Raw genomic sequence first — 57,671 nt, 5'->3', positions numbered from 1 at the left:
TTACTGTTGGTATTTTTAAATGCATAGCTAAAGTTAAAAAATGTATTACAGTTTCTTCTACTATCTTTTTAGCTTTTTCCAGTGATTTAGCTCCTAGCGTTTCTAAATTATGAATTCGATCCAAGAATTCTAGCAAGCGAGGAGCAACGTTGTTGCTAATTCAACTGAATTCACTATAACACAAGAACTCTATTCCAATTTGATATATTTTGCTCTATAATGCACATCTAAAAATATATTAAAGGTTTTTGATGTTTGCTATTCGCAATATTGCCATTATCGCCCACGTTGATCATGGTAAAACTACTCTAGTTGATAATATGCTTAAACAAAGTGGGACTTTCCGAGAAAACCAAGCGATAGCAGAACGTGCTATGGATTCAAATGACCTTGAACGCGAACGTGGTATAACTATTTTAGCTAAATGTACCTCCCTTATGTGGAAAAATATCCGTATCAATATAGTTGATACTCCTGGTCACGCTGATTTTGGTGGTGAGGTAGAACGCATTCTTACTATGGTAGATGGAGTTGTATTACTAGTTGATTCTTCTGAAGGTACAATGCCTCAGACAAAATTTGTGTTGTCAAAAGCTCTAAAACTTGGTTTGAAACCAATTGTTGTTATCAATAAAATCGACCGTCCTGATAGAAGAGTAAGTGAAGTAGTTGATGAAGTATTTGAATTATTTATGGCATTAGAAGCAACTAATGAACAACTAGACTTCCCAATTATCTACGCTTCGGGACGTAGCGGTTGGGCATCGCGTCATCTAGAAGATGAGCAAAAAGACCTTTCTCCTCTTTTTGATTTGATAGTATCTCATGTACCTGCTCCTGTTTCTGATAGCAGTCTTCCCTTTTCTATGCTTGTTACTACTAGAGAATATAACTCATATTTTGGTCGTGTATTTACCGGTCTAGTGCAGAGCGGTACGGTTAAGATCAACCAAAATGTTAAAGTATTTAATCGCGATAATATGGTAATTGAAAATGCTAGAATAAGTAAAATACTATCATTCCGAGGATTGGAACGTGTAGCTGTCGATGTAGCATATGCAGGGGATATCATTGCTATTGCTGGAATCCAAAACGCTACGGTAGCTGATACTATCTGTGACCCTGAAATAATGCTAGCACTCCCTTCCTTACCTATAGATCCACCAACATTATCTATGACCTTTGGAGTAAATGATTCTCCTCTTGCTGGACGGGAAGGATCAAAGCTTACATCACGAGTTTTAGATGATAGATTGATGAGAGAGATCGAAAGTAATGTGGCAATACATGTCAGTCAAACTGAAGAAAAAGATGCTTTTCAAGTTGCAGGTCGTGGTGAATTACAATTAGGAATATTAATTGAAACTATGCGACGTGAAGGTTTTGAACTATCAATCAGCAGACCACGTGTATTATTCAAAGAGGATGAACAGGGAAAAAGATTAGAACCAATTGAAGAAATCCAAGTTGATGTTGATGATGATTTTGTTGGAGTTGTTGTTAAATCCTTGGCAATACGTAAAGCAGAAATGACTGATATGCGTCCATCTGGTGGCGGTAAAACTAGAGTCACATTCTTAGGACCATCACGCGGTCTTATTGGTTACCACGGTCAGTTTCTAACCGAAACTCGAGGTACAGGTGTTATGAACCGTGTTTTTCATAGTTATGGTCCATATAAAGGGGTTATTGAAGGAAGACGTAATGGAGTATTAATTTCTAATGGGGATGGTGAATCTGTTGCTTATGCTCTATGGAATCTTGAAGAGCGTGGAAAAATGTTTATAAACCCTAATGAACTAGTATACCAAGGAATGATTATAGGCGAACATAATCGGGATAATGACCTAGAGGTAAATCCTCTGAAAGCCAAACAATTATCAAATGTCAGAGCTTCTGGCAAAGATGAAGCTATGCGTCTTATCCCACCAGTCATTATGACATTAGAACAATCTATCAGCTATATCCAAAATGATGAAAGAGTAGAAGTTACTCCTAAATCAATCCGGCTTCGTAAGGCAGTATTAAACCCTAATGACCGAAAGAGATCAGAACGACGTAATGAGGACTAATTGCTATAGTCAAATCTTTGCTAAAATAGCATGCTCTTTCGTCACTACTGGGAAAAATTGCTTGTTAAAAGGAAATAGTTCTACTTTTTTATTGCTGACAAACTCGATTTCAATGATATCACCTGCTTTAAAATTAAAAACATTTGTAATCTTTCCTATAGCCACCAAATTGGTATCTAGTACCAGTAAGCCTCTTAAGTCTTCAATATAAAATTCATCTTCACTTAATGAAGGGAAGTCTGCTCTATGACAGAAAATCTTACATCCTTTTAATCCTTCAGCTAACGTCCTATTATTCACCTGGTTAAATCTGCATATTATATCACCTTTAGAATTTTGACTAATGAGTTTAAGGATAATTTTTTTTCCTAATTCATCCACCAAATTCATTTTAATGATATTAGTATTTGGCATAGTAAAAGATTTGACGTAAACATTACCCTGCATTCCGTGTGCTGATGATACTACACCAACAAAAATTAAATCTTTTTTAATAGACACCACCTAATTCATTAAGAGAAACCATTTTTTCTTTTTTGGATAGTTTCCAGCTGCTTTCTCTAATTTTTCAAAATGAAATATGCCAAAGCTATATCCTATCATGACTGGAATTATAATAATCAGCAATCCATAATTACCTAAATATTTTGTTAAATAAATAAGCCCAAAAGATGTGATAATATACATAATAGTACTAGATATAGCATATAAAAAACTAACATATGTGAAGCGTTTAAAAACAGGGAAATATATAAATAAAATTGAATGGGCTGGTGTTAAACCAGGTATAATCAATATAATAAATGCTTGGAACAGAAAAATATCAAAAGGTGTTCTAGCATGACTCAATAAGTATAGGCAAACTAGAATAAGAACCCAAAAAATTACCATTCTAATTTTTAAAATCATTAGGGGGTACACGTAATAACCTAAATATATCAATGATAAATTCCCTAACATTTCTACTATTGAAACAAAGAAATTTTGATAGATAACTTGTTCAGCCGTATAACCAAAATTATTTCTAAGAATCTCTCCGCAATGAATAAATGTTAAATAAAAACATACTGGCCAAGCACAGAATATTAAAAACAAAGATAAAGCTGTTACTTTATTAACTTTTTCTGTCCAAATAGGATTCTTTTCCAATATACTAGAATTCTCATTAATATCTGCAAAAATCATTTTCATTCGTCGTTTTGCGTCAGCAAATTCTGGTGTTTCTCGTAGAGTTGTTCTAGCTAATGAACCGACTAACGCAACCAATGCACCAAACCAAAAAGCATAACGCCAATTGAAGTTGTAAGAGGTAGAAATAAATGCAACGCCCAAAGCAAAGGTTGCCCCTAATACAGCAAAAAAACTTATTAATGCTACAGACATATATTGTTGTGGACGTTTTATAGTTTCAGTCAAATATAATTCTGCCCCTATTATTTCTCCCATGGAAGTCATGCCTTGTATAATACGACATATTGACACAATCACAGCAGCAGTAATACCTATTTCAGCATAAGTTGGCAAACTAGCAATAATAATACAAGAAAATGCCATCATAAAAGTAGTAATAATAACAGTTACTTTACGTCCTATAGTATCACCAATCCATCCAAAAATTAACGCCCCAATAGGTCTTAATAAATATGTGGTACAAAAAGCAAAGGCTGAAAGTAATTGTGCTGCATAGGGATCATATTTCGGGAAGAAAAGTTCATTAAGAATTACCGCCATATGTATATAGAGCATCAGATCAAAATACTCTAGAAATGTACCGATTGAAAGTAATCCGACAGCCTCTTTTTGTTCTCTAGTTAGACAAGTTTGAGATACCCCATCTGCTTGTATTAATCTATTCATATTGACCTATATCTTCCTTATTTAACCTCAGTTTTGGATTAAAATTAAAAATTTTAATCCAAAACTAGCTAGAATAATTTAAGTTCTTCAGAAAAATGCATTCTTGAAGTGCTTCTACGAATACATTTTAATCTATTATCGTTCAGATATTAGTACACATTTGCAGCACTTTAATTACTAAACCCTTAATACCTTTATGTATTTGTGCTAAAGGAGAATTTAACATAAAAGCAGGAGTAGTAACCAATCTATTATCTTCGTCCACGACTATATCTTGAGCATTACAAGTTTCTCCTGTTGCTCCTAGCTTATGTATCAGATCATTTGATTCTCCAAGGGTAACCTTAATTTTTGTATGATTTCTTAAGACTATAGCAAGTAAAGCAGGAGCAATACATATAGCTCCAATTGGTTTTGATAAATTATAGAAGCCTACTATTATTTCCTGTAAGTCTTTTGGTACTGTAGCATTTTCATTTTTAAGTCCTATATCAGACAAATTTAGTGCAGCACCAAACCCACCCGGTAATATTAAAGCATCAAAGTCTTCAGCACGTATTTGATTTAATGGTTGAATTTTACCACGAGCAATGCGTGCTGATTCAACCAATATATTACGCTCCTCTAACATTTTTTCTTGAGTTAGATGGTTAATCACATGATGTTGATTTTTATTAGGAGCAAAAATTTTTACATTTACATTATGCTTATCAAGTTCCAATAATGTAAAAACTGTTTCAAAGATTTCAGCTCCATCTAAATATCCACAACCTGAAATAATTACAGCAACATTTTTCATAATATTTCTATAGTTTTTTCTGTTTCTTGCTTTAAGATTTGTAGCAACTTTAGTTGATTTTGTTTTCTTACCATATGTTCTTGATGGTACTGTTGTCTTGATTATCAATTTATCAACCATAGTCTTATTATTTCTAGGCTGGTCAAAATGGGTATCTAATAGTTTTACCATTTGCATATTTCTAGACTCAGCAGATTTACCACCAGTAACAATAGCAACCAAAGATTTATTTTGTCTAGTTGCTGCAGTAATCAAGTTATAGCCGGCTGGAGTGGTATAACCAGTTTTCAACCCTTCAACTCCTTCATAAGTTTCATTTACTTTATTATGTCCTCGTACAATATTGCCTCTAAAAACAAAGTTGTTTCTAGAGAAGAAAGCATAATATTTAGGGAAATCTCGCTTAATAGCTATAGATAGTTTAGCAAGATCTCGTGCCGTAGTTTTCTGACAAGGATGATGCCATCCAGAAGCGTTTTTAAAATAAGTATCTTTCATACCAAGCTGTTTAGCACGAATATTCATCAAACGAGCAAATTTTTCTTCAGTACCTTTAATATTTTCAGCTACTACCATAGCTGCATCGTTTGCTGATCTAATAATTAGCCCTAAAATAGCTTCTCTTACAGTAATAGTTTCTTTTGCTTTAAGCCCTAATTTGCAGGGCAACATTTTCTCTGCGTTTTTTGAAACATATAATCTTTGATTCATTGATAACCTGCCAGATTCTACCGCTTCAAATAACAAATACAAGGTCATTAATTTTGTCAATGAAGCTGGGTATATTCTAGTAGTAGAATTTTTATCGTGCAGTATCCTACCAGTATTGTAATCTACGACAAGACTTGTTTGAGTTGGCGAAGACACAAGTTTTTTTGCAGCATAAACAGGATTTAGGTTTGTACTGAATGTTATTACGCAAGTAAAAAATAGCAATAATCGTATTAACATAATTTTACGTTTTAGAAATCTTTTTATTAAGATAGAACAATATTATAAGTCCTGGCAAGGCTAGAATTATTGTTAAGATAAAAAAATTATCCCAACCCAACATTTTTACTAGGCTACCACCATAAATGGTGACTGTGTTATTAAATAAAGTACTACTACTGCTGAGTAAAGCATATTGCGATGCAGAATATTGTTTATTACACAATATGCTAATATATCCAACAAGTGCAGTCATACCCATAGCAGAAGCAAAATTTTCTATAGTAATGGCAATAAACAGAGATTCAGAACTTACTGGTTGATGATTTAACCAAATAAATGCGAAATGCGTGATACTCTGTATAATTCCCGTTATAATCAGTCCTCTAAAATTTCCAAGTCGGTATACAACTATTCCGCCAGCAAAAGACCCAGCAACTGTAGCTAATACACCATAAAATTTAGTAATCAGTGCTATCTGTCCCTTTGTATAACCAAGTTCCATATAAAATGGCATAGATACTACAGCAAGCATAGCATCACCTAATTTAAAGAATATTACTGCTAGTAAAATAGTAACGGCATATTTCCTAACAAAGAAGTCCTTAAAAGGGTTAATTACTATTTTTGTTAGTGATAATAAAGATAAAATATCAACATTTTCTCGTAATAATGTAGGTTCATTGACAATAATTATAAAAATTGTTGCTACAATAAAAATTATACTCATAGCCACAAATGTAGCTGACCAATCACTTGTGGCTTCAGCAAAATATAAAGCCCCAGCTCCAGTAATCAGCATGCCAAGTCTATAGCCTAATACTGCCGTAGCACTTGCTATAGCTTGGGTTTCCTGATCAAATTTATCTATCCTAAGTGCATCAACACTAATATCAAATGTTGCTGACAAGAAACCAAGGCAAATAGTAAGAAAATATAGTAAAGTTAATGATTCATTAGGTAAAATTGTACTCATAGTGAATAGTACTAAAGATATTAGTATAGTACAAAGTATCAGCCAACTTTTTCTATGACCAAATTTCTTTAATAATGGTATATTAAAATAATCTACCAAAGGAGACCAAAAAACTTTTAGTGAATAGGATAGTCTTGCAACGGCAAAAGTGGTAATAATTGCAATATCAATATTAGAATCTTTAAGCCAAGCAACTAAGCTAGTGAATAATATAGCTAGTGGCATGCCACTAATTGCCCCAAGAACCAATATTTCGAATAGTCTATAATCTTTTAAAATTCTTAATAATAACATTTATTCTTCTTTAATTTGTAGATTTCCTTCTGTTCTCTAAAGCCTTTCTTAGTTCAGTCTCATCTGACGTTTTTATGGTATCTAATATAGTGCCTGAGGTTTTTATTGTAAGATTTATAGGTGTATTTTGATTACTAGAATTATTTAGATTAGGATTTAAGTCTGCTATATAGAAAGATAATATTGAAGATAATACCATATCCAAATTATATATATTTACAGCTAATGATGCAGCTCCGCTAGCATATTTTGTATTAAATACTAAGTCTTTCATTGTAACTATTCCATTTTTTAACTGAAGATTACCACGCAAATTATTCAATTCAGTTTGCCCTTGATACATAGATTTTGCTAAATCATCTTTTAAATACTTTAGACTATAGTCTTTATTATTAATTTTTTCTATCAATGAATCAACAGAGAAGTTACTAATCTTGGCATTTTTTACTACAAATTCTGATTGAGTGTTAAGCTCATACAATAATTCTTTTAAACTATTGCCATGAGTAGCAAGTGTTCCATTTATGCTCATTCCACCGTAATTGTCTAGTAATCCTCTTGGCAAAACATTAGATAATTGAGCTAAATCAATAGAATTAAGTGCATAAACAAAGTTCAGAGTATATGGATTTAATAAAATATTACCTTCTGCTTTTAATTTACCAGAAAGTAGATTTGCTTCAAGGTTATCAATCTTAAATAAAGCATTATTATTTGCTAAAGCAAGTTTAACATTTTGTAATACTAGATCATTCTGAATTATTTTTGATAATGCACAATTTAATTTTAACTCTATTTTTTCTACGTCAAATTCATTCAATAAGTTATTTCGCAGATTAAGTAAAGATTTAGGGGTTAAAAAGTTAACATTAAGAGAACCATCATTTATTGTAATTGTTAGTTGCGGTTTAATGTTACTTGCTAACAAACTAGCACTAAGATTGATGTAATCACTATTGCCTCTTATATCAAGATTACTAATTCCAATATTACCTGGTGAGACATTTGCTAAGATATATGCTTTGCCAAATGAATTATTTCCTATAAGCAGATCATTTATAGTAATATCAAAATTACCTAAATAATCAGCTGTCCTAATCGGAATATATTTAGCTAAGTATGATTCATCTTGCATATTCTCTGACAAACTTTTAGCAAATTTGATCATTGGTGAGATTATCGGGTAATCGTCTCTATTTAAATCAATCGAAGAAAAGTCAATGGTCGCTATAAAATGCGGCATAGAACCAATAAATCTAGCAGTAATATTACCTGTAATTTTAGTGTTGTCAGTTTTTAACATAAGGTTTTGTAAATAGACATCTATTAAAGTTAGTTTTAAATCTGAAGATAAAATAAAAGCTGTAGGTTTTTTACTAGCTGCTTGTTTGTAACCTAAAGTATTCAACACAGAATTAAGGTCATTATGTTGCAAGTAAATTGTGCCATCAAATATACTTCGTACTGAGTTTTGGGTTACATTACCTATCAATTGAAAATTTCCTCCGGATTTTATTGTACCAGAAAAATCATTGACCACTAATACCCCTTTATCTAAATTAAATGAAAGTTTAGTATTATTTAATATCTCATCGTTACCTAATATTATTTGGTCAACTAAAACATTCGTTATGATTGATTTATTATCAAAGATAAGTCTTAATCCAAAAACTGAATCACTAAATTGGTTAATATTGTTTGATGAAGTAATAAGTGATTTTACGTCTATTTTAGAGAAATATAATTTTATTATACTAGTAACATTGTCACTTCTGCTCAAATATACCCCTCCATTACCTACAAGCGAATTAGAGTCTATGGTTACATTTTCTAGCTTGAGCAGTTGCCCAGTAGGTAAGATATCAAATTTTATATTTACCTTTTCATTCTGATTAAATCTTCTAAATAAAGAATCTAAATCTGGCACTAGAATATGTAATATATCAGCTAAATTTTGTATTAAATATTCTGCTTTACCATTTATTAGTTTAGAGTCTATATAGGTTTCTAGCAAATGAAAATTATAATCATTATTAGAGATAGTAAGATCGAAATTTATTTGGTTGGCCTTTTTCTCAAAAAACCCAGATAATTTTCCTACATATCCTCCATCCCCTTTGAATGAAGTGCTATTAGCAATAGAGTTATTTTTAAATAAAGAGCAATTATTTAAAGTAAGAATAGGTTGGTTATTTTTATTTAGAATACTCAGATTTTTAACATTAAAATTTATATCCATTATATCATTTGTTATAAATGAACTAACTAGCCTATCATGGTTTATAATGTCAAAATCTTGTTCATCTGAATATATTGTGGCACTATATATGGTTACAGCACTAATTCTTGGTCTGAAAATTAATAATGACCATGGGACAAAGCGAATTTCTATATTTTCTAATTCTAATTTCCCTTCCTCTTTTATGTGATCAATAATCAAATAAGGTATGGGAAATTTAATTTTTTTTAGATTCTGAGGAGAAATTTTTAATTCATTAACAAGACTATTACTGGCAGAAGTATAATCAACAAAGTTTACCTCAACTAATATAGTACATACTAACAACGAAATAGCAATAACAGTAAATATAATTACTTTTCTTATCATAAAATTATTATCTTCTAAGAACCAATATTACTAGGTATATATCAAAAACGTTAAAAATAAAAACTATATAATAAATATCTAACATGATGGGGGTAACAAACAAGGGGTAAGCAGACTAGGTGTGCATTTTAACACTTTTGTAATAATTTCTCCCTCAAAAAACTAGTTAAAGAGAGAGTTTTTTGGTGGTCGTATTCCAGCAACTTTAGTGAAAAAACGGCATGCGACGGGAATACAGACTTTTTATTGCAATGATAAAAATCCTGAAATCCGAGAGATATATGGTGGGCGATGAGAGACTTGAACTCCCGACCGTCCCGGTGTAAACGGGATGCTCTACCAACTGAGCTAACCGCCCCTTCTTTCAATTTAACGCAGATAATGCCCTATCTCCCCAAAAAAATCAAGTTATTTCTGTAAATTATTTAGATTCTATAGCTAACCTAAAGTAAGGTCTATCTATTAGAGTATCTTAGATAGACCTTACTTTAGGTTAGCTATAGATGAACTACATTAGGTACAAGTACGTACATTCTCCGCAAGTATTTGTGATAGCTCTCCTTCAAAGCAAAAGAGTATATATTAATCTTCAAAATTACTATCTTTAATCTCTTTCCAAGCTTCGAGAATTTCTTTTAACACTTCTTTATTTGTTTCAATTTCGTGGTCATCAAAATCACTTAATGATTTTATTAAGTCCTCAAGATCTTTTAGTGTTAATTCAGATATATCCTCATCGGAATAATTTTTTTCTAAACTTATAGCAATTTCGTCAACATCATGCCAATGCATTATTTTTACCTAATTATTTCCATAGGCATTACTATTACCATCTAACCATTCCTCTACCAATTAAATAATATCAAAACTTACGCTATGAGAAAAAAAAATGGTACATTATGTTGAGTATAATTTACAAATGCCAAGAGGATAAAATTGCAAGCAATACCAGTTAATAGGACAGATTACTGTCAATTTCTAATAGTGAGTCAAAAGAATTATAGTTTGACCTACTATGCTGAACATGCCAAAAAATGTAGCCATGATGTTATTAATAGATTTTTAAAAAATGAAAAATATACACCTTCTTTGTTATGGGAACATATTAAGGATGATGTTATTTTATCGCCTAACGGATATACAATATTTGATGATACGGTGTTAAATAAAAGAAATACCAAGAAAATAGAAATTGCTAGATCACAGTACAGTGGGGCTACAGGTGGTATTACTACTGGTATAGGAGTAGTAAGTTTGGTATATTATAATCCGGATATTAATAAGTTTTGGGTAATAGATTACCGAATTTTTTCGCCCGAACATGATGGAGCGACAAAAGTAGAACACCTATTAAATATGTTAAATAATGCTGTGTATAGCAAAAAGATTCCTTTTCAAACTGTGCTTTTTGACACATGGTATGCTACGCATAAAATTATGCAACATGTTGATTCCTTGGGTAAATATTATTATGCTCCTATTAAAGCAAATAGAAACGTTACTAAAACTTCCTCTTCTAAGCCTTATAAAGCTGTTAGCAAGTTAACGTTTTCAGATGAGGAAATTAAGAGCGGAGTGGAGATTCATATAAAGGGCTTTGCAAAAGATAAGCATGTTAATTTGTTTAAACTTACTGTTTCTACCAACAGAGTTGATTATATTGTTACCAATAACAAAACTCAAAAATCTTCTAAAGCCGTACAAGATGAGTGTGGCTTTCGTTGGGTAATTGAGAGCATGCATAGAGAAATCAAGCAACTTACCGGTATAGAACGATGCCAATGCAGAAAACAACGCATCCAGCGTAATCACATTAGTTGTGCATTTTTAGTGTGGGCTTTTCTAAAAAGAACTGCACACAAAATAGGTAAGACGGTTTATCAAATAAAGTTAGGGCTTTTAGATCATTATATGCAACAGCAGTTACGTTCACCCTCTTTACGCTATTTAGAACCTTACATAGCGTAAGTTTTGGGTATTAATATTGCAAAACCTGGCTGTACTGGGCAAAAAGCTTGCTATTCTTGCGATATAGTATACGGAGATGCTTTAAGCTTTCAAGCTGACTTTCTGAGTAACACTAGTTTTCAAGGGGAAAGACGTGGTGATAGAGATTTTGCGGTAGCTATAGTAGACGAAGTAGATAGTATGCTGGTAGATAGCAGCAATCATATTGCTAAACAAACGACGCCTATTCCACTGATGGAATATCTACTACCTATCCTAACCATAGCTTGGGACAATTTTCAGAAGGTCATTCTCCCTATGACCACTCTTCCTATGAATTTTGAAGAAAGTTTTGCTACAGAAAAAGCTCAGGAGATAATAGAGAGAATTATCAATGGATCGCTGGTGCCTAAGCATCTAAAGGATTATGCTATGTTTCAAGCAGGCAAATGGGCAGCAAGTTTAGTAAGGGCTATAAATCTTCAATTGGATAAAGATTATGTAATTAATATTCATGAGGATGGCTATAAGGTAATTAACCCCGTAGACAATAGCACTGGAGTAACACAAGAAAATATGGTATGGCAGGATGGCTTGCACCAATTTTTACAAATAAAACATAATTGCCGCATTTCTCCGGAAGGATTAACCACTTTTTTTGTCACTAATATTGCTTATTTCCTAAAATATAACAAGGTTCTAGGGATGACTGGTACTCTTGGTTCTGATAGCTCACAGGAATTTTTAAAAGCTATCTATGGGGTAGAACTTGCCTTTGTTCCAACTTATAAGGATAAACAAGTTATAGAATTACCAGCAATATCTGAACCTACCTTAGAAGCTCTAAGAGAAACAGTATGCGACAGTAGCTACCAAGAAGCCGTATTACATAACAGAGCGGTGCTGATAGTTTGTGAAAATATTAAAGATGCAGACTATTTGTGTCAGGCTTTAAAAGATAAATGTGGTAATAAAGCTAAAACTATCAATTACTCTAGAAGTGAAGAGAAATTATATAACTCGGATATAGAGCAACTAGTACAGCCAGGAACTATTATAGTTGCTACTAATTTGGCTGGTAGAGGAACTGACATTAGAACCAGCGGGGAAGTAGAAGCAAATGGCGGATTACATGTGATATCTACTTTTATTGCCAAAAATGCAAGAGATGAAGCACAAATAAAGGGGCGTACTAGCAGGCAGGGTAATAGCGGTAGTTATCAGATTATAGCGTACATCCCAGACTATGATAATTACCAAGAATTTGGGGTTAGTGATGAGGAAATAATTAACATAAAAAAACAACGTGATAGTCAAGAGAGCCAGCAGATTACCTATAATATAGAACAAAAAATACCTAGTTTGCTTGCGGATGATACATTATACCAAAAGTTTACAGCTAGCTATTTAGAATTTGCTGGGGATAGAGGGGAAAGAACAGCCCACGACCCTAAAATTAAGCAATTTATCGAGGATTTTGGCTTATGGTTTAAAACCCATAAAGAAGACGGTAGTATAGAATCGTTTATAGCGTCTAGCAAGGGCAAGTATCAAGCTGGTACTTATAGCAACCCTAGTTATGCAGTACTGCAACATTTTGGTATTAGTAATCCTTGGACTGTTCTTGTAGCACTCAGTAAAGCTACTTCCATAGATGATATTTATAATTTTCCTGCCCATTACTATGCAGCTAAATGTTGGCTTGATATAGGTCCTAAAGATGAGAAAAACTATAAAAACAAGGCAATAGAGTCATTATTAGAAGCAGGTAATAGATTATCTGATATATTGTCATATCTAACCGCTATGAGTGTATCAGTAGCGAATACGACTGGTTCTGATAATGAACTACTTCAGCAAATTACCACAAAAATAGGTTTCTTTAAAACTTTTCTTGATCATATACAATCAGCCATAAGCTAATTAGTGAATTTGGTAAAGAGGAAGTAAGGGTTAAAGGTCATATTGACAAAAAAACTCTTGCTCCTAAGCTGCATAAAAGCGACATATTGGAGATAGATTTCTTAGGCATTAGTGGTGTGTTTGAGCTAGAAACATATAAGCCACGGCAGAATTGGCAAGACACTATCTTAGTTGCCGTTTGTGCTATTGCTCAAATGGCAGTAGGGGTGCTTATTACTGTTGGGACATTGGGTGGCGGTACAACGCTTGGTGTTGGTATTTTTACTGAAGGATTAATGGATGCTTATAAGGTAGCAATGAGTGTCCATAAAGGTGAGTCGATCAATCTAGAATCTTATTTTCTAGGAAAAGCAATTAGCTATGCGATTATTGGTGCACAGGTTGGCTTTAATAAACTAGCACCTGCTACTACAACCGCTAGAACTGCTGGAACAGTAGGAGCGACAGAAACAGCTACAACCGTAGGAACAAAAGTAGGAACAGCAGGAACAACAGAAATAGTAAAAGATATTTCAACAAGTCAACTTATTGCACAACTAGCTAAAACATCAGCGATACAATTCGCGACCGTCATGGCAATTGAGAAAACAGTTGACTGGGTAAGTGAAGGGATAAGAGAAAACGCCCTAGATGGGTTAGAAGAGAGGATAGCCGGTAATGTTGGTAATGCAGCAAGTCAGGCTTTAAGTAACAACTCCATATTATTGACGGCAAATTGTAATATAGAACGTAATCAGATAATGACTGAAATACAAAAAGCCATTTTCCAAGCGACCAAGACTGGTAAACATGCTATGGTTATTAATCAGTTAGCTTCCGGAATAGCAGGAGCTGCTGCTAATAGTTTCAAGGGTAGTGGTATCGGTTTTGCGGTAAAAGTAACACATGCTGCAGTAACTGTAGTGGATGTGATCGCAAAGATAGATCCGATCATTGATAATATCAAGGATGCAATTACCACAATCATCAACCAAGCTGGAACAAGAGCCAAGGAGCGGCTAGGAAACAAGGTTGAGGTTGATGGCAATCAAGTGTTGTCGAATGATCTATCGAGAAATATTGGCGAAATGGCTGCAAATAGCATGCTGAGTCTTCTGCAAAGAAAGGTAACTCCAACTTTGAACCTTGGTGTTAGCTATGTGGCTGATCAGATGGTTGGGAAATATCAAAAAGAGCAGACGAATTTATTAGAAAAATATAGCCAGCAATTCATTGCCGACAAAAAAGAGACATCCCTGCGAGATATGACATCCTCAAATATGATGTCATCTAAGCCGCCACCCCTGTTATCCCCACATAAGATGTCGTCCTCAAGTGCGATGTCATCCAAGGAAAAGATATCATTCTCAAGTATGATGTCATCCCAGCGAAAGCTGGGATATAACCTTGCTCCTCAACCGGAGAGTACAGGACTTGCTGGCCTAACTGGTAGCGATCTAGCATTAGCTTCACTATTACCAAAACCAGGTAGCGGTGATGGGGGTAGTAATTCGATATTACTACTGTCATCTGCCATGCAACAGCCAATCTATGTGTTTGAAAATGGTAAGTTCCTACAATCATACGGCAAAGGTTTAGGAGGCACGCCAATTACTATAGGATATGACAGTAAAAACCAGCAATATTTTGGTTTTACCAATAAGGGCTCGAGTAACAGTGGCAGTATATTTGAAGCAATATCTGCTAGTAGTAATGGTAAATACTCAGCTGATATATTACGAGGCGTAGTTCAGCCGATTCCAGTTGCCGATACCACTCCGCCAAAACCGCCATCCCAGCTAACTCCACAACCAAAGCCCTTAAGCCAGTCGGAGTTATCAGCTGCACAATTTTTGGTTGACACTTTAACGGCGGACAAGCAACAACTACAAGCGAAAGAAAACGAATATCACAGAAATATCCTGCAAATCGCTAAACAAAATATGCATGATTCTGCAGCTAAGAAGTTTGCACGAGATGAAGCTTTGATGCAGCAAGCTTATGCTATGGGTGGGGAGCCATATCTACCACTTAAAAGGGTAGAACCTGGATGGCAAGCAAAAAACCTCAAAGATGTTTTTCAGAATTCTTTAAACTTGGTTATAGACCCTAAATATGGTGGTAATTTGCCACTTGCGGTATTTTCAACAAGCGGAGATCTGATAGATTGTGGTATGCAACAAATTGTTCATGTTATAAGTGGTGTCGAAGGTGGAGCAGATACTTTAAAAGTTCTTGGCTATCTTCCTAATAAATTAATTGGTACAGTAAAAGATTTTAGCAAGGATATAGCTAAAGAGCATTTGCCTGAGAAGTGGTATAAGGGATTATCAGACTGGTGTAAGGGCTTACCGGAAAATACTAAAGTAACAGCAACTCTAGCTACGGACAGTATGATTTTATGGGGAGCTGGTCGGGTTTTACAGATAGCAAGTGGACCAGCTACCAGTAAATTATATTCTTCCCTTGAAAAAGGTGTGGCTGCTGAGGCTTCAGCATTTACAACAGTTGGGAAAGCCTCAGAAATTGGATTAGTTGGGGAAAACACCATTACTAAACCATCATCAATGCTTACTAAGGTTGATGATTTTGGATTGGCTGAGTCAGGAATTCATGGTAAGATAGAAGCAGCGATAGGTAATAAACCGATTGTTACTGGCAGTCTTCGGGAATTAACAGCTCTTGAAATAAAATTAGCCTGTGAAGAATTGGTGACATCAGGTGAGGGGAAAGCTATGGCGGGTGCTGGACATACGAAACCCATAAAAGATATAAAAAGAATTGTCGAAACTTATGGTGGTTCACCAGAAGACTGGGCTAAAATGTTTAGTAAAGATAGAGTTCTTAAAGAGGGAGTGGTATTATTACCTGATACAAATGTACAACTACACTATTATAAAAATATAAAAACTGGTCAAGTAATAGAAATTAAACCAGTAATAGCAACTAAAAAATAGATGTAAAAATGAAAAAGTTATGGTTAAAGCAAGATAAACAGGATATTTTAAAAATCTGTAATAAATGGATTAATGGGTGCTTAACAGCTAAGGAAATCAAAGAAAATATTGGAATATTTGCTTGGGCAGTCAATAGCACATTGCCAAGATTAGAATGGGGATATCTAAGTTCGCAAGTAAGAATACTGGTGGATGACATTTTAGAAATGGATTCAATAACTGACGAAGAAAAGGATCAAGCTATATTAGAACTATTAGATAATGGATATGAAGAAGAGTTGCAATCTTTAGCTAAAAGAGTCATTGCACAAATAGAAATTGATACTAAAGAATATAAAGAGCAATATCTCAAGGAGGCAGAAGAACGTGGCTATTGTCGCAAATTAACAGAAGCGGTGATAGAATCGCTTAAATAGTACTATTGAACAAGATAACAATTGTAGTTCAGGGCTGCTAATTTTTATACAATTATTTTTTATAAACACTTAGTGCAAGTAATAAATATGTTATGATAATCCAATAAACATTAAAGAAGAGGTTATTATGCAAGCAACTAAAGAGTTAACATGTTGGTATATGACCTTGCTCCTCAAGCTGGGCATCCTCCTCTTGGACAGGGAGTAAGGTTCTATTAAACTCAATCATGTAGGACTTGCTGGCTTAACAGGTGCTGATCTAGCATTAGCTTCACTATTACCAAAACCAGGTAGCGGTGATGGGGGTAGCAATTCGATATTACTACTGTCATCTGCCATGCAACAGCCAATCTATGTGTTTGAAAATGGTAAGTTCCTACAATCATACGGCAAAGGTTTAGGAGGCACACCAATTACTATAGGATATGACAGTAAAAACCAGCAATATTTTGGCTTTACCAATAAAGGCTCGAGTAACAGTGGCAGTATATTTGAAGCAATATCTGCTAGTAGTAATGGTAAATACTCAGCTGATATATTACGAGGCGTAGTTCAGCCGATTCCAGTTGCCGATACCACTCCGCCAAAACCGCCATCCCAGCCAACTCCACAACCAAAGCCCTTAAGCCAGTCGGAGTTATCAGCTGCACAATTTTTGGTTGACACTTTAACGGCGGACAAGCAACAACTACAAGCGAAAGAAAACGAATATCATAGAAATATCCTGCAAATCGCTAAACAAAATATGCATGATTCTGCAGCTAAGAAATTTGCACGAGATGAAGCTTTGATGCAGCAAGCTTATGCTATGGGTGGGGAGTCATATCTACCACTTAAAAGGGTAGAACCTGGATGGCAAGCAAAAAAGCCCCAAAGAGGTTTTGGATAATTCTTTAAGCTCGCTTATAGACCCTAAATATGGTGGTAATTTACCACTTACCGTATGGTCAACAATTGGCGATTTGGCAGATATGAGTATGCAGCAAATTGCTCATCGAATCAGTAGTGTCGAGGGTGGTTCACAAACTTTAGCAGCTATTGGCTATATTCCTAGTAAAGCAATTGCTACAATAAAAGATTTTAGCAAGGATGTAGCTAAAAAATATTTACCTGAGCAGTGGTATCAGGGATTATCAGAGTTCTATCAGGGGTTACCGAAGAATAGTAAAGTAACATTAACCCTGACTACAGACAGTATGGTTTTATGGGGAGCTGGTCGAATTTTACAGATAGCAAGTGGCTCAGCTACCAGTAAATTATATTCTGCCCTTGAAAAAGGTGTGGCTGCTGAGGCTTCAGCATTTACAACAGTTGGGAAAGCCTCAGAAATTGGATTAGTTGGGGAAAACACCATTACTAAACCATCATCAATGCTTACTAAGGTTGAGCAAAAATTACCTATCGAAGTATTAGAAGTTGAAAGAGTTGCAGAAAAAATATCATTAGGCTCAGCAACACCTTTAACAGCTACAGAAAAAATTGTTGAGAACCCTTATTTAGCTAGAAGTTATGTTAAAGAAATTGAAGAAATCACTAAATTACAACTACCTGACCAACAGCTAACTTTACTTAAAGAAGCTCTGCAAACTCAGGAGTTTGTTAAACTGGATTCAATAACTTATAAAGCTCATAGAAAGGATTTTAATAATATGAAAAATCAATTAAGAGCGGAATGGGAACAAAATACAGGACAAAAATGGCCGGTGTATGAGGAAACTGTAGGTAACCCGAGTTGCCAATTAATTATACTGGCAAAAGCTATATTTAACGCTGGTTTCATGTGAGGCTCGATACTAAAACATTTTTAATACAAACATATTTCTAAAAAATATAGTTTTTATTAAGTGTTTTAATGTTACAAATTAACTTCAAATGTTCATAAAACCTAGCTCTGCTCTTATAAATTAATTGGCAACTCGGGTTAGGTAGTAAAAAAATAGGGGAATTATATGATGCCCATCATATAATCCAAGTAGATCATGGCGGACCAAATACTTGGTGGAATATTCATCCAGCTCATGGTATAGTAGAACATAAACTGATTCATGCTAAAGATTCTATAGCTAGTGAAATATTTAAACTTAAAAAGAAATAATTATGGGAAAATATGATTATCTTAAAAAATATATAAACTTTGATCAGTTTGATGGAAAAAGGCCTTATAATTGGTTTGAAAAAATAGATGTTGACGAAATAAAAATTGCAGAAAACAGATTAAATTTTAGTTTTCCTATATCTTTAAAAGAATTTTGGTTGGAGATTGGACATGGTTCTTTACCTAATCCAGCTAATTTAAAAGATGATTTTATAGGAGTGCATAATAATCATTTCTTTTCTCCACAACAAATAGCCGATATTATGTTACTTAAAGAAGAAAGTGATTATATCTTACCAGAAGCTGTTGAATATATTGAAGAAGGTTATATAAAAGATGATGATATTATCTTCTTTGAAGTGGCAGACATGTCAAGCTTTTTAGTAATGAAGCCTAGTTCTGATAAACCTGATGCTATCTATGATGAAATTGGAAATCTCATAGAAGAACATTTTGAGAGATTCATTTGGCGATTATACCATGAATCACCAGATTATTATCTACACGTCCATCCAGATTATTTAAAATAAACACTTAGTGCAAGTAATAAATATGTTATGATAATCCAATAAACATTAAAGAAGAGGTGATTATGCAAGCAACTAAAGAGTTAACATGTTGGTATATGACCTTGCTCCTCAAGCTGGGCATCCTCCTCTTGGACAGGGAGTAGGTTCTATTAAACCCGAGCATGTAGGACTTGCTGGCTTAACAGGTGCTGATCTAGCATTAGCTTCACTATTACTACTGTCATCTGCTATGCAACAGCCAATCTATGTGTTTGAAAATGGTAAGTTCCTACAATCATACGGCAAAGGTTTAGGAGGCACACCAATTACTATAGGATATGACAGTAAAAACCAGCAATATTTTGGCTTTACCAATAAAGGCTCGAGTAACAGTGGCAGTATATTTGAAGCAATATCTGCTAGTAGTAATGGTAAATACTCAGCTGATATATTACGAGGCGTAGTTCAGCCGATTCCAGTTGCCGATACCACTCCGCCAAAACCGCCATCCCAGCTAACTCCACAACCAAAGCCCTTAAGCCAGTCGGAGTTATCAGCTGCACAATTTTTGGTTGACACTTTAACGGCGGACAAGCAACAACTACAAGCGAAAGAAAACGAATATCACAGAAATATCCTGCAAATCGCTAAACAAAATATGCATGATTCTGCAGCTAAGCAGCTTGCACGAGATGAAGCTTTGATGCAGCAAGCTTATGCAATTGGCGGGGATATAGGACATGATTATGCTCCTAAAATTGTAGACCCTAGATGGCAAGTGAAAACAATGGGAGATACAGCAGCACCACTCTCTATCCCCCTAGATATACCACCACAAAGGTCTGATGAGAGATCAGTTGAAGAAATAGCAGGCATGTTTGACCTTACTGGTACATTTAATTCAAATGCTATCCAAATTGTCTCACCGAACTGGAGACCAGTGAGTCTAAATGATGTCAGGAATCATTTTTATAAGGAAGTCGTGAATCCTGAGGCAACATACCAATATCGTGGTGGTGTTGGTAATTTTCTAGTGGCTTCAACAGCAGTTGCCGGTGAGTTAGTAAAGTATGGTACACAGAATATTATGCATCCTGTCAGCCGTATAGAATGGTTACCATAAGCTCTAGGAGCAATGGCTTCAACTGTTGATTTGCTGGTTGTTTCCCCCGTCAAATGGCTTATAAAATCTGAGTTCGAAGCAAACTGCTCAAAAGAACAGTTTACAAAATTTTCACAAAAATATGATGAACTACCCGACAGTACTAAACTACTAGCAGAAATACTTGGCGACGGTGTTATTTTAGGCAACACCGTCAAGATTTTTGATATAGCAAAAAATAGTAGGGTAAAAATTCCATCAATCGAAGGTTCGCCAAAGTCACTACTTGCTATCGAAGGTGGAGTTAGTGAAATATCAGCAACTAGCGGGGTGGGTAAACTATCTGTTGATGCAGGGGCAGATATTGGGAAAAAAATATCAATGGTTGGAGAAGTAGAAGGGTTGAGTAAAAATATAGAAAATGTTGGTTCTAGCAATCTTTGGTCAAATCGACCAGAAGCTACTGTAGTTGAAAATGCTTTTAGTTATTGGAAACGTCATGGTAAGAATTTTACAGACACTTATAATGCAAAACAATATGTTGAATTTGCAAAAAACTTTATTGACCATCCTCATCCAAACACCTTAGAATATATTAGACATAATGGTGAAAAGATTTTCTATAACCCTGATAGTAATATATTCATAGCTGCAACAATCGATGGAGTGCCAAAGACTATGATGAAACCAAGAAACAAATTAAAATATTGGGAAAATAAAGGAGAATAAGTAATGTTAAATAATAAAGTAAACATAATTAAGATACCTTGTCCTGTATGTAACAACCCTTTTTTTGATTCTGAGGACTTTCCTGGCTCTTATTTTATATGTCCAAAATGTGATTGGGAAGATGATGATGTACAATATTATGATGCTAATTTTGAGGGAGGAGCTAATGATATTAGTTTGAATCAAGCACGGATGAATTACAAATTATATGGTACTTCTGATCCAGTTAGAAATGTTAATAAAATTAACATTTCACTATAGTCTAGATATTACACTGGTGGAAGTAGGATTAATCCACCAAAAACATTCCCGGCTATCGAATATGCAGCTGGCGGAGTTGGTGAAATATCAGCAACTAGCGGGGTGGGTAAAATACCTGTTGACACAGGGAGGGCTCTTGGTGAGAATGTCCCAAACAAACCAGTCCCACTGGAAATCAAACCTACAACATCGATACTATCCGAAGTTGGTGATTTAGGATTGGCTGAGTCAGGTATTTATGATAAGATAAAGGTAGCCTTAGGTAATAAACAGATTGTTGCTGGTAGCCTAAGAGAATTAACAGACTATTATAGAACACTTGAAGAAGAGATGCCCAAAGAGACTTTAGAACAGGAAAGTATTCAAATACGTTTGGGAGGAGAGAAACCATTAACTTTAGAACAAGAAGAACAGCTAGCAATTAAAATATTAAATAACCAGAAACACATACTTAAATTACAAGGAATAAAACTTGATGACCATGATGCTTTTTATACTTTAGGTAGATTTTACAATGCTGATAATAAAACTCCTCTTGAACAAAAAGCGGCAGAGCTTTTTTTCAAAGAAAAGGATATAAGCAAAATGAAAAGTTTGTATTTAGGCTCAATGTAGAAGACGAAATTCTAGCACGTAAAATACTAGCTGAGGAAGAAGCTAAACAAAAAGAAACTGAGTTACAAACCAAGGCTAAAGATGAAGAAGTACAAGTAATAGAGGCAAGTAAATCAGCTTTTATGGCTATTACGAAATGGGATAAAGTAATGGAGCTTAAGAAATCGGTTCTTGATAAAATCAAAACAAAGTTTAAAGAATTGGTAGAATATCTTAAAGCTAAAATTGACAAAGATAATGAAGAAGAGGAAGCAAATATAATCAAAGATTTACAATCAGATCTTGATAATGTAAAGAAACAGTTAAATCAACAAGCAGATGCAAGTAAAGCAGAATGTCAAGAAATGGCTCAAAGAAAACAAACAGAGCATGATAAAGAAGCTCAACAAGAATTCAATTCTTTAGTAGCAGCACTTGCTCCTGGACAATCCTTAAATTACGTTTCTACAGCCATACAAACTAGGAAACATGCTGAATTAGATGCTTTTATGGCAGCAAAAAATGCACAAAAAGGATATGAATTAGATAAAACTAAATCAGAGTTAATCGAGAAATCATCTCAGAAAGCTCACGAAAGCCTTGCTAACCTTCAGGCTAAAACTAATGCCCAAAATGAGAAGCTAAAGACCGTAGTCAAAAAGTATGACGAAAGAATCCCTATATTTATTGAGGTTATGGGTGAAAATATACAGGAAACATTGGACAAGGATGGTAATGCCGAGAATATGATAGAAGAGCGGGTTAATGTATTTTTACAAGGTATTGCAGAAGATTTATACGTTGTTATTTAAATTTTCAGTGATCGGTAAAGCAAAGTCTTCTTGCTCTTTTTTTACAATTGTATCTACCATGGAAGCATAAATTTTTGGTAGTCAAGAATTATGCAAGAAGGTATTTACACTAAGGAAAAAACCATTAAAGCTTTATTACAAAAAGGTTAACTACATTTTACCATAACCATTTAGCCCCGAACTATAACAAAAATTTCAGTTACTGTCTCCGTTTTACCTCTGATCTATCGAATTTCAAAAAAAAATACTCTAGGTGCTAAAACTTCTCTGGACTCTATTGGTGATGAGGATAATATATTAGTAGTGACACCACGTGGTGTGGAGTCAAGCACTGAGGTTAGAAGCAAAGAATCAGAAAATTTTTAAACCTAACCTCAGTGTCTATTTTCTAAAAAACCCAAAAATAGGAGTTAATTATATGGCGAGCAAATTTAAAAATCAACAAAAAAAATTAACAAGTGATATTTCTTTTGAACTAGAACAAGCTGCGTTAAAACTGATTAATAATTTAGACAAAATAAACCTTGCACATATCAATCTACTTAACATAGCTTTTAAATCTATTACTAATCTTGACATTGGACAAAACCATATAGGAACGGCAGGAGCGAAGGCTTTGGCTGAAAAGCTAAGACAGCAACAACAAGCAGAGGCAGATGAAAAAGCTAGACAAGAAGCTGAGAGACTTGAGCAAGAAGCAGCTAAATTAAAAGTCATAGAGGAGGCAAAAGTAAAAGAATATGTTCCAGAGATACAGGTTGTGAAATTATTTAAGGTAGCAGATGGGGATAATCAGTTTGATAATGATGATCAGGCTACTATCAAGCAAGTATCGAATCTAATCCGAGATGGTAACGATCGTCTGCAGGAACATGGCAAGAAGGGGATATTGCTGCTTGGTAATACCGGGGCTGGTAAGAGTACACTCGCTTACGTGCTTACTGGCAGAGAACTACAGGCAATTATTGATGATGAAACTAGCGAGTTGGTTATTGACGCGATGCAGCCACTTGCCGATATTGTCATTGGTCATAAACTATCTTCCGAGACTAAGATTCCTAATAAATGTTTTGCTAAAGATAAAGACCTAATCATTTGGGATTGTCCTGGCTTTAATGACACTGATCCCGTTCAAGAAATTGCTAACAGTTTCTATATTAAAAGGCTTTTTGAAACTACAGAGCAGCTAAAATTTGTGTTGGTGATACCTGAATTGGTTTTAAATAGTGCTGTTGAAAGAGGTAGTGCTTTCCTTGCAACGTTATCTAACTTTATAAAAAGTTTTAAGGATATTGGATATATAGAAGGCAGCATATCTTTAGTAGTTACCCATGTACCACCAAACAAAAATATTCAGCATATCAAAAAGTCTATAGATAAAATATTAGCAGATAATCAAGGAGCAACAGATGAACACAAAGCACTGATTAATAAGCTCAAAGATAATGGCTCAATATATCTATTCTATAAACCAACTGACGAAGGTGAGTTAGTTGTACCTGATTTACTTGTGGCAATAGACATGTCATCCAAATATTCTAACGCTAAAGGTGATATGGTCAACATAGCTATTTCTAAGAAAGCTATGGAGTGTTCATCTCATCTGTTAAATACTGCCAGTAATAATTTTAATCAACTATTAGAGGTGATAGTTAAGGCTATTGGTAATGCAACTAAATGCTCAGATGTCAATCCACTCAATGCATTTTCTGAGAATTATAATCTTGTCAAAGATTGGATACCATCATCAATTCATTACAATAATCTCCTGCCAGGGCATAATAAAGATGAATATTTTCTAGAGCTGGAGTTATTATCAAGATTACAAAAAGTATTTAGCAAGCCAATAGATAGCATATCAAATGCTCTAATCAACTTCCAGATAGCAGTGGAGATTTTTGCTGAATATGCTGAACCTAATAATATTCAACTTCAGCATCAGATCCAAGGCTATGGTTATTGCTTACAGCAGCAATATGAATATGTGAAATTCTTTGCTAGTGTTTGTAAAAAAGCAGCTGAATTACCTGATCATGCCAAGATTGCAGAGTTAATAATAGCTTGCCATACTAAAGTAACAGAAAATCTTGAGTACCAAGTTAGCAGTTTGAATATTGATGAAGATAGGCTTGACCAAGTTTATTATCATAAAGCTATAAAGTATCTAGAGGATTATCAGGACTCTCCTGCCTGCAAGAATCTTAAGGCTATAGCCTATAGTTGCTTAGCTACTATTTCTGAGAAGGATGGTGAAAATGGGGCATTGGCTTACTATGTAAAAGCTATAGAGGCGAATAGTCATCTACCAAAAATATATGAGAAACTTGGTCAGCTATTTTTTAATAAGGGTGAATATGCTAAGGCGATTGACTGCTATAAAGTAGTTAATAATGAATTTAGTATAGAAGAATGTTTTAAAGCATGGTTAAAACAAGATAAAAGAAACCCTGATATAAAACTAAAGCAAGCTGAATATTTTGAGTCTGTAGGTTTATTTGAGAAAGCCAAAAAATGTTATCACCACGCATTCAGCCTAAGTCATGATGAAAATTTTAAGGCTGCGGCTTACAAGAAAATTAGTAAGATTATGGATAATGTTGCTGCTCAAGGGCAAAATTTTGCCACTAGAGCAGATGAGCATGATTTTTACAATTATGACCTAGTAAATGAAGAATTTACCAACAATTTACTTGGCGACTTAAAATGTGATTTGTACTGCTAAAAGATTGCAAAGCAGTTTGCTGTAAGTATACTCAATTAACCTGCAGAGTTGGCAAAATGATTAAAAGTTATAGTCTGAAATTGGTCAGTTATAAGAGTAAGCAAATTACCTTTGTATTTATCAATATTAGCAAAAAATCTATCTATAGCTTCTGAGAATTGAGCGAAATTATGGTAAAATTTATTATTTGTTACAATTCTATGCATAAATTTCCATAATCGTTCAATCGAATTAAGATTAGGGCTATAGGGAGGTAAAAATACTAATTCTATTTTGCTATTTACTAGATACTCCTTTACTTTCTTTGACTTATAATACCCAGCATTATCACAAATCAAATATATCTTCTCTTTATATTTACAACAAGTCATAAAATATTTAGATGCCATTGTTGCTAATAATAAAGTGATACTTGATGCTTTAAGTGGTAAATAAATTATTTACCCTCATTTTTTAAAGATTGTAGCTATTTGAGGTAATGAAATAAAAAATTTGAATGTGTAGCGACTTGATATTTCTGATTAACCCGAGTTGCCAATTAATTATACTGGCAAAAGCTATATTTAACGCTGGTTTCATGTGAGGCTCGATACTAAAACATTTTTAATACAAACATATTTCTAAAAAATATAGTTTTTATTAAGTGTTTTAATGTTACAAATTAACTTCAAATGTTCATAAAACCTAGCTCTGCTCTTATAAATTAATTGGCAACTCGGGTTGATTAATGTCGCCACACATTAAATCTTAATTAGCTAAATTATGTGCTTATTTAATAATAATTCTATTGTTTCCAGTTTAGCATTATTATAACAAATTTTACCAAAAAATCATTAATAGAGGAAAACCTCTATACTTTTGGGAGTTAGCTAGTTTATCATTTTTTAAAGCCATTGCCACCCATCTTACTTGCCCACCACAATAGGGACAAAGCTAGCAGAAATGTTAATAAGAACAGATTACCAAATATCACCTCGAGTCCAAATTTTACAATAACTTCAATTAATCCGCCTTTACCTGCAGCAATTATATATTCATTAATTTCTCGCTGCTTTTTCCTCTATAAAATATCTTCTACTAGTGCTTCGGTAAAATTAGGGTCATATTTTAAACCTGATTCACCATATTTTTGCTCAAACTCTTCCTTGGTTAATTTGTTATTATAACTTTTAAAATATTCAGCAATATCCCGTAATTCAGGATCAATAATATCTTGTGGGTCAAAAGCTTGCCATAAAGTTAATAGGCTTGGACTATCTGCATAAGCTTGCCTAGCAGACGCCCGCCAAACATCTAGTTTACTACTACCTAACAAATCAACGATACTTTTATTAAATCTACGCTCCGGTAATAAGGTAGAATAGTAACGCGGGGGAATTGGTTCGTTATTTGACCGATAATATGAGTATACTTCCTCATTTTGAAGCTTTATTTCTTGAGGATAAGTTTTTCTGAATACTTTCTCTCTTAATAACTCCTTTTTTAATCCAAGACTTTGTTCTTTGGTATTAGGATACTCATTTAATGATTGATTCAATTCTTGAAATGGACGCATTACTATGTGTAATTTTTGATGAACATTTGCTGAATCCTGGATTGGAGAATATAACTCTAGCATTGATCCCATAGTGAGTTTTAATGATGGGCTTTTATTCTCATATGCCCCTAACTCAATTGTAAAGTATGAATCATTGCTAGATTGATTTATATTTAAAATAATAGTTATATTAGTACTTGTGTTAGGACTTATCACTTTTGGTAGTAATATAGATTTAGCAGTTTTGGCACTCGGTAGGTTATTACCCTCAGCTTTACAGGTACTAATTAATATTAATTGTGCTAATAAAATATTTAATAATGATATTATCCTTGAGTTCATATGTAATTTCCTCATTGATGAATTAAGACTTTATAAATAACCTAGGGAAGTTTTAGGCTATCTGTGATAGTATCTCTTATTTCATCAAGATTTTTAATCATTTTTTATAAGTAATTCTTAGTTAGTCCAGCAATGCTAAATTGAATTGAGATCAAAGGAATATGTTGGTAAATACAGAGAGTACATCCCTTTCTTTCAATACTTCCTTGATTTTAATAGCTAAATTAGGCACTGACTTAATAATAATTTTAGCCACTGTATCTAGTTCAACACTGCTATAATAAATTTTACAAAAAAATCACTAATAGTGGAAAAAACCGCTGTACTTCTAGGATTAATGAGGATATGTGTGAAGATGATACTACGTGGTGTGGTGTTAAGCACCGAGGTTAGAACAAAGATCGGAAAATTTTTAAATCTAACCTCAGTGTCTATTTTCCTAACGAACAATAGGGGTTAATTTTATGACTACCAATGTTAAAGATCAACAAAATAATTTAACAAATGAAAAAATAAATAATATCACTAACATTGCTGCACAAATACTTAGAGAAGTTTTGCAGAGCAATAATATAACTTATATAGAATTTATCGAAGTTCGTATAGGTTTAGAAGGAATTGAAATAGTTGGCAAAATTTTAGAACATAATAAGCTTATAACCGCAATACGTCTTTGCGACAACGATATTGATCTTGAGGGACTAAGTCTGCTTATCGAACTGTTAGAGAATAATCATAGTTTGATTAATATAGATATTGAATATAATAATATCGGGGTTCAAGGACTAATCATACTAGATGAATTTCTAGAAAATAATAAAACCATAAAGCAAATAAGTCTTAGAGGCAATGATATTGGTGATGAGGGAGCGGATATACTGGCAGGACTTCTAACAAATAATGAAATTATAAAGCAAGTGGATATTGGTAGCAATAATATTAGTGATAAAGGAGCAATCATACTAGCAAGACTTCTAAAGAATAATAACACTATAAAGACAATATGTCTCAATAATAATATTATTAGTGATGTTGGGATTGTCCAGCTTGTTAAAGCTTTAGAAACTAATAGAACCATCAGTCAAATAGACCTTAGCTATAACAATATAGCTGACAATGGGGCAATAACACTGGTGAAACTTCTAGAGTCTAATAATAAAATTACAAGCAAGATAATAATAGATTTCACAGATTTTGACAATGAAAATATTAGTTACCAAGTAGAAGAGCTGTTAATTGAGACTCTAGAAAGCCACAACAAAAAACTGGGGGTATAATTTTAAAAATATTCATCTTTTTTAAAATAATAAATATATTGATGTGATTAAAAAGGTATCTATTACACCAAAAAAGATCATGTTTTGCTTGCAACAATATCACGGTACTCAAATAAAAACCTAAATGTTATAGGGAAGATTTTTGTACATAGGTGAATTTGCAAAATTCTTTTTGTAATATCTATGCCGATTATAGTAATCTACATATATTAGATAGCTGCATTACAAATATATGAAAACTGTTTTACCTGAACACTCCCTGATAATTCAAGAAAGACTTGATAATATTGTCAGAGAGATTCTGAATAGACCTCTTTCGAAACTCGCTTGTGCTGAGGGATTTGAAGGAGACGCTTCACCTCGAACCGCAGCGTACTCTAATTCCGTTACGGATTCGAGTACCGCATCGACGTACAAATCACCAGCAGAAGTAGAGTTTCGAAGGAGGTCTATTATTTCCAAGTGTCCGTATGACTAATCCATTCCTTAGTATTACCTATCCTTTCATCTGCTAATTTAGCTAATATTTTGTCCTCTTGAAGTTCTAGACTAGTTATAATAAGACCTTTTGCTACTTTAGATAGGGATTCATACATTATTTTTAACGTTCTATAACTTGCCTCAAATACAAAATCTCTTTTACCTAATATGAACATATATGTTAAGTGCTATAATAATCGTTTAGCTGCCATAAGATTTATTTGTTATGACTCAATTGTATCATATCTGATACAGAATATCAATAAGCTGATCGATGTAAATAGTGGTATTCGGTTAAGTTTTTAACTTATCTATTTTAAAGCAAACTCATAATAAATCAAAAAGACCCATATTTAGGCTTAGAGCGTAATAATTCAAAAACTAGGTTTTTTCTGTGACCATAATGATACTAAAAAGCCGTGTAATAGCCTTAAAATAATAAATAGGGGTATCTATGATAAACCACTTGATCAAGTTACTCTTGCTACGAGTTAAAACAATTATTTTTACAATAACCAAAAATTATTAATGCTAAAAAAATGTGACACTTGGCTCTAATACTGAGGTTACTTGGATAATTTAATGCAAACTCAACTTGACTCGTCCAGTATTTAATCTATCTCTGAATGCATAATACTTGTATCAAAGGAAAAAATATGCCAGACAAAGCAACAAAATCAATAATTTTAGTTCGTGTTTCAACAAGGGAGCAAGAAGAAGGGTATTCAATTGAAACTCAAAAATATAGATTAGTAGAATATTGCCAACGTAAAAATCTTGAAGTTATCGAAACTTTTGAAATTATCGAATCTTCAAGCAGAGGTGATCGCAAACAATTTAAAGAGATGATCAAATTTGCTAAAAGCCATAGAGAAACAATTGCTATAGTTGCTGATAAAGTAGATCGAGTACAAAGAAGAATCTCAGAAATTTCATTACTAGAAGAACCAATAAAAGCTGGTAAGATAGAATTACATTTTAGAACAGAAGGTTACATAATAGATAAAGATTCTCAGTCTCATGCAAAGCTAATGTGGGGGATGAACGTATTGATGGCACAATCTTACGTTGATAGTTTAAGTGATAACGTTAAAAGAAGCCTAGATCATAAATTGCGTAAAGGAGAGTGGATAGGGCCAGCTCCTCTTGGTTACCTAAATAGTCGAGATGAAAGAGGAAACAGTATAGTAATTCTCGATCCTTTAAGAGGTTCTATCATAAAAAAACTCTTTGAAGAATATGCAACAGGAATGTATACTCTTAGGTCTATGGTAAACATGGCTAAAGAATTAGGCTTAAGAAGTAAAAAGAATTGTCACCTAAATAAAACTGTTATACATCGTTTAATACAACAACCATTTTATTACGGTGAGATGAGAGTAAAAGGAGAGATGTGGTCACATAGTTACCAAGCAATTATAACAAAAGAGACTTTTATGGCATGTAAAGATGTACGTTTAGGTTGGAAGAAGAAGCCATTCAAATATGGTGGGAAAGATTTCCTCTTTAGAGGATTAATCACCTGTGCAGTAACTGGCAAAATGGTAACATCTGAAATTCATAGTAAAACATATTCAGATGGCAAAGTGGACGAATGGACATATTTAGCTACTTGGGATCCACATAACCTAGACAAGAAAATATATATAAGGGAAGATGAGGTTTTAAAGCAAATAGAAGAGGTTTTTAAAAGAATAGGTATAAGGGGGAGACCCGGAAATGCTAAAAGAGACCCTTGCCTATTTAAAAAATACAAATGAGCTAAAAAAAGATGAGCATGGGCAAGCGACGGCTGCTTTAAAGAAAGAACATACAGAAAATGAAAATAAACTAAATTCATTAATTGATTTAAGATTAAGCGGCGAACTAAGCAAAGAAGAATTCCAAGCAAAGAAACAACAATTAAAAGATCGTCAATATGAAATTGCTCGTTTACTTAAAGTTTATGAGGAAGCAGACGATAAATTTACTGATACGGTTACAATGCTAATAACTCTAGCTTCTGAAGCCTATGAAACCTTCAAAGGTTCTGAAATGCCCCAAAAACGCAAAATGATAAATTTCGTATTTCAGAACCTCAAACTAAGGGGCAAAAAACTTGAGACCTCTCTACGTTTTCCGTTCGATATTTTTGAAAAAACGACAACTTGTACAAAAATGGCGGGGCGTAGTGGACAATTTCAGAACCACGATAGACATAAAATTACTGATTATTCAAACGCTTACAGTCTCTTACTAAAGCTCTGTAACCTGATATTGTAAATCCATATTTTTACCACAAAAAGCCATGCAGATTTTTAGTATTTGTTTAACATGTTGATGCTCTTTTACTTTAGTATCATATTTCCTATCAATAATTTGTTGTAGACCAGACCCTGCTATAGTCGTTAAATCTTCTGAAGGTTTAGCGATTTTATACTCGATAATCATAGCTTTGTCACCTTTACCAGCTTTGGGGATCATAATTACATCAGGGCGTCCATCACCTGATTCTTGCTCACTTGATATTATATAGCTCGGTGCTAGCATATTAACAATCCCTAGCATAAAGCCGCTATAAAATAATTCGGCTTTTTTTTCTCCTACTTGGTGAAAACTAGTGCTACCCAGCAGTAACTCCTGCATTCTTTGTTTAAACTCCTCTATTTTACCAGCTGGTAGTAAGCTCATTAGTGGATAATATAACGAGCTATCCATTTGTAATTGTTTACCAAGCCATTGCAGTAATCGAGTTTCATAAATAAATTTTACTTCTTCATTTGGTGCACTTAATTCAAAAATATTTCTTGTTGGCTCAACAGCGGTAGGATTTAAATAGCCACTAAATAATAATAAGCTAAACAAACCTGAACGTGAACTAATATCAGCAAAACTTATCTGTTTCATAATAGGAGCAATAATAGCTTTACCAGCAGCCAATACTTGAATATCCTGCTGCATCTCATCTGATAATAAAACATTATCAATCCAACCAGTTCCTCCACTGTCAACCCAATAATAATCAAGCTCACCTTCACTTGCTAAACACTGCATAATTGACCAAGGATTATAGATGACTTCTCCCCCAAATTTATAACCATTATACCAATCCTTAATTTTTTCTAGACTAGTAGTAAGCGGCACTTTAGTTAATAACTCATCTACTTCTATCTGGGTAAATCCATAGCTCATCGCAAATTTTTTATCTAACAAACTATATTCCCGAACATTATTTAGCCCAGAAAATAACTCAGCTTTAGCAATCCGCAGAATTCCAGTAATAACTCCCCTTTCAACTGGCAATTCTTGATCGCCAGTTTCCTTTTTAAAGGTAGATTTCATGATTCCACGAAAAATTTCTAATACTTTTTGAAATTCTGCCTCATTAGTACCAAAGCATCTATAAGCACTATTAATGGGCGTATCATATTCATCAATCAATACCCAAGGCTTTTTATTGTAATGTTTGTACAGCAAGTGGCTTAAAATAGCCAAACTATTTTTGATATTGTCTAGAGTTACCTCGCCAAATAAATATTGGTTGAAATCTGCTCGTTCATCTGATGCAAGCTTATCACTATTAGCTAAATATCTATGTGACTGAAATAATTTCCGTAACTGGCTTTTTACTCCTTGTTCAATATCGTGATAGCTTGAACCTTCCACGCTTTTAAATGTGATGAATATTATGGGAAATTGACCTTGATATTCCAAAATAATATGTGGATACTCAGCTACTTTGAGCTTTTGAAGTAATTTTTTTCTACCAGTTGCAAGTCCTAAATCTATTTCTCCACCTGTAAATAATTTGATATTGTTCTGATGCTCTAATGATGAGGGATTGCCATGCTCATCTATTTCTATTTCAAAGAATCTCCTAATCATATCCATGTTCAAGCTCTTACCCCAACGTCTTGGTCGGGTAATTAGAATTACTTCTCCACTGTCTTCTAGTAATTCTTTGATTATTAAGCTTTTATCAACAAATACATCACTATTTAACAATAACGTTTTAAAGTCATCAGTACCTATCCTCATGCTAGGTGGATTACTATTATTCTTAACAGGATCAGTATCTTTAAATTGCGTATTAGTACCCGAAAGTTTAACTATCATACTAGTTGATTATATTTGAAAATTACCATAAAGCCTTATATCTAACAAATTGTAGCACAAATAAGCTAGCATCACTAGTAATTTAAGCAAATACAAAAATAAACGACCCGGTGAAAAACTTCTGCCAAAATGCCGCAAGCCCGGTACTATAACTTTTACTACAGCTATCCCTATATCCTTTGTAAATTGTAATCAGGTTTTCCCCCTTTAGAGCAAAGATTGTAACGAAAAATGACCCCTCTAAAAAAGTAACAATATCTCCAGAAAATTAATATTTTAAATATTTTTTTAAGGAGTTTTTAGGGAGTGTTTATCGTGGAATCAATTGCAAAAATACGCAAAATGTATCATGTTGATGGCAAAGCAATTAAAGCAATTGCCAAAGAGCTTAATATATCAAAAAATACCGTTAAGAAAGTTATACGCAGTGATGCAACCAAATTTGAATTAGCCAAATATACTAAAGCTAAGCCAGTTTTGGGGGAATATCTTGCGATGTTAAATCAACTATTAGCAGAGAATATCAAAGAACCAGTCAGACGTAGGATGACTGGTAAGAAGCTATACGAACAGTTGAAGATATCAGGTTATCAGGGTAGTTATGAATCTGTAAATCTAATCGTTAGGAGTTTTCGGAGAACCCATGAAGCAAAAGGTAAGCAAGTTTTTATTCCATTAAATTTTGAAGCTGGTCAGGCGTTTCAATTTGATTGGGGAGAAGAAGAAATATGTTTAAATGGGGATGTTACTAGAGTTAAATCCTTACTTTTACCCACAAATATAAAATTAAGTATAAAATAATATTGAATTATATACTTAAAATATAAGAAGGGGAAAGAATGAGGCATATACAAGCATTATCTAATGCTTACAACTTAGGTGATAAGTGGTTAGAAAGGGAATTTAGGCATGTTAACTCAATGATAGGTAAGGCACTAGTTTGACTAGTGAGACCATCAAGGCTTGGCCTTTAGATTTAGTATAAAATAAGAAGTTATCATATATAACTTCTTTGGCTTGACGGTCAAAGGAGAAAATATATGACAACATACGAAAGTTTAAATTATTCTAAATGGGATTGCAAATATCATATTGTGTTTATTCCAAAGTGTCGAAAAAGAGAATTGTACGGGAAGGTTAGAAAATATCTTGGAAACGTATTCCATGAGTTAGCTTTTCAACGAGGGAGTAAGATCATAGAAGGTCATATGGTACAAGATCATGTCCATATGCTCATCAAAATTCCTCCTAAATATTCTGTAGCCGAAGTAATAGGCAAAACTTACGCTATGAGAAAAAAAATGGTACATTATGTTGAGTATAATTTACAAATGCCAAGAGGATAAAATTGCAAGCAATACCAGTTAATAGGACAGATTACTGTCAATTTCTAATAGTGAGTCAAAAGAATTATAGTTTGACCTACTATGCTGAACATGCCAAAAAATGTAGCCATGATGTTATTAATAGATTTTTAAAAAATGAAAAATATACACCTTCTTTGTTATGGGAACATATTAAGGATGATGTTATTTTATCGCCTAACGGATATACAATATTTGATGATACGGTGTTAAATAAAAGAAATACCAAGAAAATAGAAGTTGCTAGATCACAGTACAGTGGGGCTACAGGTGGTATTACTACTGGTATAGGAGTAGTAAGTTTGGTATATTATAATCCGGATATTAATAAGTTTTGGGTAATAGATTACCGAATTTTTTCGCCCGAACATGATGGAGCGACAAAAGTAGAACACCTATTAAATATGTTAAATAATGCTGTGTATAGCAAAAAGATTCCTTTTCAAACTGTGCTTTTTGACACATGGTATGCTACGCATAAAATTATGCAACATGTTGATTCCTTGGGTAAATATTATTATGCTCCTATTAAAGCAAATAGAAACGTTACTAAAACTTCCTCTTCTAAGCCTTATAAAGCTGTTAGCAAGTTAACGTTTTCAGATGAGGAAATTAAGAGCGGAGTGGAGATTCATATAAAGGGCTTTGCAAAAGATAAGCATGTTAATTTGTTTAAACTTACTGTTTCTACCAACAGAGTTGATTATATTGTTACCAATAACAAAACTCAAAAATCTTCTAAAGCCGTACAAGATGAGTGTGGCTTTCGTTGGGTAATTGAGAGCATGCATAGAGAAATCAAGCAACTTACCGGTATAGAACGATGCCAATGCAGAAAACAACGCATCCAGCGTAATCACATTAGTTGTGCATTTTTAGTGTGGGCTTTTCTAAAAAGAACTGCACACAAAATAGGTAAGACGGTTTATCAAATAAAGTTAGGGCTTTTAGATCATTATATGCAACAGCAGTTACGTTCACCCTCTTTACGCTATTTAGAACCTTACATAGCGTAAGTTTTGTAACATAACCCGAGTTGCCAATTAATTATACTGGCAAAAGCTATATTTAACGCTGGTTTCATGTGAGGCTCGATACTAAAACATTTTTAATACAAACATATTTCTAAAAAATATAGTTTTTATTAAGTGTTTTAATGTTACAAATTAACTTCAAATGTTCATAAAACCTAGCTCTGCTCTTATAAATTAATTGGCAACTCGGGTTAACATAACAAAATTCATTGTACGATGTTTAAGAAAATCTAGTGGATAGTGAGTAATGGCTTGTTTATAAGCAGATTCCATTTCTTGTAACTTTATAGGATCTGCTGTAGAGGCATAAATCCTAGTATCACCAAAAATTAATGGATCAACCCATCTAGGAGTGTAATGAACTTTAAGCTTCTCAAAACTATATAAATCTAGGTCTTCTTTAACATATTTTGGCACTAAATCATCATTATTGATAGCAACACTTACTCCAGCAATATCAAATAATTGACGTAATTGCTCTGCATGACTTTCAGTAGAAAAATGCTTAGTAAGTTTAGCATTACCATATATTATTAATAGCGAAATTATGCAGGTTAGTATTATTCTTATTAACAAGCTAGTTTTAAGATAAATTGACAATAACAAACAAAATCAAAATTGGAGCTATAAATTGTGCTTGAAACTTAACACCAACAACATAAAAAACAATTAATAGTAATCCTGTAATCACCCAAAGAGGGGCAGGGTTTTGACGGTAAGTATGAAAAATACAAGTAGCTACTACAAAGAAACTACCAAAGGCAAAAGCTACATCTTTCCAAATTGTTCCAGATTGGGATAATATATTAGGTAGAAATGGTATTAATAAGTAAAGCCATCTGTATTTATTCTGTGAATCAGCATAGAAAAGCAGCAATACTCCACCCCACAACAGTCCTAAATTCAGCAAGAGCATCGTCTGCGGACCTTGGTAAATATAATGAAACAAGGACCATACCATTGACATTAACGGTGGGTGATGTGAAAAATAGTTTTTATTGATACTCTGCCCATATTGATCAAAACTATCAAACGACATACCCCCAGGATAGGTAGAGGCAAAATGTAAAGACATTAAGAATAAACACAAAATGACAGGGGAATATTTACGCAAAAACTCTGTACAGCAATTCATGTTCACAATTTATTCTGATATTCCAGCCAGTTTTGGATTAAAATTAAAAATTTTAATCCAAAACTGAGGTTTCAAATATGATGATCTATAAGCCGGATTTTGTATAAATAATATTTCTATTATCTACTGCAGTTATTTATCTAGGATAAATATTACCATTTATCTCAAGCGATCCACCCACATTACTTCTAGTCAGAGATGCCTAGGAACACGTAAGTTCTGTAATGCCTATTTGATCTTGCTCTTGGTGGGGTTTACCATGCGTAGCTTGTTACCAACCTACCGGTATGCTCTTACCACACCATTTCACCCTTACCAAAATTTGATAACAAATTTTGGCGGTATATTTTCTGCGGCACTTTCCCTAAAAGATTACTCTTCCGCTGGACGTTAACCAGCACCATATCTCTGTAGAGTCCGGACTTTCCTCGTAAATTCTAGTATAGATATTTACGCAACTGCACGACCATCGAAGTGATTATGTTCTGAAATAATATTTCCGTCAATAATTATTTAAAATTATTATTCTAGGATACTTAGTGCTAGTTAAAAACCTGCTATTATTGATCTTTTCAAGATAATAATAGTTAAATTTATGGTAGTGAGTATAAAATTTGCCGCTGAATTACGGGATAAATTATATGGATTAAATCTTTCTGACCCAAAACATCTACAATTTTACCAAGAAATGGTATTTATTTTTATTAAAGGTAATGAAAATGAAATATTACAAGTATATAAAGACATTAAGGGATACAACACTATAGGGATAGGCTTTAACATGGATAATCCAAGAGCAAAAATTGTGTGGCAGACAATATTCCAAGGTTCTTTATCATTTGACAAAGTTTATAATGGCGATAAAGCTACAAAACTTACGCTATGTAAGGTTCTAAATAGCGTAAAGAGGGTGAACGTAACTGCTGTTGCATATAATGATCTAAAAGCCCTAACTTTATTTGATAAACCGTCTTACCTATTTTGTGTGCAGTTCTTTTTAGAAAAGCCCACACTAAAAATGCACAACTAATGTGATTACGCTGGATGCGTTGTTTTCTGCATTGGCATCGTTCTATACCGGTAAGTTGCTTGATTTCTCTATGCATGCTCTCAATTACCCAACGAAAGCCACACTCATCTTGTACGGCTTTAGAAGATTTTTGAGTTTTGTTATTGGTAACAATATAATCAACTCTGTTGGTAGAAACAGTAAGTTTAAACAAATTAACATGCTTATCTTTTGCAAAGCCCTTTATATGAATCTCCACTCCGCTCTTAATTTCCTCATCTGAAAACGTTAACTTGCTAACAGCTTTATAAGGCTTAGAAGAGGAAGTTTTAGTAACGTTTCTATTTGCTTTAATAGGAGCATAATAATATTTACCCAAGGAATCAACATGTTGCATAATTTTATGCGTAGCATACCATGTGTCAAAAAGCACAGTTTGAAAAGGAATCTTTTTGCTATACACAGCATTATTTAACATATTTAATAGGTGTTCTACTTTTGTCGCTCCATCATGTTCGGGCGAAAAAATTCGGTAATCTATTACCCAAAACTTATTAATATCCGGATTATAATATACCAAACTTACTACTCCTATACCAGTAGTAATACCACCTGTAGCCCCACTGTACTGTGATCTAGCAACTTCTATTTTCTTGGTATTTCTTTTATTTAACACCGTATCATCAAATATTGTATATCCGTTAGGCGATAAAATAACATCATCCTTAATATGTTCCCATAACAAAGAAGGTGTATATTTTTCATTTTTTAAAAATCTATTAATAACATCATGGCTACATTTTTTGGCATGTTCAGCATAGTAGGTCAAACTATAATTCTTTTGACTCACTATTAGAAATTGACAGTAATCTGTCCTATTAACTGGTATTGCTTGCAATTTTATCCTCTTGGCATTTGTAAATTATACTCAACATAATGTACCATTTTTTTTCTCATAGCGTAAGTTTTGTTTAAATTACCCTGACCCCTCTTATAAACATTTATACTTGAATTTTTTTAATCTATCTGATATGTATTACCTTGGATAGGTGTCCGAGTGGTTTAAGGATCTAGTCTTGAAAACTAGCGTGCGGGCAACCGTACCGTGGGTTCGAATCCCACCCTATCCGCCACTGTGGTACAAGTCATCGTTTTTTTTAAAATATCGAAAGGGAAACGTAGAGAGGTCTCAAGTTTTTTGCCCCTGACGTTTAAGGTTCTGAAATACGAAATTTATCATTTTGCGTTTTTGAGGCATTTCAGAACCTTTGAAGGTTTCATAGGCTTCAGAAGCTAGAGTTATTAGCATTGTAGCCGTATCAGTAAATTTATCGTCTGCTTCCTCATAAACTTTAAGTAAACGAGCAATTTCATATTGACGATCTTTTAATTGTTGTTTTTTTCTTTGAAATTCTTCTGTGCTAAGTTCACCACTGATACTAATTATCTTTCAATATAGAATGAAGATGGTATAATTTAAGTTATAGAATAAAAATAAAAAAGCTAATGTCAGGTTATTAATATGTTTATCCATCAGAAACAGTTTGTCGGATGGAATTTTTGTTAAAATCAGCCTCAGATATGATAGCATTTCGTAAGATTCAATGTATTTATTTACGTACCAAGTTTTTATATTTACCTAAACAGATTTCTGAAATTACCGGTTTAAGTATTAGTCGAGTTAGGCAAATTCATACAGCTTATTACAAACTCGGAGAATCAGTATTAAAAGAAACTAAAAGAGGTGGTAGGAATCATTGCTATATGGACGAGGCTAATGAAAGTAAAATACTGGAATCTTTTAATCATAGAGCATCACAAGGGGAAATTGTAGTAGTCAGAGAAATACAGAAAAAATATGAAGAAGTTTTGCAAAAGAAAGTAACTAAATCAGCAATCTACAAAATTTTACATCGTCATTGTTGGCGTAAAGTTTTCCCTCGTCCCCATCATCCAAAACAAAATAAAGATGAGATGGAAACTTTTAAAAAAACTTCAGCTCAGTGGTTACCGCCGCAAATACACAATCTAAATCACAGGGACTTGAATTACAAGTGATGTTTCAGATGTCAATACACTTATCCTCACTTTATTAATTCTAGTACCTTTTATATTATTTGGAGCTATAGCGTTAGAATATCATTGTACAAATTTTTTAATTGGGGCAGATAAAGTTTCATATATTAATAGTTTTATTAATTATACAAGGGTAGATATTAAGTACGAGGATATAAAAGAACTAAGTTTAAAATGTGGTGTCTTACAACGTATTTTTGGATTGGGTACTGTTTCAATGATTAGTAACGCAACTATGAATCAAGTTGGTGTAACATTTTATAGTCTAAAAATCCCCATAGAGTTTACGAATTGATTCAAGCAAGAATAGCTGAGCATAAGAAATTGCAATTGAAATAACCACATGCAAGGATAGGAAAAATAAATGAACCAAATAATAACTAATGACCATAATTCTTTGATAGAGGATATAAAACTTCTGATAACTCAAGCCAAGAGTCGAGTAGCAAGAGTAGCAAACTCTGAAATGACCATGATATATTGGCATATAGGTAAGAGAATTAAGGAAGAGACTCTTAAAGATACAAGAGCAGAATACGGGCAGCAGATCATTCAAACACTGGCACAGCATCTCTCAGCTGAATATGGTAGAGGATTTACCCGTGCAGGATTGTTTAGAATGCTACAGTTTTATGAAGTTTTTCAGAAAGATCAAATTGTCGCGACACTGTCGCGACAATTGAGCTGGAGTCATATAATAGAGTTATTGCCATTGAAAGAACAAAACCAAAGAGAATTTTACGCATATATGTGTATACAAGGTAATTGGAGTGTACGGCAACTTCGCACTAGCATCCATAAGATGACTTATGAAAGAAGCGAATTATCCAAGAAATCTGAAAAACATAGTGGACAAATCTTGTCGTTATTAAAATCAAATAATGAATTAGTTCCAGAATTAGTGTTAAAAGACCCATACATATTAGAATTTTTAAATTTGCCTGATGCACCTTATGAAAGTGATCTAGAAAGTGCTATTTTGCAGCAAATTGAACAATTTATTTTAGAGCTTGGTACAGGATTCTCATTTGTTGCACGTCAAAAGCGAATGACCATAGATAATGAGCATTTTTACTTAGATTTACTTATGTATAATCGGAAACTCAAAAGGTTAGTAGCGATTGAACTCAAAACTGGCAAATTTAAGGCAGAATATAAAGGACAAATGGAGCTTTATATAAATTGGCTTAAGAAGTATGAGACCTTTGAAGGAGAAAACCCACCAATTGGTATTATTCTTTGCACTGAAAAATCACATGCTCAAATTGAGCTTTTGGATGTATCAGCAAGTGGTATACATGTAGCAGAATATTGGACCGAATTGCCACCTATTAAGGTCTTTGAGAAAAAAATTCAGGAAATAGTCCTACAAGCAAAAAATCGATATGACCAAAAAGCAGTAGAAATAAAAAAGCATTAGTAAATTATGAATGTTATTAATCAAGAGGAAGCGGATATCAACTTTATGCCCATAAACTCCGTATGTTTGAACCTAACTATTCTACGTTGGTTATCAGCTATTATATTCTTGGCTGCTACTTCTGCTGGTAATTTATTCGTGCTACCGGTACTCTGCTCCTCACGTACATCATCGTCCGCTGCGGGTTGAGATTCCGTGGCTTCTTTAAATTCTTCAGCATAAGCGAGTTTGTCAAAGATATCTAATATATAATCACTCAATACCCAAAATCTTATGAGTTTGTAAGGAAAGGCGATGACCATACTTAATGGTCAAATCAATAGCTAACCGTTCATTTTCTTTATTTAGCAACAGATTATTTTGATCCATAGGCTGAATAAATACTGGTATATTATACTTGCTTTGTCCTACTTCTGGTATGTTAGAGTATTTGGGTATATTTTTAGCCACCAAAAATTTTAGGGCATTAATATGAGATAGTAAGTCATCTCTCAATAGTGCATAACCATTTTTCCCAGCTTTTGGTGAGCAAACTATATGGACTTTATCTGGAAGATCACGATATAATGTGCCATTAGTTTCAATTTGCACTATATAATCCAAATCTAATAATTTGTAGCACAATAATTCTATAGGTTGACGAAAAGGCTCACCACCAGTTATAACCACTAATTTGATATTAGATATCTTGCATAATTCTACTTTTGCTGGTAATTTGTGCGTGCTACCGGTACTCTGCCCCTCACGTAGATCTAAATACGCTGGGGATTGAGATTCCATGACTCCTGCAAATTCCCTAGCAGAAGCGAATTCTGCAAGAGGTCTATTAATTGCCAGTTTTTCAATTTCTTCGATAATATTGTTAATAGTTAATATATTAAAATCTTCAAAGTCGGTATCGCAGAAATTACAAGCAAGATTGCATCCGCCAAGCCTAATAAAAATAGCAGGCATACCTACAAAAGGCCCTTCTCCCTGAATAGTCTTAAAAATACTTTTGATTTCTAGATTAGTTCCATCATTAAATATTGCTGGTCTTTTAGGATTTTGTCCAAACATAATATACTCAGGTAGAACTTCAAGAATTAAGGTCGTTGTGTCTAAAGATTTCAGCTGCTCCGTTACTCATGTACCCTAGCTGCTCGACTTTGCTACTGCATAGCTCTTCTTGAAATTGACCTCTTCGTCTATCAACTCTTGAAATCATAGCAGTATAAAAGCCAATTATTAGATTCATTGAGGAAGCAATATACTGACAAACTCAGTTTTTGATAAGTCAACTACAGGCTTTACAAGAACCTTTTCTGCATTTGCTTTTTTTACGTAACCTACCGTTATGCCGTAAGGGTAAATATTACCATAACCAGATGTTATAACTTTTTCGCCTTTTTGGACAAGATGAGTTTTTGGTAAATAGAGTATTTTGCTACCATTACCATAACCGCTCATGATACCTTTCTCTTTTGAAGATACGGTAGTGATCGGGATTCGAGAGTTTACGTCATTAACTAAAATTATTTTAGAGTAATTGTTGCTTACTTGTATTACTCGTCCAACTAATCCTTCACTGTTGGTAACTATCTGATCAACTTCCACACCATGTCTTACTCCAGCTGACACTAAAGCAGTTTTACTGAAGGGGTTTAATGAAACACTTAGTAATTTAGCACTGACATAGTTATATTGTTCTTCTTCTACAACTGATAGTAGTTTTTTTAGTTCTTTATTCTCATATTGGATCAAATATATATTACTCTGTAACTTTCTTAGTCTTGCCACTTCTAATTGTAGTTCGATATTTTCTCTTGCTAAATCTCGTAAATAAATAAAATTTTGGGTTATTAAATTAATTTGCTTAAATATGTTTTCATGAATTAGCAATCCACCAAAAATAACATGTCCAACGACTTCAAGAGAAATGGAAGAAAATCTTTTTGGAGCAGCAAGAAATAAGTAAAGTGAGGCGATAACAAAAAATAAAACGAAAACACGTCTCAAAGTAACAAGTATAAATCTAGCAAACTCTACCATTTTACTAGAACGCTTTATTCTGTTTGCAAGTAATGCCATTGGTTAATCTTGTTTAAATAACACATGCTTAAATTTTTGAAAATCTTCTAGTACTTTTCCCGTACCAAGAGCTACGCATGATAGTGCTTGATCCGCAATAATTACCGGCAGTTTAGTTGCTTCTTTTAGGACATGATCTAAGTTTCGGAGTAATGCCCCACCACCAGTCATAACAATTCCTGTATCTACAATATCGGATGAAAGCTCTGGAGGAGTGCATTCCAACGCCACTTTTACTGCTTCTACAATTTGACTAATTGGTTCAATTAGACTGTCAGCAATTTGTCTTTCGTTTAGTAGCATTTCTTTAGGGATACCATGGATTAAATCTCGTCCTTTAATTTCCATTACTCTTGGTTCTAAACTATCATCTACGTAAGCAGCTCCAATCTGCTTTTTGATTTTTTCTGCTGTAGCTTCGCCGATTAGTAAATTATAATGCCTTCTAATATAAGAAATAATAGACTCATCCATTTTATCGCCACCTACCCGTACTGATCTAGCATACACAATACCACCTAATGATAGGACGGCTACTTCTGTTGTCCCTCCACCTACATCAACAATCATTGAACCAGTTGCTTCTGTTACTGGTAAGTCGGCACCAATTGCTGCTGCCATAGGTTCTTCTATAAGGTATACATCTCTACCTCCTGCACTCTCTGCTGCTTCTTGAATAGCCCTACGCTCAACTGGTGTAGAACCTGAGGGTACACAAATTATAATCATTGGACCAGTAAATGATCTACGATTATGTACTGTTCTGATGAAATATTTTATCATTTCTTCAGCTCCTTTAAAGTCGGCTATAACACCATCTTTTAGTGGTCTTTTTGCTTCAATGTCTGTTGGGGTACGTCCTAACATATTTTTTGCTTCCTGACCAAATGCGTATGGCTTAAATGCTCCGTCCACTTTAATCAATGCAACTACAGAAGGTTCGTTAAGTACGATTCCTTTGCCTTTGACATACACTAAAGTATTAGCCGTACCAAGATCTATGGCCATATCACATACAAATTTCCTGAAAAAGTTTGTTAGCATTTTTATTTCTCCAAAATCAAATCATTTTAACGCATCAGGTTTCTTGAGAATGCATAATAACAAAATTACTGAAAAATAATATACATATATTTGGCAATAAAATAGCTAAGAAAGGGGGGGTTGCATTATATGCGAGTATTTTAAACAAAATCTCTAATAGGAAATAAATAATAAAACCTAGAAATAAGCCAATTACTAAGATTTTCTCTTGAGAATTATCACGTTGCTTGAGACTAAAAAAGCAGGCTGCTAAAATCACTGTGGTAGCCATAATTATAGGCTTAAATAACTGTTTATAGAAATAAATTTGATAGTTAGTTATTGGCAAACCAAATTCTACTAAATGTTTAATTGTATCTGGTAAATCCCAAATAGCAATCATCTCAGGATTTATAAAACTATTTAGTAAGTTACTTATTGATAAATTTGTTGGAACGGTAAAATGCTCATATTGTTTGACATTATAGTTATCCGAAATTTTTACAGAAGTTAGTTTTAAATTATTATCAACTAAAATAGCATATTCCCCATCAATTCTTTTTAAGAAATTATTTTTGTCATCTAAAAATAATATAATAATCTTATTTAACTTATTGTTCACTACATCAATAGACCCAGCCTGAATAATTCTTTTATTGCCTTGATAATTCTCAAAAAATAGTAAACCAGATTTTGATATTATCAAATTATTAGATGTCTTTTTACTCAATTTTGCTTCTAAAGATTCATATTTTTGTAAACCAAATGTACCAATAGGGTTGCATATAGTTATTAGTATTATACCAAAAATCACCGTTGCAAAAACTGGAACAGCAATAACCCTCCAAATATGGATACCATTGCATAAAATAGTTATTAGTTCGTTATGTTTAGTTAGTCTTTTTAGAAAAAATAACATCGCAATGAAGCTAAGAAGAGAAGCTACTTCATTAACTAAATAAGGTATTTTATATAATACAAGTTTCCAAAAAAAATGTGTTGGGATATATACAGCTTTAAATTTTTGCAAAAGGTCAAAGATATTTGAAAGAATTAAAACCCCGATAAGCAGAAGCAATATACCGATGAAATAGCTACAATATAGCCTGAGTAGGTAAATTGAAAGAGTTTTAAAATTAATCATTTTAAAATAAAAATTGGTGACCGTAGTGGATGATTTTACAACCAAAAGTGAAGTAAAAACTATTATAAAACACTACTACTCATATAATAACTATATCAGTAATAATACTCGATAATCAAGTTTTTTCTAAGTCATTGTCAATAACATGTTATTGACATTTGCTTCTAATTAATCTAGAGATATAATAAAATATAGTCTAATATTTATGGCTCGATATTATTATTAACTTGTTATGAATCATCTAAACCAAATATTAAAATCTGCACAAAGCAGAATAGAATCAACTCAAGCTCTATCAGAGTTGCAACAAATTAGGGTGGAGTTTCTTGGGAAACAAAGCTTACTTAACCAAGAAATGAGAAAGCTTGGTAGTCTTGAGCAAAATGATCGTAAAAAGTTAGGCGAGGCAGTTAATCTGCTTAAAGAACAGATTAGTAATTTGCTAGAAGCAAAACAAGCAGCCTTGGAGGAAATTGAATTAAATAAACGATTTGCTGAAGAAAAGACAGATTTAACAATTCCAGCTCGGCAGTATAAGAAGGGGAGCATACACCCCATTACCCAAGCTACTGAAGAATTAATTCAAGTATTTACAAAATTTGGGCTAACCATTAAGGATGGTCCAACTATTGAGAACGATTGGTATAATTTCACTGCCCTAAATTTTTATGAAGATCACCCAGCAAGGCAGATGCACGATACTTTCTATCTAAAGGCAAAAGAGGCAGAACACCCCCTATTGTTACGTACTCATACTTCACCGATACAAATCAGGACGATGCAAAATGGTAAACCGCCTTTTAGATTTATTGCTCCTGGTAGAACTTATAGGTCTGATTCCGATATGACACATACACCAATGTTCCATCAGATTGAGGGTTTGGTGATCGATGAAAATATCAATATGGGGCATTTAAAATATGTTATCACTGAATTTATCAAGGATTTTTTTGAACAAACAAATATTGACATACGTTTTAGACCAAGTTTTTTTCCGTTTACCGAGCCATCGGCAGAAGTGGATATTAAGATGCAGGGTAGCAATAAATGGCTTGAGGTGCTTGGTTGTGGTATGGTTCATCCAAATGTTCTTAAAAATGTTAATATAGATAGTGATCTCTATCAAGGGTTTGCCTTTGGTCTAGGTGTTGAGCGTTTTGCTATGTTAAAATATGCTATCAAGGATCTCAGGCAATTTTTTGAAGGAGATATAAGATGGTTAAAACACTATAACTTCTCTGCTTTTGACTTGCCAACTCTAGCTGGAGGGTTAACAAGATGAAATTTACTTTATCTTGGTTAAAAAAATTCCTAGATACCGAGAGTTCTGTTGAGGAAATTGCTGAATGTTTAACTATGCTTGGTCTTGAAGTAGAAGAAATAATAGACAGAAGGACGGAACTAAAGGATTTTGAAGTAGCTCATATACTAGCTACTAAACCCCATCCATCGGCAGATAAACTTAAGATATGTCAAGTCCAAACTAATGAGGAAATTTTACAAATAGTTTGTGGAGCAAGTAATGCTAGGGAGAATATTAAAGTAGTATTGGCAAAAATAGGTTGTGAAATTCCAAATGGTAAATTTAAAATTAAAGAATCAGTAATTCGCGGAGAAAAAAGTTGCGGAATGTTATGTTCTGAAGCAGAACTATTAGTGGGTACTAATTCTGATGGTATAATAGAACTGATGCCCGATGCTAAAATAGGAGAACCATTTATACAATATTATGGGTATGATGACCCAGTTTTTGATATTAACGTTACCCCAAATCGTGGTGATGCTCTTGGCGTCTATGGTATAGCTAGAGACCTAGCTAGCAAGGGTATTGGTACGCTTAAAGAATTAGAAGTGCCATCAATTGCCGGAGAATTTAAATCTACTTTGGCTTTAAAGATAGAAAATAAAGAAGCCTGCCCATTATTCTGCTTTCGGGAAATAAGAAATTTACAAAACAAGACAAGCCCTGATTGGTTAAAGCAATTATTGCAAAATATTGGGCTAAAACCGGTTTCAGCCCTAGTGGACGTCACTAACTATATATCGTATAGTTTCGGGCAACCAATGCATGCTTACGATAGAAGTAAATTATCAGATAAGCTGCAAATTACACTACTTAAAGAAAAAACTAAATTTCTAGCTTTAAATGGCAAAGAATATGATTTAGATGAAGAATCTTTGGTAATTCAAGATGATAGGCAAGTACTTACTCTTGCTGGTATTATAGGAGGTGATAGTAGTAAAAGTGAGCTTGGGACGCAAAATATTTTGCTAGAAGCGGCGTGTTTTTCTGCTAAATATATTACTAAAACGGGGAGATCTCTACAGATTGATACTGATTCGCGTTATCGTTTTGAACGTAATATTGATCAGGCATTTACCTTAAAAGCCTTAAATATTGCAAGTAAAATGATTTTATCTATTTGTGGAGGTGAAATTTCTAATATAGTGTATAATGAAGGGTTTGCTTTTGTACAAAAATCCTTGGACTTCCCTATAAATTGCCTAGCTAAAATAACCGGTCTAAACTTAAGCAAAACAGAGATTTGTAACATTTTAAAAAATCTTGGCTTTATTATAGTAGATATAGGCGATACTCTCAAACTTACCATACCATCTTGGCGACATGACATCACAATTAAAGAAGATATTGTTGAAGAAATTGTTCGTATTTACGGCTATGACAAATTAGAGCCGATTAAATTACCAGAAATGCAACTAACAAGGATTATACCTAAGGAGCAACGAAGAATTTCTGATATTAAAAGAATTTTAGCCAGTTATGGGTATGATGAGGTAGTAACAAATTCATTCATGGATAGTGAAATAGCAAAATTATTTGCTCCAATAAAAGAGGAGTTATTTTTGCTAAATCCTATTAATGTTGATAATAATTATATGCGACCTAGCATCATTCCTAAATTACTTAAATTAGTTCAAAAGAATTTAACAAGATCCATTAAAGAAATTGCTTTGATGGAATTGGGACCAATCTTTAACTCTTGTACATCAGATGGAGAATTAATTTTTGCTTCTGCAGTAAGATGTGGGCTATATAATGAAAAAGATTGTCATTCTGCAGCTCGCTTAGTAGATGTTTTTGATATTAAATCTGACTTAGAAAATGTTTTAAATTATGTAGGTCTACCGATTGATAAGTGTCAATTTGCTCCTATTGATTTACCTTATTACCATCCGACAAAATCAAGCCTTATAAAACTTGGTAAAAATGTTATAGCCTATTTTGGGCAAATTCATCCCTCTATATTAAAACATTTTGATATTGACTGTCAGATATTTGCCTTTGAAATAGATATTGCCAATATACCATTTGCTAAAGCAAAATTTGCTAAAAGAGACGAGTTTATTGTTTCTGACTTCCAGCCAACCTTTAGAGACTATGCTTTTGTAGTTGATCTAGAGCAGCCGGTTAGCAAGATAATTGCTTATATCAAGAATTCTAATAAAAAAATGATAAAGTCTGTTGATCTATTTGATGTGTACTCGGGAGATAAACTGCCTTCCGGTAAAAAATCGGTGGCAATTAAGGTGCAATTTCAAGCAGATGATCGGACGTTAAATGAAGCAGACCTAAATTTATTAAGTCAAGAAATTGTTACAATTGTTCATGAGAAATTCCAAGGTAAGTTAAGAGAATAAACTCCTACTTTCAGACTAAATATATATCCAAAAAATGCTAAAGTAACCTAAGTATCGATATGAGGCATGGATTTAACATTAGACTTCTTTCGAAACTCTACTTCTGCTGGTGATTTGTACGTCGATGCGGTACTCGAATCCTCACGTACATCAAAGTACGCTGCGGTTCTGCGTTCCGCGTCTCCTTCAAATCCCTCAGCACAAGCGAGTTTCGAAAGAGGTCTATTCTCGATGTTCCACGAAGGCACAACTGTTGAAAGTTAAAAAATCGTCTAAACGCCGTTAGGCACTGTGGCAATCTTCATGATAGTCAAAACCTCCTTCACAAGATTGCCACGTCGCCGCTTGCAGCGACTCCTCGCAATGACGGTTTAAACCTTACAACAGCACTTCGCTAATAGACGATTTTTTAACTTCCAACAGGTTGTGATACTCACTCCACCGCTCCTGCTACCCAATCCTCCTGAATTGACTATATCTTAGTTTTTTGCTTCTGCACTAAAATTTCTACTTTGTTTCTTTGTCATTCGTTTATCCTAAGTATAATTTTTTATTCTATCTTATTACGAAACAAAACTACATGCTTTTTTGTCTAAATTTTTTAGCCCATTATATAAGAAGAGAAAGCAAATTCTGACGACAAACTTATCAGGAAGAATCAATTCGTAAGCACTCTTATTAAACAAAAAGGGCTTTCTTTTTTAAAAGAAAACCCTTTTGTTTGAAGTAATAGATAAGTAAACTTAAAAGATTAGTTTAGAAGTTTACACGAACTTTTAAAGTACCTTGGTGACCAACATATTTACTAGCTAAATATGCATCGTAACCAGCTCCATACTCCATATTACCAGCTTTAGCAGTAACGCCTAAACCAAGGTTAAATAATGTTTTTGCCTCTTTGTCAGATCTAGTAGCAAACGAACTAGTCATACCATCTAATTTAGCACTAACTTTCCCTGAATTACCAAATAACTTTTGAGAAACAAAAGCATGTGCTTCAGGCATCACTGTAATACCGCTAGTATCTACAGAAACTGCAAATCTAGTACCAAGCACAGCTTCAACTTTATTGTTAGTCTTCTTAGCAACGACCTTATTTACGTTGTCTGTACCAGTTTCTTTATAACCTTCATCGCTAGAACCTGTATAACGAATTCCAGCCATCGGTATTAATGACATTGAGTCAGACATTTTAGCATTGTAACCAAATAATACTTGACCACCGTAAGACAGAGAATCATAACTAGCTTTAGCAATTTGCTGACCACTAGCATTACGAGAAGTAGGAACTTTTCTAGGATCGCTATTCTTAATTTTATTTGAACCAAGAGAAACCAAACCTTGTACAAAGAAATTTTTATCAAGTTGTTGTGATCCATAAATAGAGAGCATCACAGTATTAATGTTTGTTTTTTCTCCAATTTTATAATCTTTGTATTTCATATCAGTTCTAACAATACTAACAGCAGCACCGATCATTAGATTTTCGTTTGCTAAAGCATCGAAACCAAGGATTCCACCAGCAGATTTCGTTTTATAGCCAACAACACTACCTTCACCCTTCTGAACAGCTTGATTATAGTATGGCATAGCCCATGCACCCATTGATTCACCAGCTACATTATCAGAACCACTACCTACAGGTTTTTGTTGTTCATCAACTTGAGCAAGTCTTGCTCCCACTAAACTAGCAATCCCAGCATTAGTATGTTCGACAGCATAAGTCACTAGTGAATTCTCAGCATTTGTAATTCTTTTTAGTGCTTCACCACGTACTTTTGGGTCTTGTGATAACGTACCAATATCAGTCATAGCAGCTAATGCCTCACGACCAAGCAAAGCAGCATTTTCCTGATCTTTATCATCACCACCAGCAAGTTTCACATCAGCTGGAGCTACAGTTGCAGCATCATTTGAACGCAACAAGTAAACATCTTTATCATCTTTAGTATAAACAGTCCACTTTGCATATGCTTGATTTGTTGATTTTGCTACTGTTAGAGGACCAAATCGTGCATCATTACCTAGAATTAGATTTTTACCATTGCTAATCAACTTGTACTCTTGATCCGCCCCTAATTGAGCTTCATCCTTCACGACTATAACATTAACTGGTACACTAGCAGCCACCTCTATAGGAGTATTAACTTCTATAGAACCAAGTTTTCCATCTGCAGTTAAGGTAGTTTTAATAGAAGTTTTAGGACCCCATGTAGAATTTACGTCATTTTGGTTATCTTGGAAGATTAACTTACCAGAGTTCAAATTAATACTGCCATTAACATGTGAAGTACCACTAATTATGTTGTTATCAGCAATTACGATCTTTTCAGTACCGAAGTTAACTACTTCTACATACATAGCAGCATTCTTCAAGCCTACTTTTTTATTGCCATTAAATGTTATAGCCTTAAAACGATCATTCTCTGTACCAAGCTTAGTACCAATAATAGCAGCATTATCTGTGAAGTTAATCTTATTATCTGCTCCCTTACTGGTTACAACAGCTGTCAAAATAACACCATCTTTAAACTCAGCTACAGAACTACCTTTATCACTACCAACTTGTAGTCCACCAGCTACTTTTCCACCAGCTGTGTACTTCACATTGTCATTTATAATACCATTATTGACATAAGTATCACCAAAGTTTTCGGTATTTACTTCAAAAGTTGCAGCTTTTAAGTTGAGTCCGCTAGAACCTAAACCATAAACCTTATCAGAACCAGCCTTAAAGTTAACAGCACCTTGATTATTAGTTGTAGTTGTTACACCAGCAAAGAAGTCTATAATAGTAACATTTAAGGTATTATCTCCAGCAAATTGTAGATTAACCAAATGATCCTTATCACCAATATGGTTAGGTTTACTAATAGTGTGATCAATAGCTGATAATATAACTGTAGGTCTAGCACCTTTAGAACTCGCACTATCAAGAGTACTATCAACACTTATCCCATCAAGTTTCATATTTGAAGCTAAAGTTAAGCTTGCAGCAGTTGCAAACTTAATATTGCTAAATTTTAGACCGTTATCACCTACTAATTCAACATTACCACCATGCAATTCTAAGGTAGATATACCGTTAATAGCACCAGCATTAGCAGCTGCTGTAGTAGTGAATTTTACACCAGTACCAACACCAGCAGCATTAACAAATTTCAGTGTTCCCTTATCAGCAACATTACCAACAACTGCTTTAGTAGTATAATTACCATCTACAACTAATGTAGATCCGTCATCTGCTAATTCTATATTTTCGCTGAAAAAGCCTTGATCCGATGTAATTGCCTTAACACCAGCATTTACTTTGAGACCTTTAAATTGCCTGGTTGATGTTCCTATGTCGCCTTTTAGAGCAGCATCCCCAGCAAAAACTAGATTACTTCCATTAGCTCCACCGAAAGCAGTTATACTCTTAGCAGTAATATCATTACCTTTATGAAGAGTAAGAGTCATATTGTCTGCTGTAAACTTGATTTCCTTTACTCCCCCATCCTTAGAGGTTGTTGTATTATATAAGTCAACATTCTCACTAACTTCAAATGTAGCTTCCTCTGCATTTGTCAAAGCTCCAAAGGCATATTTAGCAGTATCAACATTCATCTTAACTGTTGAAGCTCCACCACCAAAATCAATTCCAGCAATATTAACCCATTTATTGGCAGCTGCAGCTATGTCAAAGTTAGGTTTTTGTCCGTTCAGTAATAATTTATTTAGAGCCTTAGAATTATTACCAGCAGGATCCGTACCAATAGTGCCAACAATATTTAAAGTACTATCCTTTTTCATTTCAGTTGCATCAATAATACCGCCACTATTAGCACTCATTGTAGATGTAATGGTTACATCACCTGCTCTATTAGTTAATTTCAATGTTCCACTATCAGCAGTATCAAAGATACTAGCAGCATTAATCGTAGCACCACCAACTTTTACTGTTTTTTCCTTACGGATGGTAATATTACCAATTGTTGGAGCACCAGCAGCACCAATATCACCAGTAATTTCAGCATCACCCTCAAACGTTAAATTTGAAGCAGCATTAGCAACAACACCAGCAGTGTGATTAATATTACCGATCAGTTTATAACCATCAGCAAATGTAAAATGTGTACCAGCCACAGTTCCTCTTAGTTCATTGACAGTATGCTGTCCTGACAATGTCAAAGTACCAGCAACAGTATTTTCAATTGCAACTAATTTGTTTATTACATCAGCTTTTAATACACCATTACCTTGAAAAATTATCGTTCCAACTTGAGCTGCACCATTGTTTACGTCAGCATAAAAGTTTCCTTCAAGTGTTTTACCAGCTGCCACAGTAATTGTACTATTAAGTATATTATGGAAATCTGTTTTACCAAGATTACTATTGTCGTTTAGAATTACATTCGACTGTGCTGTCATGTTTGTCTTACCCTGATCTCCTACATCAACCTCATTGCCGAAAGTAATATCCCCACCGCGTAATTCAAGCTCTTTAGTATATACTTTTCCTGCAATTGTTGCACGAGCACCAGCAGCAGCAGTAACTATGAATTCTTTAGCTCTATTCTCCTTATTTATACCAACTACGGCATTACCTGCAACTGCAGGACTAAGAGTTCCAGCGTTCGCAGCAGTATTGAAGTGAATTCTACCATCTCCATCTTTATTATTACCACCAAGATATCCATTCATAACTCTAAAGCTATGAGCAGTAGCAGCATTAGAAGTAAGCAACAATGTACCATTACCATTAGTACCAAAGTTGATTCTACTATTTGCTCCTTGTTGTTGTAAGTCCAACGTATTAGCAGCACCAGCAGCAGTTGCAGTAGAGTTGAATTCAACAACACTATCATCAGAGATGTTAATTGTGCGGGCTGTAGCAACTTCTGATTGACTAAATGTTGTCTTAAAGTTAGCATTGTCAATATTCAATGTTGCATTTATACCGTTAAAAACTTTAAAATTCGCAAATACGATGTCAGCATGAGCAATAGGACTAATATTCAAGATAGCACCAGCAACTGCAAAATCGACCTTACCTAAAGCAGTATAAGTGTTAGCAGCAGCAACAAAACCATGATCAGCAGCAACTGCCGCTTTACCGTTTAAGGTAAGAGTACGAGCAGCACCGAATGTAAACTCTACCGCATTATTATTAGCACCAGTATCAACGATAGAACCAACAGTGAGATCTGCATTGATATTGATCGTTGCAGCACCATCATTAACATTAATTGCTTGAATCCTCCGAATCTGATTAACATTAACTATATGATCATCACCACCAAACGTAATTGCCATATCATCAGCTGGTCCATCAGCAGCATCAGCATGGACACCACCAGCAGCAGTTATCTTATGCCATCTATTACCAGCAGCAAGAGCATCAATAGGGGCATCGACATTGCTAGTAATCCTACCCATTGGAACAGCAGCACCAAATGCCGTATTACTACCGACTATAACTGAAGCAATAGAAGCAGTCGCTAGCAATTTTTTCAAAAAACTGCTTTTTTTACTTTTATTATTCATAATTTTTTCCTATTTAAGTTAATTCATTTTCTAAATACAGTTTCTTAGAGCAATTAGTTTCAAAAATTATTTCTGCTCGATGTCATTCCCGTGCAGGTAGAGAAATCTAAAAAAAACAGCCTAGCAGACTATATTAAACTTTTCTAGACCCATACTTTCGCAAGGATAACCATTCGAATGCACAGGGATGACCCTACGCAATCATAATACCTTAAAACCTTTTTAGAAATATCTAAACACGCAACTACTATATATGTAAAAATAATTAATTACAAGCTACTTGACTATTTTTTTGATAAATTTCTATCAACTGTGTTATATTTGAAACAGCTATAGAAATTTGTCATATCATGATAGTTTGACTTACTTGACTCCCAAACTTTCTTCCAAGCACCAAACAAACCTCTGTGCATTTGTGATAACATAAACAAACTGTTGTGGTGATCTATCAATCTTAAGGCATAGGCTAAAATGAATCCTTCTTTAAACCAGTTTGTTATAAGGAAAAATGCACTCTTGAAACGGCTGACGCGAGTGCATTTTAACTTTTTTCATCATTCAATTATGTGATTTTAATTATTAAAATCACATATTGAATGAAGTATTATATTTTAACAATCAGGTGGGCAGCCGCTTCAAACCTGATTGTTTCTATATATAATACTGAATTCGATGTAACTTGTTACATCGAATTCAGGTTACTTACAGAACCAAAAACGATGTCACCCCTACCTACGCAGGGTGACACCGGGCTATTAAACCTATGTCTCACATCGAATTGAGGTTAAATTACCCTAGTTTTAGATATCCGCGTTATCGTCAACTGTTATACCTGCTAAAGGTGTACCTTCATGATTATTGTCTAAACAATTGTCTAGTTCTACTAATGCTAAGTCAGCTAATGCTAATGCTTCATGACCCAAATGGCTTACTCCACCACAAAACTTCTTGATAGCACATATAACAACACCTCCACCAACACCTATAGCAGTTACAGCAAAAGATATCAGAGCTAAGATTTCTTTTGTTGACATTGTGCTACTAGCAGGATTATTAGGATTTAATTCCTCAGGAGTATGCTTTTCTGTAATAGAATCAACAACTACACCAACAGCGATTGGTTCTGATTTCTCAGTAAGATTTTTCTTAGGAGTAGTAAGTTCTTCCTTAAGAGTAGTAGGATTTCCAGCAGAGGAAGCAGTAGACTTTGTCGTAGTAGTACTAGACTTCTTCGTAGTAGGAACAGTAGACTTCACGGTAATAGGAGCAATAGTCTCTTTCTTAGCAGTAGTCGAAGTAGAGGCAGCAGTGGACTCTGTCGCAGTAGTACTAGATACATCCGTAGTAAGAACAGTAGACTTCACGGTAGTAGTAGGTTCTTCCTTAGCAGTAGTTGAAGTGGAGGAAGTAGTAGACTCTGTCGTAGTAGTACTAGATACATCCGTAGTAGGAACAGTAGACTTCACGGTAATAGGAGCAGTAGTCTCTTTCTTAGCAGTAGTCGAAGTAGAGGCAGCAGTAGACTCTGTCGCAGTAGTACTAGATACATCTGTAGTAAGAACAGTAGACTTCACGGTAGTAGTAGGTTCTTCCTTAGCAGTAGTCGAAGTAGAGGCAGCAGTAGACTCTGTTGCAGTAGTACTAGATACATCCGTAGTAAGAACAGTAGACTTCACGGTAATAGGAGCAATAGTCTCTTTCTTAGCAGTAGTCGAAGTAGAGGCAGCAGTAGACTCTGTCGTAGTAGTACTAGATACATCCGTAGTAAGAACAGTAGATTTCACGGTAATAGGAACAGTAGACTCTTGCTTAGGAAGAGTCTTCTCATCAGTAGTATGAATATCACGCTTCTCTCGCTTGTTGCTAGTATGGGGAGCCTCTTCCTCAGTAGTACTAGACTCTATTGTAGAGGTGTAGGACTTTTCATTAACATGTTTATTTTGTTTTAGTACCTTTAAGACTTTTTGGAATGTACTAGGTTTTATATCTTTGTCTTTTAGACCTAATACAACAAAACTTACGCTATGAGAAAAAAAAATGGTACATTATGTTGAATATAATTTACAAATGCCAAGAGGATAAAATTGCAAGCAATACCAGTTAATAGGACAGATTACTGTCAATTTCTAATAGTGAGTCAAAAGAATTATAGTTTGACCTACTATGCTGAACATGCCAAAAAATGTAGCCATGATGTTATTAATAGATTTTTAAAAAATGAAAAATATACACCTTCTTTGTTATGGGAACATATTAAGGATGATGTTATTTTATCGCCTAACGGATATACAATATTTGATGATACGGTGTTAAATAAAAGAAATACCAAGAAAATAGAAATTGCTAGATCACAGTACAGTGGGGCTACAGGTGGTATTACTACTGGTATAGGAGTAGTAAGTTTGGTATATTATAATCCGGATATTAATAAGTTTTGGGTAATAGATTACCGAATTTTTTCGCCCGAACATGATGGAGCGACAAAAGTAGAACACCTATTAAATATGTTAAATAATGCTGTGTATAGCAAAAAGATTCCTTTTCAAACTGTGCTTTTTGACACATGGTATGCTACGCATAAAATTATGCAACATGTTGATTCCTTGGGTAAATATTATTATGCTCCTATTAAAGCAAATAGAAACGTTACTAAAACTTCCTCTTCTAAGCCTTATAAAGCTGTTAGCAAGTTAACGTTTTCAGATGAGGAAATTAAGAGCGGAGTGGAGATTCATATAAAGGGCTTTGCAAAAGATAAGCATGTTAATTTGTTTAAACTTACTGTTTCTACCAACAGAGTTGATTATATTGTTACCAATAACAAAACTCAAAAATCTTCTAAAGCCGTACAAGATGAGTGTGGCTTTCGTTGGGTAATTGAGAGCATGCATAGAGAA

50 protein-coding genes, 2 tRNA genes, 1 other RNA gene and 1 pseudogene (2 of these 54 cut by a window edge) are annotated in these 57,671 nt (G+C 34.0%); 29 read left to right on the top strand and 25 right to left on the bottom strand.

The features are described from left to right. A protein-coding gene (locus AAGD19_RS00535; protein WP_341747873.1) for a hypothetical protein crosses the window boundary here: on the bottom strand, positions 1–136 show its 5' end (the start). 143 nt of this gene lie to the left of the window's left edge; the window shows 136 of its 279 coding nt (coding positions 1–136); it begins with the start codon at positions 134–136; the stop codon falls past the left edge of the window. A gap of 115 nt (positions 137–251) precedes the next feature. Between AAGD19_RS00535 and typA the strand changes: the two genes are divergently transcribed. Continuing rightward, complete coding sequence (gene typA, locus AAGD19_RS00530) at positions 252–2,072, top strand: translational GTPase TypA (RefSeq protein ID WP_341747872.1); 1,821 nt, start codon at positions 252–254, stop codon at positions 2,070–2,072. A gap of 9 nt (positions 2,073–2,081) precedes the next feature. Here typA and rimM read toward each other — a convergent pair whose 3' ends face one another. The 8 genes and pseudogenes from rimM to iscX all read right to left on the bottom strand — a co-directional run bounded on the left by rimM (position 2,082) and on the right by iscX (position 10,328). Then, positions 2,082–2,573 (bottom strand): ribosome maturation factor RimM, encoded by a 492-nt coding sequence (gene rimM, locus AAGD19_RS00525; RefSeq protein ID WP_341747871.1) that lies wholly within the window; start codon positions 2,571–2,573, stop codon positions 2,082–2,084. 3 nt (positions 2,574–2,576) lie between these two features. Then, complete coding sequence (locus tag AAGD19_RS00520; RefSeq protein ID WP_341747870.1) at positions 2,577–3,929, bottom strand: MFS transporter; 1,353 nt, start codon at positions 3,927–3,929, stop codon at positions 2,577–2,579. Between the two features lie 142 nt (positions 3,930–4,071). Further along, on the bottom strand, positions 4,072–4,728 hold the full coding sequence (gene elbB / locus AAGD19_RS00515) for an isoprenoid biosynthesis glyoxalase ElbB (RefSeq protein WP_341748401.1): 657 nt from the start codon (positions 4,726–4,728) through the stop codon (positions 4,072–4,074). 3 nt (positions 4,729–4,731) lie between these two features. Further along, positions 4,732–5,679, bottom strand: a pseudogene (locus AAGD19_RS00510) (D-alanyl-D-alanine carboxypeptidase family protein); the annotation flags it as partial. Between the two features lie 4 nt (positions 5,680–5,683). Beyond that, a complete protein-coding gene (locus AAGD19_RS00505; protein WP_341747869.1) occupies positions 5,684–6,928 on the bottom strand; it encodes an AmpG family muropeptide MFS transporter in 1,245 nt (414 codons plus the stop codon). A gap of 10 nt (positions 6,929–6,938) precedes the next feature. Next, the gene (locus AAGD19_RS00500) at positions 6,939–9,536 is read right to left on the bottom strand and encodes an AsmA-like C-terminal region-containing protein (protein ID WP_341747868.1); all 2,598 of its coding nucleotides are present in this window, start codon (positions 9,534–9,536) and stop codon (positions 6,939–6,941) included. 282 nt (positions 9,537–9,818) lie between these two features. Beyond that, positions 9,819–9,894: transfer RNA gene (locus tag AAGD19_RS00495), tRNA-Val, on the bottom strand. A gap of 224 nt (positions 9,895–10,118) precedes the next feature. Beyond that, positions 10,119–10,328, bottom strand: a complete 210-nt coding sequence (gene iscX / locus AAGD19_RS00490; RefSeq protein ID WP_341747867.1) for a Fe-S cluster assembly protein IscX — start codon at positions 10,326–10,328, stop codon at positions 10,119–10,121. Positions 10,329–10,520: 192 nt separating this feature from the next. On the opposite strand from iscX, the gene AAGD19_RS00485 reads away from it, so the two are divergent. The 13 genes from AAGD19_RS00485 to AAGD19_RS00425 all read left to right on the top strand — a co-directional run bounded on the left by AAGD19_RS00485 (position 10,521) and on the right by AAGD19_RS00425 (position 25,582). Continuing rightward, a complete protein-coding gene (locus AAGD19_RS00485) occupies positions 10,521–11,504 on the top strand; it encodes a transposase (RefSeq protein WP_341747233.1) in 984 nt (327 codons plus the stop codon). Between the two features lie 3 nt (positions 11,505–11,507). Further along, positions 11,508–13,406, top strand: a complete 1,899-nt coding sequence (locus tag AAGD19_RS00480) for a hypothetical protein (RefSeq protein ID WP_341747866.1) — start codon at positions 11,508–11,510, stop codon at positions 13,404–13,406. A gap of 116 nt (positions 13,407–13,522) precedes the next feature. Next, entirely contained in the window at positions 13,523–16,342 is a 2,820-nt protein-coding gene (locus AAGD19_RS00475) for a hypothetical protein (RefSeq protein WP_341747865.1), read from the top strand. Between the two features lie 8 nt (positions 16,343–16,350). Beyond that, the gene (locus tag AAGD19_RS00470) at positions 16,351–16,758 is read left to right on the top strand and encodes a hypothetical protein (RefSeq protein ID WP_341747864.1); all 408 of its coding nucleotides are present in this window, start codon (positions 16,351–16,353) and stop codon (positions 16,756–16,758) included. A gap of 337 nt (positions 16,759–17,095) precedes the next feature. Further along, positions 17,096–17,647 (top strand): hypothetical protein, encoded by a 552-nt coding sequence (locus AAGD19_RS00465; RefSeq protein ID WP_341747863.1) that lies wholly within the window; start codon positions 17,096–17,098, stop codon positions 17,645–17,647. Further along, on the top strand, positions 17,640–18,542 hold the full coding sequence (locus tag AAGD19_RS00460; protein WP_341747862.1) for a hypothetical protein: 903 nt from the start codon (positions 17,640–17,642) through the stop codon (positions 18,540–18,542). Before AAGD19_RS00465 ends, AAGD19_RS00460 begins: the two co-directional genes overlap by 8 nt. Before the next feature lie 313 nt (positions 18,543–18,855). Beyond that, positions 18,856–19,383, top strand: a complete 528-nt coding sequence (locus tag AAGD19_RS00455; RefSeq protein WP_341747861.1) for an SMI1/KNR4 family protein — start codon at positions 18,856–18,858, stop codon at positions 19,381–19,383. A gap of 85 nt (positions 19,384–19,468) precedes the next feature. Next, the gene (locus AAGD19_RS00450) at positions 19,469–20,485 is read left to right on the top strand and encodes a hypothetical protein (RefSeq protein WP_341747860.1); all 1,017 of its coding nucleotides are present in this window, start codon (positions 19,469–19,471) and stop codon (positions 20,483–20,485) included. A gap of 12 nt (positions 20,486–20,497) precedes the next feature. Next, entirely contained in the window at positions 20,498–21,193 is a 696-nt protein-coding gene (locus AAGD19_RS00445) for a hypothetical protein (protein ID WP_341747859.1), read from the top strand. Between the two features lie 3 nt (positions 21,194–21,196). After that, on the top strand, positions 21,197–21,454 hold the full coding sequence (locus AAGD19_RS00440) for a CPCC family cysteine-rich protein (RefSeq protein ID WP_341747858.1): 258 nt from the start codon (positions 21,197–21,199) through the stop codon (positions 21,452–21,454). 102 nt (positions 21,455–21,556) lie between these two features. Continuing rightward, positions 21,557–22,069 (top strand): hypothetical protein, encoded by a 513-nt coding sequence (locus AAGD19_RS00435; protein WP_341747857.1) that lies wholly within the window; start codon positions 21,557–21,559, stop codon positions 22,067–22,069. 122 nt (positions 22,070–22,191) lie between these two features. Next, a complete protein-coding gene (locus AAGD19_RS00430; protein WP_341747856.1) occupies positions 22,192–22,860 on the top strand; it encodes a hypothetical protein in 669 nt (222 codons plus the stop codon). A gap of 418 nt (positions 22,861–23,278) precedes the next feature. Continuing rightward, the gene (locus AAGD19_RS00425) at positions 23,279–25,582 is read left to right on the top strand and encodes a leucine-rich repeat domain-containing protein (protein ID WP_341747855.1); all 2,304 of its coding nucleotides are present in this window, start codon (positions 23,279–23,281) and stop codon (positions 25,580–25,582) included. Between the two features lie 35 nt (positions 25,583–25,617). Here the strand turns inward: AAGD19_RS00425 and AAGD19_RS00420 are convergent, their stop codons facing one another. Next, positions 25,618–25,971 (bottom strand): transposase, encoded by a 354-nt coding sequence (locus AAGD19_RS00420; RefSeq protein WP_341747854.1) that lies wholly within the window; start codon positions 25,969–25,971, stop codon positions 25,618–25,620. Positions 25,972–26,642: 671 nt separating this feature from the next. Then, a complete protein-coding gene (locus AAGD19_RS00415) occupies positions 26,643–27,461 on the bottom strand; it encodes a hypothetical protein (protein ID WP_341747853.1) in 819 nt (272 codons plus the stop codon). A 464-nt stretch (positions 27,462–27,925) separates the two neighbouring features. On the opposite strand from AAGD19_RS00415, the gene AAGD19_RS00410 reads away from it, so the two are divergent. Next, the gene (locus AAGD19_RS00410) at positions 27,926–28,738 is read left to right on the top strand and encodes a hypothetical protein (protein ID WP_341747852.1); all 813 of its coding nucleotides are present in this window, start codon (positions 27,926–27,928) and stop codon (positions 28,736–28,738) included. Between the two features lie 232 nt (positions 28,739–28,970). Beyond that, entirely contained in the window at positions 28,971–29,216 is a 246-nt protein-coding gene (locus AAGD19_RS00405; protein ID WP_341747851.1) for a palindromic element RPE1 domain-containing protein, read from the top strand. Here the strand turns inward: AAGD19_RS00405 and AAGD19_RS00400 are convergent. Then, complete coding sequence (locus AAGD19_RS00400) at positions 29,191–29,394, bottom strand: hypothetical protein (RefSeq protein WP_341747850.1); 204 nt, start codon at positions 29,392–29,394, stop codon at positions 29,191–29,193. The two genes, AAGD19_RS00405 and AAGD19_RS00400, sit on opposite strands and share 26 nt — an antisense overlap. 480 nt (positions 29,395–29,874) lie before the next feature. On the opposite strand from AAGD19_RS00400, the gene AAGD19_RS00395 reads away from it, so the two are divergent. Both AAGD19_RS00395 and AAGD19_RS00390 read left to right on the top strand, forming a co-directional pair. Beyond that, on the top strand, positions 29,875–30,978 hold the full coding sequence (locus AAGD19_RS00395; RefSeq protein WP_341747849.1) for a recombinase family protein: 1,104 nt from the start codon (positions 29,875–29,877) through the stop codon (positions 30,976–30,978). Next, positions 30,938–31,480 carry a hypothetical protein gene (locus AAGD19_RS00390; protein ID WP_341747848.1) on the top strand — a complete coding sequence of 181 codons (543 nt, stop codon included), beginning with the start codon at positions 30,938–30,940 and terminating at the stop codon, positions 31,478–31,480. Before AAGD19_RS00395 ends, AAGD19_RS00390 begins: the two co-directional genes overlap by 41 nt. On the opposite strand, the gene AAGD19_RS00385 is transcribed toward AAGD19_RS00390, so the two are convergent. Next, positions 31,454–33,313, bottom strand: coding sequence for an AAA family ATPase (locus AAGD19_RS00385; RefSeq protein WP_341747847.1), 1,860 nt, complete (start codon positions 33,311–33,313; stop codon positions 31,454–31,456). The genes AAGD19_RS00390 and AAGD19_RS00385 overlap by 27 nt on opposite strands. 315 nt (positions 33,314–33,628) lie before the next feature. Here AAGD19_RS00385 and AAGD19_RS00380 point away from each other — a divergent pair, with 315 nt between their 5' ends. The 3 genes from AAGD19_RS00380 (at position 33,629) to AAGD19_RS00370 (ending at position 35,693) form a co-directional block, all read left to right on the top strand. Then, positions 33,629–34,114, top strand: coding sequence for a helix-turn-helix domain-containing protein (locus AAGD19_RS00380; RefSeq protein WP_341747846.1), 486 nt, complete (start codon positions 33,629–33,631; stop codon positions 34,112–34,114). Between the two features lie 239 nt (positions 34,115–34,353). After that, positions 34,354–34,659 (top strand): IS200/IS605 family transposase, encoded by a 306-nt coding sequence (gene tnpA, locus AAGD19_RS00375; RefSeq protein ID WP_410520813.1) that lies wholly within the window; start codon positions 34,354–34,356, stop codon positions 34,657–34,659. Positions 34,660–34,709: 50 nt separating this feature from the next. Beyond that, positions 34,710–35,693, top strand: coding sequence for a transposase (locus tag AAGD19_RS00370; RefSeq protein WP_341747601.1), 984 nt, complete (start codon positions 34,710–34,712; stop codon positions 35,691–35,693). 192 nt (positions 35,694–35,885) lie between these two features. On the opposite strand, the gene AAGD19_RS00365 is transcribed toward AAGD19_RS00370, so the two are convergent. The 4 genes from AAGD19_RS00365 to AAGD19_RS00350 all read right to left on the bottom strand — a co-directional run bounded on the left by AAGD19_RS00365 (position 35,886) and on the right by AAGD19_RS00350 (position 38,705). Next, positions 35,886–36,311, bottom strand: a complete 426-nt coding sequence (locus tag AAGD19_RS00365; protein ID WP_341747845.1) for a hypothetical protein — start codon at positions 36,309–36,311, stop codon at positions 35,886–35,888. Further along, complete coding sequence (locus tag AAGD19_RS00360; RefSeq protein ID WP_341747844.1) at positions 36,295–36,750, bottom strand: hypothetical protein; 456 nt, start codon at positions 36,748–36,750, stop codon at positions 36,295–36,297. Before AAGD19_RS00360 ends, AAGD19_RS00365 begins: the two co-directional genes overlap by 17 nt. Positions 36,751–36,918: 168 nt before the next feature. After that, an RNA gene (rnpB, locus tag AAGD19_RS00355) (RNase P RNA component class A) lies at positions 36,919–37,320 on the bottom strand. Positions 37,321–37,721: 401 nt separating this feature from the next. Continuing rightward, positions 37,722–38,705 carry a transposase gene (locus tag AAGD19_RS00350; RefSeq protein ID WP_341747601.1) on the bottom strand — a complete coding sequence of 328 codons (984 nt, stop codon included), beginning with the start codon at positions 38,703–38,705 and terminating at the stop codon, positions 37,722–37,724. A 193-nt stretch (positions 38,706–38,898) separates the two neighbouring features. On the opposite strand from AAGD19_RS00350, the gene AAGD19_RS00345 reads away from it, so the two are divergent. From AAGD19_RS00345 to AAGD19_RS00335, 4 genes are all read left to right on the top strand, one after another. Continuing rightward, positions 38,899–38,988 (top strand) — tRNA-Ser (locus AAGD19_RS00345). A 418-nt stretch (positions 38,989–39,406) separates the two neighbouring features. Further along, entirely contained in the window at positions 39,407–39,913 is a 507-nt protein-coding gene (locus AAGD19_RS00340; protein ID WP_341747843.1) for a winged helix-turn-helix domain-containing protein, read from the top strand. Then, complete coding sequence (locus AAGD19_RS07435; RefSeq protein WP_410520848.1) at positions 39,903–40,226, top strand: PH domain-containing protein; 324 nt, start codon at positions 39,903–39,905, stop codon at positions 40,224–40,226. The genes AAGD19_RS00340 and AAGD19_RS07435 overlap by 11 nt, the downstream gene beginning before the upstream one ends. Before the next feature lie 69 nt (positions 40,227–40,295). After that, complete coding sequence (locus tag AAGD19_RS00335; protein WP_341747842.1) at positions 40,296–41,351, top strand: YhcG family protein; 1,056 nt, start codon at positions 40,296–40,298, stop codon at positions 41,349–41,351. Positions 41,352–41,371: 20 nt separating this feature from the next. Here AAGD19_RS00335 and AAGD19_RS00330 read toward each other — a convergent pair whose 3' ends face one another. The 5 genes from AAGD19_RS00330 to AAGD19_RS00310 form a co-directional block, all read right to left on the bottom strand. Further along, positions 41,372–41,611: a palindromic element RPE1 domain-containing protein gene (locus tag AAGD19_RS00330; RefSeq protein WP_341747841.1), complete on the bottom strand. Its 240-nt coding sequence runs from the start codon at positions 41,609–41,611 to the stop codon at positions 41,372–41,374. Next, positions 41,604–42,410 (bottom strand): palindromic element RPE1 domain-containing protein, encoded by an 807-nt coding sequence (locus tag AAGD19_RS00325; RefSeq protein ID WP_341747840.1) that lies wholly within the window; start codon positions 42,408–42,410, stop codon positions 41,604–41,606. The genes AAGD19_RS00330 and AAGD19_RS00325 overlap by 8 nt, the downstream gene beginning before the upstream one ends. Before the next feature lie 174 nt (positions 42,411–42,584). Beyond that, positions 42,585–43,421 carry a rod shape-determining protein MreC gene (gene mreC, locus AAGD19_RS00320; RefSeq protein WP_341747839.1) on the bottom strand — a complete coding sequence of 279 codons (837 nt, stop codon included), beginning with the start codon at positions 43,419–43,421 and terminating at the stop codon, positions 42,585–42,587. Positions 43,422–43,424: 3 nt separating this feature from the next. Next, on the bottom strand, positions 43,425–44,465 hold the full coding sequence (locus tag AAGD19_RS00315; protein ID WP_341747838.1) for a rod shape-determining protein: 1,041 nt from the start codon (positions 44,463–44,465) through the stop codon (positions 43,425–43,427). Between the two features lie 34 nt (positions 44,466–44,499). Beyond that, complete coding sequence (locus AAGD19_RS00310; protein ID WP_341747837.1) at positions 44,500–45,588, bottom strand: LptF/LptG family permease; 1,089 nt, start codon at positions 45,586–45,588, stop codon at positions 44,500–44,502. 232 nt (positions 45,589–45,820) lie between these two features. Between AAGD19_RS00310 and pheS the strand changes: the two genes are divergently transcribed. Both pheS and pheT read left to right on the top strand, forming a co-directional pair. Beyond that, a complete protein-coding gene (gene pheS, locus AAGD19_RS00305) occupies positions 45,821–46,870 on the top strand; it encodes a phenylalanine--tRNA ligase subunit alpha (protein ID WP_341747836.1) in 1,050 nt (349 codons plus the stop codon). Then, entirely contained in the window at positions 46,867–49,248 is a 2,382-nt protein-coding gene (pheT, locus tag AAGD19_RS00300) for a phenylalanine--tRNA ligase subunit beta (RefSeq protein WP_341747835.1), read from the top strand. Before pheS ends, pheT begins: the two co-directional genes overlap by 4 nt. Positions 49,249–49,295: 47 nt before the next feature. Here pheT and AAGD19_RS00295 read toward each other — a convergent pair whose 3' ends face one another. The 3 genes from AAGD19_RS00295 to AAGD19_RS00285 all read right to left on the bottom strand — a co-directional run bounded on the left by AAGD19_RS00295 (position 49,296) and on the right by AAGD19_RS00285 (position 55,808). Beyond that, positions 49,296–49,496, bottom strand: a complete 201-nt coding sequence (locus AAGD19_RS00295; RefSeq protein ID WP_341747834.1) for a palindromic element RPE1 domain-containing protein — start codon at positions 49,494–49,496, stop codon at positions 49,296–49,298. Between the two features lie 508 nt (positions 49,497–50,004). Further along, positions 50,005–54,774 carry an autotransporter outer membrane beta-barrel domain-containing protein gene (locus AAGD19_RS00290; RefSeq protein ID WP_341747833.1) on the bottom strand — a complete coding sequence of 1,590 codons (4,770 nt, stop codon included), beginning with the start codon at positions 54,772–54,774 and terminating at the stop codon, positions 50,005–50,007. 800 nt (positions 54,775–55,574) lie between these two features. Beyond that, positions 55,575–55,808 carry a hypothetical protein gene (locus AAGD19_RS00285; RefSeq protein WP_341747832.1) on the bottom strand — a complete coding sequence of 78 codons (234 nt, stop codon included), beginning with the start codon at positions 55,806–55,808 and terminating at the stop codon, positions 55,575–55,577. A 1-nt stretch (position 55,809) separates the two neighbouring features. On the opposite strand from AAGD19_RS00285, the gene AAGD19_RS00280 reads away from it, so the two are divergent. Together AAGD19_RS00280 and AAGD19_RS00275 are read left to right on the top strand one after the other, a co-directional pair. Continuing rightward, positions 55,810–56,613: a hypothetical protein gene (locus tag AAGD19_RS00280; RefSeq protein WP_341747831.1), complete on the top strand. Its 804-nt coding sequence runs from the start codon at positions 55,810–55,812 to the stop codon at positions 56,611–56,613. 293 nt (positions 56,614–56,906) lie between these two features. Beyond that, positions 56,907–57,671: the 5' portion of a transposase gene (locus tag AAGD19_RS00275; protein WP_341747233.1), read on the top strand. It continues 219 nt past the right edge of the window; only the first 765 of its 984 coding nucleotides appear in the window; it begins with the start codon at positions 56,907–56,909; its stop codon lies off the right edge, out of view.

It is taken from the genome of Candidatus Tisiphia endosymbiont of Dascillus cervinus, assembly GCF_964026405.1.
Classification (GTDB): Bacteria; Pseudomonadota; Alphaproteobacteria; order Rickettsiales; family Rickettsiaceae; genus Tisiphia.
Note: the sequence above shows the minus strand (reverse complement) of the source record. Positions and strands in the feature narration are given on the sequence as shown.

Excerpts from the sequence above, each read along its gene's own strand:
- AAGD19_RS00315 (WP_341747838.1), bottom strand. The coding sequence starts at position 44,465 with ATGCTAACAAACTTTTTCAGGAAATTTGTATGTGATATGGCCATAGAT.
- AAGD19_RS00400 (WP_341747850.1), bottom strand. The coding sequence starts at position 29,394 with ATGTTCATATTAGGTAAAAGAGATTTTGTATTTGAGGCAAGTTATAGA.
- AAGD19_RS00405 (WP_341747851.1), top strand. The coding sequence starts at position 28,971 with ATGAAAACTGTTTTACCTGAACACTCCCTGATAATTCAAGAAAGACTT.
- pheS (WP_341747836.1), top strand. The coding sequence starts at position 45,821 with ATGAATCATCTAAACCAAATATTAAAATCTGCACAAAGCAGAATAGAA.
- AAGD19_RS00340 (WP_341747843.1), top strand. The coding sequence starts at position 39,407 with ATGGAATTTTTGTTAAAATCAGCCTCAGATATGATAGCATTTCGTAAG.
- AAGD19_RS00325 (WP_341747840.1), bottom strand. The coding sequence starts at position 42,410 with ATGTTTGGACAAAATCCTAAAAGACCAGCAATATTTAATGATGGAACT.
- AAGD19_RS00520 (WP_341747870.1), bottom strand. The coding sequence starts at position 3,929 with ATGAATAGATTAATACAAGCAGATGGGGTATCTCAAACTTGTCTAACT.
- AAGD19_RS00500 (WP_341747868.1), bottom strand. The coding sequence starts at position 9,536 with ATGATAAGAAAAGTAATTATATTTACTGTTATTGCTATTTCGTTGTTA.
- AAGD19_RS00430 (WP_341747856.1), top strand. The coding sequence starts at position 22,192 with ATGGCTATTACGAAATGGGATAAAGTAATGGAGCTTAAGAAATCGGTT.
- typA (WP_341747872.1), top strand. The coding sequence starts at position 252 with ATGTTTGCTATTCGCAATATTGCCATTATCGCCCACGTTGATCATGGT.
- AAGD19_RS00385 (WP_341747847.1), bottom strand. The coding sequence starts at position 33,313 with ATGATAGTTAAACTTTCGGGTACTAATACGCAATTTAAAGATACTGAT.
- AAGD19_RS00390 (WP_341747848.1), top strand. The coding sequence starts at position 30,938 with ATGCTAAAAGAGACCCTTGCCTATTTAAAAAATACAAATGAGCTAAAA.
- AAGD19_RS00420 (WP_341747854.1), bottom strand. The coding sequence starts at position 25,971 with ATGGCATCTAAATATTTTATGACTTGTTGTAAATATAAAGAGAAGATA.
- AAGD19_RS00450 (WP_341747860.1), top strand. The coding sequence starts at position 19,469 with ATGTTGGTATATGACCTTGCTCCTCAAGCTGGGCATCCTCCTCTTGGA.
- AAGD19_RS00285 (WP_341747832.1), bottom strand. The coding sequence starts at position 55,808 with ATGTCAACAAAAGAAATCTTAGCTCTGATATCTTTTGCTGTAACTGCT.
- AAGD19_RS00310 (WP_341747837.1), bottom strand. The coding sequence starts at position 45,588 with ATGATTAATTTTAAAACTCTTTCAATTTACCTACTCAGGCTATATTGT.
- AAGD19_RS00335 (WP_341747842.1), top strand. The coding sequence starts at position 40,296 with ATGAACCAAATAATAACTAATGACCATAATTCTTTGATAGAGGATATA.
- AAGD19_RS00470 (WP_341747864.1), top strand. The coding sequence starts at position 16,351 with ATGAAAAAGTTATGGTTAAAGCAAGATAAACAGGATATTTTAAAAATC.
- tnpA (WP_410520813.1), top strand. The coding sequence starts at position 34,354 with ATGACAACATACGAAAGTTTAAATTATTCTAAATGGGATTGCAAATAT.
- AAGD19_RS00360 (WP_341747844.1), bottom strand. The coding sequence starts at position 36,750 with ATGTCGTTTGATAGTTTTGATCAATATGGGCAGAGTATCAATAAAAAC.
- AAGD19_RS00415 (WP_341747853.1), bottom strand. The coding sequence starts at position 27,461 with ATGAACTCAAGGATAATATCATTATTAAATATTTTATTAGCACAATTA.
- pheT (WP_341747835.1), top strand. The coding sequence starts at position 46,867 with ATGAAATTTACTTTATCTTGGTTAAAAAAATTCCTAGATACCGAGAGT.
- AAGD19_RS00445 (WP_341747859.1), top strand. The coding sequence starts at position 20,498 with ATGGCTTCAACTGTTGATTTGCTGGTTGTTTCCCCCGTCAAATGGCTT.
- AAGD19_RS00290 (WP_341747833.1), bottom strand. The coding sequence starts at position 54,774 with ATGAATAATAAAAGTAAAAAAAGCAGTTTTTTGAAAAAATTGCTAGCG.
- AAGD19_RS00395 (WP_341747849.1), top strand. The coding sequence starts at position 29,875 with ATGCCAGACAAAGCAACAAAATCAATAATTTTAGTTCGTGTTTCAACA.
- AAGD19_RS00505 (WP_341747869.1), bottom strand. The coding sequence starts at position 6,928 with ATGTTATTATTAAGAATTTTAAAAGATTATAGACTATTCGAAATATTG.
- mreC (WP_341747839.1), bottom strand. The coding sequence starts at position 43,421 with ATGGCATTACTTGCAAACAGAATAAAGCGTTCTAGTAAAATGGTAGAG.
- AAGD19_RS00455 (WP_341747861.1), top strand. The coding sequence starts at position 18,856 with ATGGGAAAATATGATTATCTTAAAAAATATATAAACTTTGATCAGTTT.
- elbB (WP_341748401.1), bottom strand. The coding sequence starts at position 4,728 with ATGAAAAATGTTGCTGTAATTATTTCAGGTTGTGGATATTTAGATGGA.
- iscX (WP_341747867.1), bottom strand. The coding sequence starts at position 10,328 with ATGCATTGGCATGATGTTGACGAAATTGCTATAAGTTTAGAAAAAAAT.
- AAGD19_RS00410 (WP_341747852.1), top strand. The coding sequence starts at position 27,926 with ATGACTACCAATGTTAAAGATCAACAAAATAATTTAACAAATGAAAAA.
- AAGD19_RS00465 (WP_341747863.1), top strand. The coding sequence starts at position 17,096 with ATGCAACAGCCAATCTATGTGTTTGAAAATGGTAAGTTCCTACAATCA.
- AAGD19_RS00440 (WP_341747858.1), top strand. The coding sequence starts at position 21,197 with ATGTTAAATAATAAAGTAAACATAATTAAGATACCTTGTCCTGTATGT.
- AAGD19_RS00425 (WP_341747855.1), top strand. The coding sequence starts at position 23,279 with ATGGCGAGCAAATTTAAAAATCAACAAAAAAAATTAACAAGTGATATT.